This is a genomic window from Aequorivita capsosiphonis DSM 23843, assembly GCF_000429125.1.
Classification (GTDB): Bacteria; Bacteroidota; Bacteroidia; order Flavobacteriales; family Flavobacteriaceae; genus Aequorivita; species Aequorivita capsosiphonis.
This window is the reverse complement of record NZ_AUBG01000016.1, coordinates 1-57,671: the sequence shown is the minus strand read 5'-3', so window position 1 is coordinate 57,671 and position 57,671 is coordinate 1. Positions and strand designations below refer to the sequence as shown.

The window sequence follows — 57,671 nt, the reverse complement described above, 5'->3', positions numbered from 1 at the left end:
AGGGCTTATAGTTATTTTAACAGAAGCTTTAATGTCTAATATCCAAGATCTGCAATAGGATGATTTATATGCGAAACCCATTTCAGCCGCCGTTTGGCATTCATAAAACACCTTATAATCTTAGGCCTCAACAACCTCGGATTTTCCGTTATAGAATGGGAAATGATTAACCGTGTTTTTAAGATCTAAAATAATTTTTGTGCCTAAGGGCTTCCCGTCATTATCCTTTTTATCAATTATTTTATAGCTGATTTTCCCCTCATAGGTTTTATTATACAATTCAATTCGTTCTTTAATGATTTGCATCCCCATGCTTTTATGTGTTTTTATGGTATTTTGAGTCTCCTTGGCTTTTCTGCCAGCACCATTATCGTCGATAATAATTTGAATTCTTTCTTCGTCATGAACAATTTGGATCCGCAAGATTTTTTCCTCACGTGGACTTACCAACAATCCATGCCAAATTGCATTTTCCAAAAATGGTTGAAGCAATAGGGGAGGAATACAGACATTTTCAATTTCAGAGTTTTCATTGCCTGAAATGTAAAATTTAAAGTCTTGAGCAAAACGATTTTCTTCCAGAGTGAGATAATGTTCGGCCAATTCAATTTCTTCTTGCAAGCTGATAACTTGTTGTTTAGAGGTTTCTAGAACCATTCTGGTATATTGGCTAAAGATTTCAAGATATTGAATGGCTTTGGAGTTCTGCTCGCTTTGAACAAGGTAGGTAATGGCGTTAAGACTGTTAAACAAAAAATGTGGATTAACGCGCAAACGAGTTACAAGAATCTCGGCTTGTGCTAGATTGCGCTCATAAATAGTATTCATTTTGTCCTTCTCAGCTTTGGTTAAGCGTTCATTAGTTATTTTTTTAGTTCGATAATTTCTGTATTGTAAGAGAAAAATAATCAAGATTGCTCCCAGACCGATGGCTAAAAAAATGGTGATGATCTGTTTTCTTTCCAGTTGTTCTTTTTGGGTATTCAACGTTGCTTCTTGCAGTGCCTTGTCTTTTTCTAGAAGCTGTATATGGTTTTCTTTTTTCTCGAGATTGTATTCTTGGGTCAATGCTTCTATCTTGATGTTTTGCTCGTCAAGATTTACACTGTCCTTGTATGCTTGAGATAGTTTAAAGTAAGATAGCGCTGATTTATAATCGTTTCTTTTTTCTGAAACTTTTGATAATTTGTTCGCGTTTGTACTGATCAACTCTAACTCGTTCATTTTTTTTGAAAGATTTAGTGATTGACTATAATACTCTTCGGCTCTATTAAGTTTTTCTTTTTTAAAGTAAGTATCTCCTAGGTGAATAAGAAGTTCTGCTTGTTTGTGCTCGTCGTTAAGAGTCTTAAATTCTTCGATGGACTTTTGAAAGTATGATATCGCTTTATCAAGGCTCTTACCTTCCTTTAGATACAATACGCCTCTGAATTCATACGTGATCGCTAAGCCGAACAAATCTTCCCTTTCCTGGTTAAGTGCAAGTAATTTATCCAGATATTTGTTTGCAGTTTGATAGTCTCCTTTGTCAATATAATATCCACTGATCGAAAGAAGGTTCATCGCAACTCCCAAACTATTTCCCATTTTTTCCTGGGCCTCCATGGACCGTAAAAAATAGGGTAGAGCTTCATTTTTACGATTTGGTATGTTACCTAAAGTATTACCAATTCCGTTGCTCGAGATAGCTATATTCTTAACGTCATTTACGGATTCGGCTATCTTTAACGCCTGCATATAATAAAAAAAAGCTGTGTCATAGTTATGATTATAACGTCCTGCCACACCTGCATTGTTCGCGATAATCATTTTAAAAATAGGTTTTACATCTTTCTCTTTTATCAGTTCATAGGCGCGAGTATGAAATGTTAAAGCCCGATCGTATTGTTGGTGATATCGGTAAAGTAATCCTAGGTTGTCTAAGGCCCTTGCGTATAATAGTGAATCTTTAAGTCCGAGTGCTCGGTCAATAGCGCCTTGTGCATGTTTGTACTCTATCTCTGCGTTGTGCTGTCTTCGATGCGTTTCTCTTGATAAAGTTATTTCGTAAATGACCTTAAGTGAATCATTGGTCTCATTTTTAAAAGAAGTTCTAAGACTGTCAACCCGTGTGTCTGTCTGGGCGAACAATCCGCAAGAAGACCAAAGGATTAATAGTAGAAGCGTGCTATTAGCAATGCTTTGGGCTTTCTTTTTTGAAAAGAAATTAGTAGGTAGGTGTAGCTTCAAAACAACATAAATTTGAGAATGTGGGGCAATGTTTTAAAATTATGTTAATGAAATGAAACTACCAAGTAAAAGCTTATGTTAATACATTTTATGATTGTATTTGTCTCTTTTACAGTTTAATTGTAGGCTTGTGGTTTTTCGCGAAGAATACGGAATTAAATTATAATCTTTTTAATATTTTGCGAGCGCGTGCTTGATAGCCAGCGCTTTTGTTTGGAGCATCTTTTGTAAGAAGATGTTTTAATTCAGGATAAATCCATTTGCCAAATTTATCTTTTCCCAAATAATACAGCGCACTCATTGCTGGAGCCTGGCAGGCTACTTTCTGATCGGTAATTAGCCACTCAAAACAACAATCGGTCATTATCTTTCGCTGGTTTTCACTCATAATATCTCTGAAATAAGTGTATTTAAGCATATAATGGTGATAGCATAACATTTCGCAAATTTTGGCAGAAGAACGAAGGGCTGAATCATTTTTAATATTTGGAAGCTGTTCAAAGAATAGACGCATATATTTAAAGAAAAGCTTCGGTTTATTTTTAGCAATAATCTCTAGAGCCCAAGCGGCATTAACCAAAAGTTCACTTTCTGGAATGAAGCACCATTGCAGGGTTTCGCGTACGTAATGCGGTTTTTTGACTATCCAATAAGCGACTTCCTGTCTCTTTTTTAGACTGCTGTCAACCTCCATTAGTTTTTCTTTTAAATCTTCGGGAAGCATATCGTTTCTATTTTAAAAGTTCAACAACCTTTGGCACCCCTGTAGAGGCATTTTCAGCAAAAACCGAAATTCTCTTACTTTCTGAGATTGAAGGTTTAGGGTCTACAAAATAAATAGGGGCACCTTCCTGTGCATATTGCATCAAACCAGCCGCAGGATAGACCTGCATGGAGGTGCCAACGATGATAACGGCATCAGCTTTTTCTACAATTTCGGCTGCCACTTCAATCATCGGTACCATTTCGCCAAACCAAACGATATGTGGTCGCAATTGATGATTGTGCTCACAGAAATCTCCGAGATTAAGATCCTTTTTCCAATCAAAAATTAAATCTTCATCAAAAGTACTTCGCACTTTCAATAGTTCCCCGTGGAGGTGGATTACGTTTGTACTTCCTGCACGTTCGTGCAGATCGTCCACGTTTTGGGTTATGATGCTAACATCGTGGGTTTTTTCTAGTTCTGCCAGTGCTTTGTGCGCCTCATTGGGCTGTACCGTTAAGAGTTGTCTTCTGCGTTGATTGTAAAAATCCAGCACAGCAGCAGGATTATGGGCAAAACCTTCGGGGGAGGCCACTTCCATTACATCATGGCCTTCCCAGAGTCCATCACTGTCCCTAAATGTTTTTATTCCGCTTTCTGCGCTTACACCGGCGCCTGTCAATACTGCAATTTTCATTTTAAAATTATTTAGTTACTAAGTTATTCAAAAATCTGTACTTAAGAAAGAACTAGTTAAACCAATAACTTTTATCTTAGCAAAATATAGAAAAAGTAAGTAATAACCAATAACTTATTAACCCAGTAACTTTTTTCAATTCGGTTACTGAGCGAAGACGAAGTATGGATTTAGAACTATTAAAATATTTAGAAAGTTACCTTACCGAACGCAGAAAAAACCGCTTTAAAAAAGTGCTTTCCGAAAGAACGCGACATTTCACCGTAGTTACCGAAGATGTTTATCAACTTCACAATACCAGTGCCGTAATGCGGACTTGTGATGTTTATGGAATTCAGGATCTGCACGTGGTGGAAGAAAAAGTAAGCAAGCGAATTGATAAGGAAATTGCCATGGGCGCTCAAAAGTGGGTGAATTTCAATAGGTATAATTCTATAAAGGAATGTATAAAGACTTTGAAAGATTCAGGATATCAAATTATCGCAACAACGCCTCACAATGACTCAACCATGCTGCACGACTTTGATGTTTCAAAGAAAAGTGCTTTTTTCTTCGGAAAAGAAAGTGAAGGTTTGAGTGATACGGTGATGCATGCGGCTGATGGTTTTCTGAAAATCCCAATGTACGGTTTCACCGAAAGTTTGAATATTTCGGTTTCAGCAGCAATTATTCTGCAAAGCGTGGTTACAAAACTGAAGCAGAGCGACGTTAAATGGCAGCTTTCCGAAGAAGAAATCCCTGAAATTGAAATGGAATGGGTTAAAAGAACCATTAAAGCCTCGGATGAGATTATTGAGCGATATCATTCTGAAAATCCCAAATAAAAATTCAAAATTCAGAAAAGTATCTCACATCTCAACGTACACACGTCTAAAATCTCACATCTCACACCAGCCTGCCGGCAGGCAGGTCTAAAATCTAAAACAATGAAACTCGTCTTCGCCACCCACAACAAAAATAAATTCACCGAAGTAAAAGCAATGCTTCCACACCATATTGAATTATTAAGCCTGGACGATATTGGCTGTAATGAAGATATTGAAGAAACTGCTGATACTATTGAGGGGAATGCAATTTTAAAAGCAAACTATGTACGCGATCATTACAACCTAGATTGCTTTGCTGATGACACCGGATTGGAAGTAAAATCCCTCAATAACGAACCTGGAGTTTACAGTGCAAGATATGCGGGAGATTCGCACAATTCAAAGGCCAATATGGAAAAGCTGCTGAAAAATCTTCAAGGCGAAGAAGTTCGTTCAGCAAGGTTTAAAACGGCAATAGCACTTTCCATGAACCATTCTGAAGTTATGTTTTTAGGTATATGTGAAGGTGAAATAACCCAAGAACCGCGTGGAGATTCTGGGTTTGGGTACGATCCAATTTTCCAACCTAAAGACTTCGATAAAACCTTTGCCGAGATGACACTTCAGCAAAAAAGTAAAATCGGCCACCGTGGGAAAGCCATGCGGCAGTTGATTAGTTATCTTTCTGAATAAGTAGCAGTGGGCAGTTGCAGTTGTAGTATAAGACCCCAAAGGTTTTTAAAACTTTCGGTGTCTTGAATATTTTTTTAAAATTAACGGCCACCGCGGAAAGGCTATGCGATAGTTGATGGGTTAACCCTCTAAATGCTCAACGATTTCAGCTTGACTAAATATGATTTCTTATTGTTCGAATTTAACACTATAAACCACGAAACAATACACATAATTATCAACAGGTTAAATAGTAAACCAATAAAGCGATTGGGATATAAAAACTCCAAATTAAGTGTTCTAACAAAATTTAAATCCAATTGTTGCATTAACTAGTTGAATCTACCCTTAGAAAATATTTGAAGCTACACACTTTTTACAGTATAAAATACTTTACCTTAGTAACGTACACTCTAAAATCTTTTAAATATCGAAGAGGTTGATATTGCCTTTGAGACCACTAAAGTTGAGAGATGTTATGATAACTTTAATCGTACTCCCAGTGGAGGAAGTATTACCAAGTTTAACGATAATATATTTAATTCCAATATTACGGTAACGCCGCAAGATTCTTTAGGGATTAACAACCCTAATTTAATAAATACATTACAACCGGGCTTGTACAAAATTGAAAGAGTTTTTATAGATGGAGCTAACGAAGAAACCGTAATTTATAAAGAGAATAACTAAAAGCTATGGCAATGCGGACTTATTTTTCTATTTTTTTTATTTTTTATGCGTAGTAGCCTCAGCCCAGTTTGGACCCCAGCAACTTATTACTGATGAGGCCATAGGAGTTGAACTGGTCATTGCGGTAGATATTGATGGCGACGGTGATATGGACATTGCCTCGGCCTCTAGGGGAAGCGATACCATAGCTTGGCAGGAAAACTTGGACGGGCTTGGTACTTTTGGCCCTCAGCAAATGATTACAACTTCATTAGATCAAACCGTTTATGTTGCAGCTGCAGATATTGACGGGGATGGAGACATGGATGTTTTGGGAATATCAGGTTTTGGAAATTTGATAGTTTGGTTTGAAAATATGGACGGATTAGGTAATTTTAGTTCACAGCGCATTATTGACGCCTCCACTATTTTGCCAAGTGAAATCATTACAGCAGATTTAGATGATGACGGCGATAAGGATGTCGTTATTTCTTCTCGTGGCGAAAATGCCATTATATGGTTTGAAAATACAAATGGTCTTGGGGATTTTGGTCCTAAACAAACCATTACCAATGGTGCAATGTCGGGTCTTTCTGTTTATGCAGCAGATCTTGATGGAGATATGGATATAGATTTGGTGGCAACCTCTTCCGGTAACAAACGCTTGTATTGGTACGAAAACCTGGATGGTTTGGGAACTTTTGGCCCAGACCAACTCATTGTTGAAACATTGGATTATGGAGGCTTTGTTTCGGTTTTTGCCATAGATATTGATGGCGATGATGATAATGACGTGCTTGCCGCGGAGTTTGGAGGGGATACACTATCTTGGTTTGAGAATACAGATGGCTTAGCTACTTTTGGCCCACAGCAAATTATTACTTCCACCCTTATTACACCTTTTATGGTTTTTTCGATAGATCTGGATAATGATGGCGATGTAGATGTGCTATCTGCCTCTGGCACCGATGACAAGGTAGTTTGGTTTGAAAACATAGATGGAGTCGGAACTTTTAGTACAGAAAAAGTTATTTCAACACTTACGGACAATCCACGGTCTGTATATGCTGCGGATATTGATAATGATGGAGACAATGACGTGCTATCGGCTTCTATTGCAGACAATAAAATTGCTTGGTACGAGAACTTAAACTTGATAAATGTATCAGAAAATCCATCCATAGGCATAGCCGTTTACCCTAATCCGGTAACTGATATTTTAAATATTACTTCACCTCTTGTTATTTATAGCATTGAAATTTACACTATTATAGGTCAACTTATTGAGCGTAATTCTTATCATCAAAAGTCGGTGGCTTTGGATTATAGCAAGTATACTTCTGGCATATATATAATGAAGCTTGTTTCCGAAGAAAATTCACAACTAGTTAAAATCGTGAAAAAATAGTTTCACTAATTCTTTGGTTTTTTTAATTTCCTCCTAAACCCTCCTACGGCGGGCAGGCTCCTAAATCCTCCTACGGCGGCCAAGCTTTTAAACTGCCTACTGCCACTGAATACTGCCACTGAATACTGCCACTTAACCCTACCCCCTTAATTCAGCCTCTTTCTAAAATAATTGCCAACAGTTATTGATAACTGAAAACTTTAAGTTACTTTTGCGCCCTCTAAAAACACAAGGTTAAATATCCTTGCTTTAGAGAAAAGTCCTCAGGGTGAGGGGTGTTATAGTGAAGCTGTCCGTTTTTTATATGTCCAGTCGCTTCCCGTTAGCACACATATATAAAAATTTATTTTAAAAAAATGACAGCATTTAAAGCACTCGGCTTGGAAGAACATCTTCTAAAAGCCATCGCCGACATGGGTTTTGAAACCCCTTCGGAAGTACAAGAAAAAGCAATTCCAATCCTTTTAGATCGCGAAACCGATATGGTTTCCCTCGCACAAACAGGAACCGGTAAAACCGCAGCATTTGGTTTTCCTATGTTGCAAAAAATTGATGTAAACAGTCGTACAACTCAAGGTCTTATCCTTTCGCCAACGCGCGAACTTTGTCTTCAAATTACGAATGAAATGATAGCTTATGGTAAATATATGCCAGGCTTAAACGTTACGGCTATTTATGGAGGCGCAAGTATTACAGATCAAGCGCGCCAGATTAAAAGAGGTTCGCAAATAATAGTTGCCACTCCAGGTCGTATGAAAGATATGATAGGTCGTGGATTGATTGATATATCAAAAATTGAATACTGCGTTCTTGATGAGGCCGATGAAATGCTCAATATGGGCTTTTATGAAGACATTACGGAGATTCTTTCACACTCTCCAAAAGAAAAGAGCACTTGGCTTTTTAGCGCGACCATGCCGAAAGAGGTTTCTACCATCGCCAAAAAATTCATGCATACTCCTGTGGAAATTACCGTGGGTACGAAAAACGTTGGTTCAGACCAAGTTTCGCACGAATATTATTTGGTAAACGCAAGAGATCGCTACAACGCATTAAAGCGTTTGGCGGATGCAAATCCTGAAATCTTTTCTGTAATATTCTGTAGAACAAAACGCGACACTCAAAAAGTTGCCGAACAACTTATTGAAGATGGTTATAACGCGGCTGCCATACACGGCGATTTAAGCCAAAGCCAACGAGATACGGTAATGAAATCTTTCCGGAATCGTCAAATCCAAATGCTTGTTGCAACAGATGTTGCCGCACGTGGAATTGATGTAGATAACATTACACACGTTATAAACTATCAATTACCGGACGAACCTGAAATCTATACACACCGAAGTGGCCGTACCGGTCGTGCCGGAAAAACTGGAATTTCTATTGTTATTGTTTCTAAGAGTGAAGTTAGAAAATTACGAAGCATTGAAAAAATCATTCAAAAGCAGTTTGTAGCCAAGGAAATTCCTTCAGGAATGGAAATCTGTGAAGTCCAGATGTTCCATTTGGCGAACAATATAAAGGACACTGAAATAAATCCTGAGATTAACGCGTATCTTCCGAACATCAATGAAGTTTTGGAAGACTTCACAAAGGAGGAGCTTATCAAAAAGGTGTTTTCAGTAGAATTTACACGCTTCTTGAATTACTATAAAAATAGTAAAGATTTAAATGTTTCTGGAGATCGCAGTCAGTCAGAACATAATGCTGATAGTACGCGCTATTTTCTAAACGTTGGAAGCAAAGACGATTTCGATTGGATGAGCCTAAAAGATTTCCTTCGCGATTTATTGCAACTAGGAAAAGACGACCTTTATAAGGTTGATGTAAAAGATAGCTTCTCGTTTTTCAATACCGATACAAAACATCAGGAATTGGTAATGAGCATCTTCAAGGATTTCAAACTTGAAGGAAGACAGATAAATGTTGAAATTTCCAAAGACACCGGAGGAGGTGGCGGAGGTAGAAGCAGAAGCGGCGGAGGAGGCGGCGGACGTGATCGCGGAAAAAGAAGAAGCGAAAGAAGTGATAGAAGCGACAGAGGAGATCGTGGAGACCGCGGAAGCGATAGAAAAGGAAACTTTAAAAAACGAAGCGCTGGTTCAGGCGATGGCAACAAATCTGGCTTTAAAGGTAGAAGCCGTAGAAGTAGCGATCGTCCAGACACGAAAGGAACCGGCGGAAGACGTAGAAGGAGAGACTAGAGAGTTTTGTGTTGATGCGTTTAGAAGTCGATGAGTTTAGCGATAGAAATGTTCTCCTGAACTTCTCTAAACCTTTGATTTTCGGTTTTTAATTTCGATTTTAAAACATTAAACTTTATCAAAATATTCTATATAAGTATCTTTACGGGTCTCTATTAAAGAGGCCCGTATTTTTTTTAAGACCTATGCAAAGCTTCAATTTTCAAGAGGAATATATATTAGAAAACGACCGTGTTCGTTTACGTCCGCTTGAAATGCAAGATTTTGAAACGCTTCAAGACTTCGCTTTAAATCAACCTGAAATATGGAAATATTCTCAGCAGCCGGCGAGTGGTTTGGAAAACTTAAAGATGTATATAGATTTTGCTTTGGAAGTAAGAAAAGCGGAAACAGCATACCCGTTTATTGTTTTTGATAAACGCAGCCAAAAGGTTGCTGGGAGCACCCGTTTCTACGATTTTCAGAAAAAACATAATACCGTTCAACTCGGTTATACTTGGTATGGGAAGGAATTTCAAGGAACAGGACTCAATAAAATTTGTAAATTATTGATGCTGGAGTTCGCTTTTGAAAAACTTGGCATAGAGCGTGTAGAGTTTAGGGCCGATGCAAACAATGCGCGTAGCATTGCAGCAATGAAAAGTATTGGCTGTACCGAAGAGGGAATTTTACGAAGCAATTGCGTAGCACCTAAAGGTAGAAGAGATAGCATTGTTTTAAGCATTTTAAGAGAGGAATGGTTTAACGGCGTAAAAGAACTAGTGAACTCTAAAATTGAAAAAGAGCGGAAGATTTTGCCCCAGTAAAATTTTTCGATATATTAAATTGAAATTCGAACGAGTCTCTATCTTCTCCCTAAAAGATAGGCTTCTTTTAATATTGAATCGCGACTAAAATAATTGTTTCCTTTAGGGTTGAAGCAACCAAAAATTTGATTAAGATTGCCTTCTGTAATGTCAGTACGCGCAATCTTATACTATTTATGAAAAAATATATCCTACTTATTGCCCTTCTTTTTATCGCAGCTTATTCTTTTGCACAGGATAATGCTACAATCAAAGGAGTCGTTATGAACGATGCCAACGACAATTTAATGGAAAACGTGAATATCGTAAACCTAAATCAGGTAAAAGGAACTATAACCAATGAAAAAGGGGAGTTTTCAATTAAAGCTGCCGTAAATGATACGCTGTTTTTCTCCTATCTTGGCTTTAAGTCTCTTCGTGTTAGAGTGACTAATGACTGGCTTCGATTTGGCGACATTAAAGTAAAGATGACTGAGCTTGGTATTGCTTTGGAAGAAGTGGTCATTAGGCCAATCCAACTTACGGGTTACGTTGAAATAGATGCCAAGTTGATTCCTGTTTATGATAATTATCGTTATCGAATTTCGGGACTTAGCACAGGCTATGAAGCCGGAAACAGTCAGCCTGGCGCAGTAAGTAAGGTTTTGAACTCTATTTTCAATCCTGCGGATTTTCTTTATAACGTTTTTGGGAAACGACCCAAACAGATGAAAAAACTCCGACAAATGAAGGAGAGTGACGAAATCAGAAACCTACTTCAGAGTAAATTTGACCGTGAAACGTTAATGGCAGTACTTCAATTGGAGCGTGTTGATATTGATGAGATATTGAACAAATGTAGCTTTTCCAAAGACTTTATCCGCACTGCCAACGATTTGCAGATTCTTGACGCTATCAGTGGATGTTATGAAGAGTATAAGGTTTTGAATAGGGATAAATAGGGAAACTGAAATCGAAACTGATCCCGATAACTATCGGGAGAAATCGAAAACGTCCTTCGGATCTGCTTAGGGACTTTTATTCGTACTTGAATGAAAAAGATGCTGATAGATATTGGGAGAAGTTAATGATGTAATTACTCCAGAGTCTTTTTTTTTCTATGTGTTACTCTGCGTTTCTTTGTAAAACTCGGTGTTATAACTTTTCCTCAAAACATTAAACTATGAAGCAAATCATCAACGCCCAACGCAACTTCTTCAATACGCACGCAACAAAAAATATCCACTTCAGAAGAAAACAGCTAAAGATTCTTGAAAAGGCATTAAAGCAAAGTGAGGGTTTACTTCACGAAGCAATTTACAAAGACTTCAAAAAGTCGGAGTTTGATAATTACAGCACTGAACTTTCACTGCTTTACAAAGACATCAAAGAAGCCCGAAAAATGATTTTTAAATGGACTCGGAAAGAGAAAGTTTCCACGGGCATTCTAAATTTTCCTGCTTCCAGTTATATTATCCCTGAACCTTTGGGGGTTTGCTTGGTTATTGGTGCGTGGAATTATCCATATCAACTTTCTTTTGCACCTGTTATTGCCGCAATCGCTGCTGGAAATACCGTGGTGCTAAAGCCTAGTGAATTGCCAGCTAATACTGCAGCTGCAATTTCGAAGATTGTAAAAGAGAATTTCGATCCGGCTTTTTTCACCGTTATGGAAGGTGGCGTAGAAGAAACCCAAGAATTGCTAAAGCAGAAATTCGATAAAATATTTTTTACAGGAAGCACAAAAGTTGGGAAGATAGTTTATAAAGCTGCCGCCGAAAACCTCACTCCGGTAACCTTGGAACTCGGTGGAAAAAGTCCAGCCATTGTCACAGAAAATTGCAACCTTAAAATTTCAGTGAAACGAATAGTTTGGGGTAAGTTCTTAAACGCCGGCCAAACCTGCATTGCTCCAGATTATGTGCTGGTTCATAAAAGTATAGAACAGCAATTTCTTGAACAGACGAAGCAAGAAATTATCAGCCAACATTTTGCTTTTGAAAATGATAATTTCTTACAGATCATTAATAATGGCAATTTTGAGCGTCTAACTAAAATGATTCAGCCAGAAAAAATATATTTCGGGGGAGAAACGAATGCGGAAACCCGCTACATTCAGCCCACAATAATGCAAAATGTAAGCTTTGATGATCCTGTTATGCAGGAAGAAATCTTTGGGCCGATTCTTCCGGTTATTACTTACGAAACCATAGAGGAGGCAATTGCTAAAGTAAACAGTCTTCCGAAACCTTTATCCTGCTATTTATTTACGAAAAGCAATTTCGTGAAAAAGAAGGTTTTAAACGAAATATCTTTTGGTGGCGGGGCAATAAATGAAACCGTTATGCATATCACTAACGCAAACCTGCCTTTTGGTGGAGTAGGTTTTAGTGGAACCGGAAATTATCACGGCGAAGCAGGGTTTAAGGCTTTTACCCACTTTAAAAGTGTAATGGATAAACCAACTTGGCTTGATCCCTCCATTCGCTATTATCCACATACGCCATTTCGATTGAAATTGATGCGATGGTTTTTGAAATTTTAATCTTCCAAGGAATATAATTTCAGGCTTCATTTCCTCTAAAAAAAGAGTTTCAGTATCTTGCCGAAAAATAATTTTCAATACAGCTAAATTAATATGAAAAAATACGCAATGGCAATCGGTTTAGGCTTGTTGGCACTTTCCTGTACGCCAAAAAAGGAAACAATAATCGCAATAGATGTGTTGTTGACACCTTCGGAAGAAATGCATGCGCAAGCGCTTCAGCTAAATGAATTAATGAAGCAGAATAATCCTGAAACCCTCACATTAGACGAAAATCACATCCCGCATATCACGCTTTTGCAATGTTTTATTAAGGAAGAAGACTTGCCGAAAGTAAGAAGGTCTTTGCACGGACTTTATGATGAAATTAAAAATGATACGCTCAAGGCTGAAAGTCTTTTCTACTATAAAGAAAAAGAAGAGAGCTTTGCGATGATTGCTGTTGAGAAGAATGATCAATTATTGAAACTTCACGAGAAAGCAATTGAATTGGTAAAGCCGTTTATAGTTTATAACGGTAACCCAGAATCTTTTGTGCAAAACCCAGATAATAGCCCAATTGGTGAATCTACTTTAACCTATGTCCCCGAATTTGTTGAAAAACACAGCTATGAAAACTTTGATCCACATATTAGTTTAGGGGTGGCCCAAAGAACTTTATTGGATAGTTTGGCCGAAAACGTTTTTAAGCCAATTCCTTTTAAAGCGACATCAATTAGTATTTATCAATTGGGCGACCACGGAACGGCGCAGAAATCCCTTTGGAAATCTGAATAGTTAAGCTTCATACTAAATATAAAAAAAGCACGTGAAGTTTTTTCACGTGCTTTTTTTATATTGATGGTGTTGGAGTTTTTAAATCTTTTCCAAGGCAGATTTAATTTGGGTTTCACCCTGCAAAATTTCAAAGGTTTTATTCCTTGCTACGGAACCTTCCAAAGATCCAACTAAAGTTTCGGCAACATCTTGACGCGAGATTTCGCCTCGTTTGTGGAGCTTATTCTCCAATTGGATCTTGCCGTTACCCGTTTCATTATTTAAAGTTCCCGGACGAACGATGGAATATTCCATGCCTAAACTTTTAAGATGTTCATCGGCATTGTGTTTGGCTTTTAGATAGTCTTTTAATTCTGTAGCTTCTTCCGGATTGTCAGCGCCCATAGAGCTTAGCATTACAAACTTTTTAATACCATCTTTTTTGGAAGCATCCATAAGTTTTTTGGCTCCTTCTTGATCTACTCCCATTACATTCTTTCCGCCAGAACCCGCTGCAAAAATCACGCGATCCATGCCTTTGGTAGTTCCGCTAACATCTTGTTCCAGATCTGCGAGAATTGTTTTTACACTCTCTTTTTCAAATCCTTCAGCTTGTTCTTTCTTCCGAACCATTGCAAAAGGCTCATATTTATTTGATTCTTTTAAAATTGAAATTATCTTTTTTCCTGTGGTGCCATGTGCACCGGCTACTAATACTTTTTCCATAGATTTAAGATACAATTATACGAGAGCCTAAGACTATCATTTGGCAATCTTTAACCCTCTATAAAACAATTTTGAAAAAATTTTAACTTCAATAAAGCTATTGTCAATCAACAGCAACTTCTTCTACCACGAAAAAGCCATCGTTTCCTTGACTTTGATACAGTGGCATAAAAATATAAGCATCCCATTCACTATAAACAGGCTTTCCATTTTGATGGGCCAATAACTCTCCTTTTTTAATTGGCTGAAAATTACTGTAATCGGGTTCCATTTTAAAGTCATCTTCATCTTTGATGCCGTGACGGTATTTTATTTCAAAAGTCTTTCTTGAGTCTCTTTTAGCTTCGAGCATTTTGGCCGCTTCAGGATAATTTTTTAATAGATTAAAATCCAATTTACAAGCGTGATTAAGTGCTAACCAAATCATTCCTTCGTGGTTCTTTTCTGAAATTTTGCTCTCGTGCTGCCCACCTTCAAAAACAAAGCCCGTAATCCCTATTCTACTTTCATAATGATCAATACAACCCAAAACAATATCAGAGAATCCGCGAATTATGTACGTGGGAAACTTATGGGCCCAAGAATCATTATCGTTCACTTCCTGAACCGAAATATAAGGGGCACTTGCCGCCGAAGTAGTGTGACAATCTAAAAAATAACGTTTTGTAAAATTGCTTTCCGGATATTTTTTTAGAACGTCTATTATTTCAAACATCTCTTTCTTTTCATGTGAATCCTTTTCTCCCGAAGGTATGTTCTCTTTGGTCCAAGTTCGGTTTAAATCTTCATCAATATAGCGGACATCCTTTTTTAATGCTTCTTGGTTTCCGGAAACGCCAATAACCATCCCTTTAATATTGGGTTTTTCATTTTCCAGGATGGTAAAAACCTCTTTTAAAGCGACCACGCCGCTGGGTTCGTTTCCATGAACACCGGCTGTTATAAAAAGCAACGGTCCATTTTGTCCACTATCATACTTTCCTATAATTCTTGGTATATCTTTCATTTATTATTGTGCTTTTATTTATAAAAAATTATTCATTCAGTCTTAATCCATGGTGGCCAAGGATCTATTGCTCAAACTGTTTTTGTAATATTTAATGTATTGCATTTTACGTTCTAAAGCGTCAATAATAGTATCAGTAAATGCAGGAAGCCCTATATCCTCACAATAGTCTAAACCGCCTGGGCTCAAGACGTTTATTTCTATCAATTTGTCATCCACGATGTCCAAGCCCACAAAAAAGAGCCCATCGCGGATAAGTTTGGGGGCGGTCAGGGAAACAATATGCTCCATTTCAGGTGTGAGCTTTGCTTTTTTTGCTTTAGCTCCCAATGACAAGTTGCTTCGGAATTCGCTTTTATCTGAACTTACTCTTCGTATAACTGCTTTTTGGCCGTTCTCTTCCAAAATTTTACCATTCATTAAAATAACTCGAACGTCACCCTTACTTACTTCGGGTAAAAATTCTTGCGCTATAATATATCCTTTTGCGCTAAGTGTTTCTATAATTTGGTTAAGGTTTTTCTTGTCCTTGTCTATTAAGTAAACGTCTTGACCGCCACTTCCCTCCAATGGTTTTAGCACCATTTTCTTGCCATTCTTTTCCCAGAATTTCATCAAATCGTCTGTGTTTCGAGTAATCAAACTATTGGGTTTAATTTCTGCAGGCAATTCCTCGAAATACAATTTATCAATAAAAGCATGGCTCATTGCGAAAGCATCGTTCAGTACCAAAACACCCAACTGTTGAATCATTCGGGCAAAAGCAATTCCACTGTGTTCTGCCCAATGTCTATCGGAAGTCTCTTCGGTAGGGTTATTCCGAAGAAAAAGGATATCCATATTTGTACTAGGCACAGACTTTGTTTTTAATTTGTCATCCTGTACTTGTTCCCAAAAATCTTCTACTTTCTCTTCTTTTACCGAAGCTGGAATTTTTTTACAACGCAGACTTATATCCTCGTCCCGATGGAAGATGAAATCGCCAACGCTCATCACATAGACTTCGTGGCCACGCTCGTGTGCTTTTTTTAAAATAACTACCGAAGTCCCGCAGGCTTCGGTTTTAACGTCGCTTAATACAAAACATATTTTCATTTTTTTGGCTTGTTTTAAAGGAAAGCGAAATGCCCTTTGTTTCGCTTTATCTTGTTTATGATTTTCTTTTTCGTGGGCAATTTATTTTTTTTATACCATTTCAGAAAGGGAAATTCCCTGTCGTAATTTGGACATTCGTCCATTAAACATTTCGTCTTTTAGATATCTCGGTTTTATTTTTGGTGGATGTAGCAATCCGCGATCGGTTAGGTCTTTGATCATCGGCACGTGTTTTAAGGCGAATTTTCCAGCAAGCAAAAACTCTAAATCTCCACCTCTTACTAAATAATCTCGAAGCTCGACAAGACCCTTCAGATAAATAATATCTTTTAGAAATCCGCCGCCTTGAAATATTCGGGAAGTAATATTGAAAGCTGGTTCTTTTGAAAAGTTATACGTAACGTAAAGCAAATTGAAAACTTCCTTAAAATCCGCTCCGTCTAAAAGTGCCTGTCCTGCAATTACTCGGCCAGCCAGTGTTCGCAATCTATTTCCTGTGAGTCCTCCAATTAAATATTCTGAAAGCACTGCTATTCCTTCCTGCAGCGAATCATAATCTGCCAAGCCTTGCGAAAGCTGACTTAGCGGCTGTTGACTTCCATTGTAATAGGTGAGCGCATGCGTACCAACCTCGTGCTGGATTAGTGCGGAGGCTTCGGGTTTTGTAAGTGTATAATCCTCCGGAAGATAAAGTTCGCCTCTGGAAACCATCATCACATTTACATCTTCACGAATATGAACATTACAAGTATAATCCGCGGCTTGTGTTCTAAAAAAATCAAATTCCGCTTCCGCCATTTTCCCGAAGGCTTTGGCATCTAAGGTCTTTACTTTTTCTTGGTAGGTGTCTTCCGAAATATTCTGAAGTATCAATTTTGCTTCAGATACAATGTTTTGATCAAGTCCTTGATAAAGACGAACGCTCCGGTAAAAGAAATTCTTTGATCCGCGTTCCTTTAACATGGTTAATTGCTGATCGATTTCCTCTCGTTTTTCATCAAAGAGAAAAGAAAGGGCCGGATCGTCAATTTCATCAATGCGTAAATCGTAAAGCCTGCGTTTTAAAATATCTGGATCTATCGGGAGAAGCCGGTAGTGGTACGCGTTTAATTCCTTGAAATTGGTTTTAAAGAAGCATTCGCGCATGGATTGAATATTCACGGGTGAAACCAATAATAAAAACTGATAGTTGCTTTCAATTTTCGTGAGTTCTTTATCAATCTTATAGACTTCTTTGTGAATTTCACGTTTTCCCAAAGCTGCAAAACTTTCCAAATTTGAAGAAGTCTGAACTCGAATAAATTCAAAAACTGCTTTATGTATGGCAGCGGCAAACCCTTCTCTAAATTTTCGAAAATACAGGGGATAAACAATTCCTTCCTCATTTCTATATACGGGAGGCACTTCAAGACCAATCAATGTTCCACCGCATTCCTTAATTTCTTCAATACTACAAAAAGCTTGCTTAGTTTGGGGCTGTCGCTGTTTGCTTTGTTCAATTCTTGCACTGAGGTCCTGACCTCCGTACCTTCTACTTTCTACTTTATCCAATTCCTGTTTTAAAACATCTAGAGAAACTGGAAGTTTATGAGAAGGGCCACGAATTACAAATTCCGTACTTCCGGGCGATCCACTATATATTTCCATTAAAATAAACGAACCAAAACGAGCGCTCATTTTTTCGGTAAGCTCTTTTACAAATTCCTTGAAATATTCAAAATGATCTTTCCCAACAATTAAGTAAGAGGCTCCTGTTCTGGCCAGTCGCATCGTTGCCTGGTCATTTGGAATGTTACGGTAGATAATCAAGAAGGGCACGTCGTGTTCCAAAAAGAGATAACCGTCGTGAGGAAGCTCTTTAATGGTTCTTTCACCTGGTTTCAATTCATCTAAAATTTCTACTTCTTTGGAGGTAGCACTTGCCTTCATGTTTTCTTTTTTGAATAGTTTTAACGTGTTTATGTGGGAAGATAAAAAAAAGGAGGCGCTGAGATTGGGGGTTTAGAGATTATTTAACAGGGAATTATAGCTTCCTTAGAATTTGCATTCGTGTTATTGACGAACTGAAAAGCCTTATAAAATGGGGTTGTTGTACAATTATATGTATTTTTGCGCTTCAATTATATATCTATGGACTACACTAAAAAAATGCTGCGCGATGATGCGCTTAAAGGAAAAACAATAGTTGTAACTGGCGGTGGAAGCGGTCTTGGAAAGGCGATGACCACTTATTTTTTAGAGCTGGGTGCCAATGTGGTGATTACATCCCGAAATATAGAAAAGTTACAAACCGTAAAAAAAGAACTCGAAGAAGCCACTGGGGGAAAAGTATTGCCTGTGCAATGTGATGTTCGAAATTATGACGAAGTAGAAGCAATGCTTGCAGCCTCGGTAAAGGAATTTGGAACTGTTGATGTACTGCTGAACAATGCCGCGGGTAACTTTATTTCACCTACGGAAAGGCTTTCAGCAAATGCTTTTGATACTATAATTGATATCGTTTTAAAGGGAACAAAAAACTGTACCCTTGCTTTCGGAAAATATTGGATTGATAAGAAGGAAACTGATAAAACTGTTTTAAACATAGTTACCACGTATGCTTTTACAGGTTCAGCTTATGTGGTTCCAAGCGCTACTGCAAAAGCAGGAGTTCTGGCCATGACGCGTTCTTTAGCTGTTGAATGGGCCAAATACGGAATTCGATTTAATGCTATTGCTCCTGGACCATTCCCAACAAAAGGAGCTTGGGATAGATTGTTGCCAGGCGATTTAAAAGAAAAATTTGATCCGGCTAAAAAAGTACCCGTTAAAAGAGTTGGTGAACACCAAGAACTCGCGAATCTTGCTGCTTATCTTGTTTCAGATTTTTCGGCATATATCAACGGCGAAGTAGTAGTTATAGACGGCGGCGAATGGTTAAAAGGCGCAGGACAAATGAATCAGCTTGAAGAAGTACCACAACAAATGTGGGATATGTTGGAATCTATGATACGTCAGCAGAAAACCAAATAACATATTTCAAGTACCAAATTCCAAAAGATAAGAAATATAGCCTTTAAAAATTTCCAAAGAATACATGGAGATGATTACTTTGATTTTTTGTTTTTTTAAAGGTTGATTTTTATTTGGAATTTGGATATTGGAATTTGAAATTTTCGTCAACGGGGTTCTGTTAACAAAAATGATTTTCTATCCACATAATTAATCGTACTTTTATCTGCTAAAATTCCAAGCAAATTAATGGGTAAAATAATTGCAATTGCAAATCAAAAAGGAGGCGTTGGCAAGACCACGACCTCAGTAAATTTAGCTGCATCATTGGGCGTTCTTGAGAAAAAAGTACTACTTATAGATGCGGACCCACAAGCCAATGCAACTTCGGGATTAGGTGTTGATGTGGAGGGAGTTGAGTTGGGGACTTACCAATTGCTTGAGCACAGTGCCACTGCAAAAGAGGCTGTCATTGCGACAAATTCACCCAATTTAGATTTAATTCCATCGCACATAGATTTGGTTGCGATAGAAATTGAATTGGTGGATGTGGAGAATCGTGAGTATATGCTGAAAAAAGCTATTGAAGGTCTAAAAGCAGATTACGATTATATACTTATAGATTGTGCGCCGTCATTAGGTTTGCTAACGCTGAATGCCCTAACAGCGGCAGATTCCGTTATTATTCCTATTCAATGTGAATATTTCGCTTTGGAAGGTCTTGGAAAACTTTTGAACACCATTAAAAGTGTTCAAAAAATTCACAATCAAAACCTTGATATTGAAGGCTTGTTGCTTACCATGTTCGATCAGCGTCTGCGACTTTCAAACCAAGTGGTAGATGAGGTGAAGAAGCATTTTGATGAAATGGTTTTTGAAACAATCATTATGCGCAATGTGCGTTTAAGTGAAGCACCCAGTTATGGTGAAAGTATTATTAGTTATGATGCTTCCAGCAAAGGAGCCGACAATTATTTGAGTTTGGCTCACGAATTAATCAAGAAAAACGAAAAAGAGTAAATGGCGAAAGCGACCAAAAAACAAGCATTAGGCCGCGGACTTTCAGCATTGTTGAAAGATCCTTCCAATGATATAAAATCAGTTTCCGATAAAAATGCCGATCAAGTTGTTGGCAGCATTGTGGAACTGGATTTGGGCAGTATTGAAGTAAACCCTTTTCAGCCGCGAACCAGTTTTAACGAAGATTCCCTTCGGGAACTGGCTTCCTCGATTAAGGAACTCGGCGTAATTCAGCCAATCACCGTTCGTAAACTCGACTTTAATAAATATCAATTGGTAAGCGGGGAACGTCGTTTTCGAGCTTCAAAATTGATCGGGTTAAAAACCATTCCGGCATATATTCGAATTGCAAACGATCAGGAATCCCTGGAGATGGCTTTGGTTGAAAATATCCAAAGGCAAGATCTGGATCCCATTGAAATTGCAATTTCATATCAACGATTAATTGAAGAAATTAACGTCACCCAAGAAGAGTTGAGCGATAGAGTGGGGAAGAACCGTTCTACCATTGCCAACTATTTACGATTGCTGAAATTAGATCCAATTATCCAAACCGGAATGCGTGATGGTTTCATTAGTATGGGCCACGGTCGTGCGTTGATCAATGTGGATGATTTAAGTGATCAATTGGATATTTATGAAAAGGTTTTAAGCCAAAATCTGTCCGTTCGCGAGACAGAAGCTTTGGTTCGGAATTTTAAAAATCCTAGTGAAAAAGCGGCCCCACAGAAAGTGAGCGCACCAGCCTTCGCCAAAAAAGCAAAAAAAGAATTGACAGATATTTTTGAAACTTCTGTAGATGTTAAGGTTTCTAAGTCGGGAAAAGGGCAACTGGTAGTTCCTTTTAAAAATCAAGATGACTTCGAACGTATTTTGAAGCTGATAAAAAGTGAAAAGTAACTTCCTATATATTTTTTTTTTAATCTTCGCCACATCTTTGTTTGCGCAGACTCCTGATTCCTTAACGGTAAAAAAGGAGAAAAAGGTAATTGTTGTAAACGATTCTATCTTGCCAAAAGAGGAGTACAATCCACTGGCACCAGCAAAAGCGGCATTCTATTCGGCCGTATTACCGGGATTGGGACAGGTTTACAATAAAAGGTATTGGAAAATTCCGATTATTTATGCCGGAATGGCGGCGGGGGTTTATTTTTACAAGCAACAGGATGATGATTATGATCGTTTCCGAAATGCTTATAAAAGAAGACTTGCAGGCTACACGGATGATGAGTTTCAAGGAATTTCTAATGACCGACTGATAAACGCCCAAAAGACTGCCCAAAAAAACAAAAGCATTAGTATTATTGTTACGGCCGCGTTTTATTTTCTAAATATTGTAGATGCCAATGTAGATGCGCATTTACGTCAATATGAAGTAAGTGAAGACCTATCGCTACAACCCAGTTTTGATTATAATCAATTTAGCGCAAAGCCACAGTATGGAATGTCGTTGACGTATCGGTTTAAATAGTTGGTAGACTTTAGACGGTAGTTGTTAGAGGGTAGAGAAGAAAGAATAAAGAAGAAAGACAAAAGAGTAAAGATGAAAGGAGCGGGGCACAAGAATCAAAAGACAGAACAGAAAGAACCTTCACATCATTTTGATGAAATTCAACTTAGCGCCTTTGCGCCTTTGCGAGAGATAATATGAAGATAGCACTCCTAGGATACGGTAAAATGGGTAAGATCATTGAAAAATTGGCTCTGGAAAAAGGTCATTCCGTGGTTTTTAAAAGCACCAGCGAATCTTCCGAAGGAAATTTTAGGGATGCTGAGGTGGCTATAGATTTTTCCTCACCGGATGCTGCGGTTAGCAATATTTCGAAGGCTTTAGAAGCTGGAATTCCAATAATTTCTGGAACTACAGGTTGGTTGGAGAACTATGATGAAATGGTAAACTTATGTGAAAACCGTAACGGAAGCTTCATTTATGCGTCCAACTTCAGCGTAGGTGTTAATCTTTTTTTTAGCATAAATGAATATGCCGCTAAGTTGATGGCTCCTTGGAAGGAATATGATGTTTCAGTTGAAGAGATTCATCACCTTGAAAAAAAAGATGCGCCAAGTGGAACAGCAATTACCATTGCCGAAGGAATCTTAAAGCATAGCGAAAAAAATAATTGGAAGTTGAATTCTTCTTCGGAAAATAGTTTGAATATCACAGCAAAAAGAGAAAAGGATGTAAAAGGAACGCATACAGTTTTATACGATTCTCCCATAGACACAATTTCATTTAAACATGAAGCTCACAATCGTGAAGGTTTCGCAAAAGGGGCAATCCTAGCGGCTGAATGGCTGAAAGATAAAAAAGGTGTTTTTACAATGAAGGACGTATTAGCCCCCGAGGGGGAATGGAATTGAATATTGATTATTGACGCATTAAAAATTCAAGGTCAATAATATAAATAATAATAAAAAATAGTAATAAGGAATAAAGAATAAGCGATGAGTTGGACAGGTTGGTTTATAGTTTTTTTAGTAGTACAATTAATCCATTTTGCCGGAACTTGGAAGCTTTACGAAGCTGCAGGAAGGAAAGGATGGGAAGCGGCTGTACCGGTTTACAACGCAGTGGTTTTAATGAAAATCATCAATCGTCCGTGGTGGTGGACCATCTTACTTTTTATACCTATTGTGAATTTAATTATGTTCCCCGTAGTTTGGGTGGAAACATTGCGCAGTTTTGGCCGTAATTCAACAACCGATACCATTTTGGGAATTGTGACTTTGGGGCTGTATATTTATTACATTAATTACACCCAAAAACTCGATTATATAAAAGACAGAAGCTTAAAGCCACGTACTTCAACGGGAGAGTGGGTAAGTTCGATTCTGTTCGCAGTAGTTGCGGCGACTATTGTTCACACCTATGTAATGCAACCTTTTACTATTCCAACTTCTTCGTTGGAAAAAACCTTGTTGGTGGGCGATTTCCTTTTTGTGAGCAAGTTCCATTATGGGGCACGTGCACCTATGACGCCTATTGCTTTCCCGATGGTGCATGATACTATTCCTTTGATTCATACAAAATCATATCTTACGTATCCTCAAATTCCATATTTCAGACTACCAGGTTTTCAAAAAATCAAGCGGAACGATATCGTAGTTTTCAACTGGCCGGTTGATACGGTAAATGCGTTTCAGCAGTATGGTGATGGGAAATACTATTACAAACCAATCGATAAAAAATCGAACTATGTAAAGCGTTGTGTAGGGATGCCAGGCGATTCATTGGAGGTTCGAGATGGCTATGTTTTTATCAACGGAAAAAAGAATGATTTGCCAGATCGCGCAAAAATCCAATTTTCGTATGAAGTGAAAGTAAACGGACAATTAAATCCTGAAATGCTTCACAACCGATACAATATTACCGATCGTTATGGCTTTGGAAACAATACATATCGATTTGCGGCTATTTCGGAAGAGTCTATGAATATGCTTAGCAACAACCCGAATGTTGTTGATATTACGCGTCTTAGCAGTGGAAAAGGAGAATGGGACCGAAGTATTTTTCCGAATAATCAAAGATATGCTTGGAACAATGATTTCTTCGGACCCTTATATATTCCTAAGAAAGGCGTAACTGTTGCTATAACTCCAGAATCATTACCATTCTATAAACGATTAATTGAAGTTTATGAAGGCAGTGAGTTGGGGGTAGATAATAAAATAACACAGTCCGGCACCGAAGTTCTATTGAATGGAAAAGCAATTACGGACTATACCTTTAAAATGGATTACTATTGGATGATGGGTGACAACCGAAACAATAGCGAGGATGCTCGTACGTGGGGTTTTGTGCCTTTCAATCACGTGGTTGGAAAGCCTGTATTTGTGTGGATGAGCTGGGATGGAATCAATAAAAAAGTACGTTGGGATAGACTATTTACTACCGTTGGTGGAAGTGGAAAACCAGTTTCTTATTTGATGTACTTTGTTATTGTGGTAATAGGTTGGTTCGCTTTTGATTTCTGGAGAAAAAGAAAGAAAGGGGCTAAAAAGTAAAATATTTGCCACGAATGCACGAATGATTATTTAAGTCTTTTGCTAAGTCCCATCCCCAGCCCTTCCCTGAGGGAAGGGAGCTGATTTGGGAATCAATTTGAAATGGCTTTGACATCAAAAATGGGGTGTAATTAATCAGCGGTTTAAAAAAACAGTGCTTTATTAAACTAGAGCCTTATTCAAAAATATTCGTGTATTCGTGGTGACCTTTATTCAGAAACTATTTAACCTTCATAGCTATGAAATTCAGTTATGCTTATGTAGTACCCATCTGGATCTCTTAATGAAAACTCCTTTTTGAGGGAATTTGGGTTTAAGTGAATTTCTTCTTCAATAGGATAGCTTAGTTTTTCGACGTTTTTTCTAATTGTATTCATTTTTTTAGTCCTGAAATATAGAATAAGTCCGTTACCAGGGGTTATGGAAGGACTTTGCATTGTAGGATGTTCGTGCTCTCCCCATTTATGAAGGCATATTAAAACGTCATCATTATCGGAGACCAATATATCAAAAGTTTTTCCGCCGTGCTTGCTTCTACATTCAAAGACTGATTGATACCATTTAGAACTGGCTTCAACATCTTTTACTGCGATTATCGGGTCAATTTTCATCTTCATATTTCTTAGGTTTAAAATTGATAAGCTTTTGATTTTTTGTAAAAAAAGGAGCTAAAAGATAAAATAAAAAAGCTACGACACTCCTTTGCACGCAGCAGACAGTTGAAATAATTTTTTAACCTACACCCCCACAGGAGATTCGTGCCTTCGTGGCTATCTTTATTCAGGAATCAATCTAAAAATTCCCTGCCCTTCAACTGCAATATAAATCAAACCGTTAGGCCCCATTTTTACATTGCGAACACGACCAATATCTTGCGCAATTTTCTCTCTATTGATTACCTTTTCTCCTTCCAATGTTAGCAATTCTACATATGCGAATTTTAAGGAACCTACTAACAACTTCCCTTTCCAATTCGGGTATTTATCGCTTGTAACAAATGCCATGCCGGAGGGAGCGATTGAAGGAACCCAATAGTAAACAGGAGACTCAATCTCTGGGCTGGAGGTTTCGTCAGTGATTTTTGTTCCGCTGTAATTGATTCCATAAGTTACAGTTGGCCAGCCATAATTCGCACCATTTTTAACTATGTTTATTTCATCGCCGCCTTTTGGGCCGTGCTCGTGAATCCAGATCTTTCCTGTTTCAGGGTTCTTCGCCATTCCTTGTGGGTTCCGATTTCCATAGGTGTAAATCGCCTTTTTCGCATTGGGTTCGTTGTAAAAAGGATTGTCTTCAGGGATGCTTCCATCATCATTCAATCGGTAAATTTTTCCACCGTCGCGTGTAATGTCTTGCGGATTTACATCTCGTTCTCCACGCTCTCCAATGGAGAAATACAGGAAATCATCATCGTCAAACTCAATCCGTGAACCAAAATGTTGGCCAGCAGTAGTGTTGGGTTCAGCTTTATAAAGTTTTTCTAGATTGGTAAGGGAGTTACCATCCAGTTTGCATCGCATTAAAGCGGTATGGCCGCCTTTTTCAGCACCTTCTTCGGAAGCATAAGTAATATAGATCCAGCCGTTGTCCTTATAATCTGGATGTAATTCGATGTCCAACAATCCCCCTTGGCCACTGTTGTAAACTTTAGGAACATTTGCTATTGATACCTTTTTACCATCTTTAAAATGAATCAATCGCCCATCTTTTTCGGTGATAAGCATACTGCCATCGGGAAGCCAAACCATTCCCCAAGGAATAGAAAGGTTTTTTACAACTTCTTCAATTTTGTAGGTTTGCGCTTCCATTTTTAACGCGATATCGTTTTCCTTTTTCTGTTGGGCACAGGAGGCAAAAACAACAAATGCCATTGCAATAGAAATATATTTTTTCATAAGTATCGTTTTAACGTAAATTGAAATTCAAGCAAGGTCTTTTTTGAGTCTTCCTGCAAGGTTTCTTTTGTATAATCTTCAAACTTCTAAACTCTTCAACAAGCCTTAAGAGGATTCCTTCTTACCGCCCGATGACATCTAGCAAGATAGAAACTACCAGCGTCGTTTCTGAATCAATTTATTTTTAAAAAGATACTAAAATTCTGGTTGCGAAAGCAGAGGCGCATGAATAATTTAGAGCGTATAAAAAATTACTTGGACATTCCTGCAAGGTCTCCTTTGGATCTTGTAGATATAACCTTCAACCTTTAGCACAAGCTACACGCTTAAATCAGTATTATATGGAGTTCTGCGTTATTTTTTAACATAAAAAAACCTCCAGTGGATGCTGGAGGTTTATAAAAAACGTGTTGACTTTTATTTTATTTCTGCCTCGGCTGACAGTTCCGAAAGAATGTGATTAAAAGTTTTACTAGGACGCATGGCCTCGGAAACCAGCTTTTCTGTTGGCTCGTAATAACCGCCAATCTCCATTTTAGGGCCTTGAGCGTCGATAAATTCCTTATTAATCTTAGCTTCGTTTTCCCTCAATTCCTTGGCAATTGGAGTGAAAATCTTTTTTAGGTCTTGATCTTTGTCTTGTTTAGAAAGCGCTTCAGCCCAATACATCGCCAAATAGAAATGACCTCCACGATTGTCAAGTTCTTTTGTATTTCGTGATGGTGATTTGCTGTTGTCAAGATACTTTTCAGTTGCTTCATCCAGAGCATCGGCTAAAACGATTGCTTTAGGGTTGTCATACTTTGTACCTAAATGTTCTAGAGAGACTGCTATCGCTAAAAATTCACCTAATGAGTCCCAACGTAAATGATTTTCTTCTATAAACTGCTCAACGTGTTTTGGGGCTGAACCTCCGGCGCCTGTTTCAAACAATCCACCACCATTCATTAAAGGTACTATGGAAAGCATTTTTGCACTTGTACCCAATTCCAGAATAGGGAAGAGGTCAGTTAAATAATCTCGCAATACATTTCCTGTTACCGAAATGGTGTCTTTCCCAGCTTTTACGCGTTCCAAAGTAAATTCAGTTGCTTTTTCTGGAGAAAGAATTTGGATATCAAGACCCTTAGTGTCGTGTTCTGGTAAATATTTATTTACTTTTTTGATTAGCTCAGCGTCGTGGGCGCGATGTTCATCCAACCAAAATATGGTTGGGTTTCCTGTTGCGCGGGCTCTTTCAACGGCAAGTTTTACCCAGTCTTGAATTGGTAAATCTTTTGCTTGGCACATTCTCCAAATATCGCCTGTTTCAACATCGTGCTCTAAAATCACTTTTCCTGAAGCATCAAGCACTTCAACTTTTCCATCTGCTGAAATTTCAAAAGTTTTATCGTGGCTGCCATATTCTTCAGCCTTTTGAGCCATTAAACCTACGTTGGGAACAGTTCCCATTGTTGTTGGATCAAAAGCGCCGTGTTTTTTACAGAATTCAATAGTAGTTTCATAAACTCCGGCATAACTACTGTCTGGAATTACAGCTTTGGTATCGTGGCTTTTTCCGTCTGGTCCCCACATCTGGCCAGAGTTTCGAATCATCGCCGGCATTGAAGCATCAATAATAACATCACTGGGAACGTGAAGGTTGGTGATTCCTTTGTCGCTATTTACCATAGCGAGGTCTGGGTTTTTGTCTATTATGTCTTGAATGTCTGAAATGATTTCATTTCTTTTCTCTTCAGATAATTCAGAAAGTTTATTTTCCAGGTCACCCAAGCCATTGTTGGCATTTACACCTAGATTTTCGAATGTGTCTGCATATTTCTTAAACAAATCTTCAAAATATACTTTTACAGCATATCCAAAAATAATTGGATCGCTCACCTTCATCATTGTTGCCTTCATATGGACTGAGAAGAGCACTTTTTTATCTTTGGCATCTTTTAGTTGTTCTTCAAGGAAAGACACCAATGCTTTTTTGCTCATTACGGTGGCATCGATAATTTCGCCTTTTAAAACCTTAAGGTTCTCTTTTAAGACTGTTTTAGCTCCATCCTTTTCAACCAGAACGATACTCAAAGTATCATCTGCGGCAAGTGTCAGAGATTTTTCATTGTGGAAGAAATCACCGTGATCCATGGTGGCCACATGGCTCTTGCTATCGCTACTCCAAGCGCCCATACTGTGTGGGTGCTTTTTTGCGTAGTTTTTAACAGCCTTAGGTGCGCGGCGGTCGCTATTTCCTTCGCGAAGCACTGGATTTACTGCACTTCCTTTTATTTTATCATATTTAGCTTTAGCTTCTTTTTCTTTGTTGTTTTTTGGTTCAACTGGATAGTCTGGAATTGGAAAACCTTTCTTTTGAAGTTCATCGATGGCTTCGTTTAATTGCGGTACAGATGCACTAATATTAGGTAATTTGATAATATTGGCTTCTGGAGATTTGGCCAATTCGCCCAATTCTTTTAAGTCGTCATTTACGCGTTGGCCTTCAGAAAGATATTCCGGAAAAACCGCTAAAATACGTGCAGCCAATGAAATATCGCGACTCTCAAGCTTAATATTTGCTGGTGCGGTGAATGCTTTTACAATTGGCAAAAGAGAGTGAGTTGCTAAAGCAGGTGACTCATCGGTTTTAGTATATATAATTTTTGAAGACTTTGTCATGGATAATATGTTTTTGGAAATAATAAATTTGAAATTTTAACAGGTGCAAATATAGCGATTTGGCGGCGCTTTTAAAAGGGAGTTTAACAGTTTAAAAGCTTGGCCGCCGAAGGAGGGTTTGGGAGCTTACATGGAATCAAGTCAAAAAAACTTAGGAGTAAAGTTGGAACTATTGGCTATAATCAAGAAAAGCCATATCAAAGTATAAATACTTTTGATATGGCTCCTTGTAAAGTAAATCGTTACCACTTGTCTGCCGAAGGCTGACTTACTGCAGGATGATTATAATCTTGCAAATGTGATTTACTCACAGAGTTCAAATTTTTCTAGTTTCGGGTATGCTGTAAAGCGTCTCCGTCTTATAAAAAATTGACTCATAAACTTTTTTTGATCTCGATACTAATAAACTAAAGATCTTGAGTATCTCAGGCAACCAAAAAAAGCAATTAAAGTGGTTCTTTTAATTTTTTCTAAATCTGGATACTAGCAGTTTTTCAAGCGTTAGTTTCGTAAGCAATTCGGAAAAAAGATGTAAAAGAACTTAACTTTAATTTATCAATCTGGCTGTAACACCATTTTGATATAGCTAATATAAGACGAAGAATTGGATTTTCAAGCTTGTTTAACCCACTAAGAATCCACAGTTTACGAACATTGCTTGTTAACAATTGTTCATAAAAAAAGCCCTGTAATCACAGGGCTTTTGAGAGTTTTCAACAAAGAGAAAGTTATGAACGTTTTTCTTTGATACGGGCTTTTTTACCGGTAAGACCTCTAAAGTAATAAATACGTGCTCTACGTACACTACCTTTTTTATTGATCTCAATTTTTTGAAGTGCTGGCATATTTAGTGGGAAAATACGTTCCACACCAATAGTTCCACTCATTTTACGGATTGTAAAAGTTTTAGTAGTTCCAGTACCTTTTACTTGAATTACAACACCTCTAAAAAACTGTGTTCTTGTTTTTTCGCCTTCACGGATTTCGTAATACACAGTAATGGTATCACCAGCCCCGAATTCAGGAAATTCATTTTTAGTAACAAATTCGTCTTCTACAAATTTAATTAACTCTTCCATTTTGTTAATTTGATAAGGTTTGAGTTAAAACAACATTCGCGGTTTTCGCCAGAGGTTGGATTAAGTGGCTGCAAAAGTAAGGAATTTATATAATGTGGCAAGTGCTTTTCAATTTAAATGCAATAAGTAATTGAATCGAGGCCTTTGGGGTTAATTTTCATATTAGGAAATAGACTCCTTGGGCAGGTTTTTAAATTGAATGTACGAATGCGCAATAGGAATTAATGTAATTATTCCCGTAATTATTAAAAACAGTGTCAATGCAGTTTGTTCATTGAAAATGAAACAGAAAATGATTATCAATAGTCCACCGGCAACCCATAATTTCCCTGCAAGCTTATGGGTTTTTTTCCAGATATCCTCGTTTTCTAAAGTCCATGGAGTACGTATACCTACAAAGTAATTTGGTTTTATCGTTTTAAAATAATTTCCCAGCAGTACAAAAAAGCCACCGATAATCATAAATAAATAGTTCGGATTGCTAAGTGATTGTTCTTTTACCGAATAGATCACATACATGAAAAGCACCGCTATAAATACTGCGATAAGAAGGCGGATGGTATAATATTTATTGCCCATCGTATTCAAGCGCCTCTTAGGATCAATTAAGGGAATAAACAAAAACAGCGCATATAGAAATACTGGAAGTAGGCCTACAATTAGCAATTCCATTTTGTTTCCATATCGATTAACTTCACCATTTAATCCCCATTGCAAAGGGACTTTGACTGGTAAGCTGTTCCAAACATACGCCAGAAAGAAAGCTGGCAAAACCGAAAGTAGGAGCAAGGGAAGCTCTTTTTTTAAATTGAATTTCATAAAATTTATTTTTTGAGGGTTAGTAGCCAAGTAAAAACATCGTCGAGAATAGTTGTGTTGATCGAATAGTGGATAAACTGCCCTTTTTTTTCTCCAGCAATCAAATCTGCTCGCTGTAAAATGTCAAGATGGTGCGAAATGCTGGGTTTTGAAATACTGAAATTGTCTGCGATTTCTCCCGCGGTCAAATCCTCTTTTTTCAAAAGTTCTAGGATTTCCCTTCTTGTTTCATCGTTTAATGCTTTGAAAATGTCTTTCACTATATATTTAGTTATTTAGACAAATATCTAAATACTGTTTTTAAGAAACAAATTATTTTATTAAAAAAAGTTGATTGACAGTAAATTAGCGGGTCACTCCAACAAATCTGGCCTACGCTCCTTTGTGCGTTTGTAAGCCTGATCCTCCCGCCATTCCTCGATTTTGCCGGTATGGCCGCTCGTTAATATATCAGGTACGGTCCAACCTTTATATTCGGCAGGACGTGTATATATTGGTGGAGCTAATAAATCATCTTGAAAAGAATCTGTTAATGCGCTAGTTTCATTTCCTAAAACGCCAGGAATTAAACGGATCACTGCATCACAAACAAGCGCCGCAGCAAGCTCGCCGCCACTGAGAACAAAGTCGCCTACAGAGATTTCCATCGTTATAAAATGATCTCGAACACGTTGATCCACGCCTTTATAATGTCCGCAAAGTATGATGATGTTTTCTTTAAGTGAAAGTGTGTTTGCAGTTTGTTGATTGAAGGTTTTGCCGTCGGGCGTCATATAGATGATCTCGTCATAATCGCGTTGCGCTTTCAATTCTGAAATGCATTTATCAATAGGTTCAATCATCATTACCATTCCCGCGCCACCGCCAAATTGATAATCGTCTATTTGTTTATAGGCGTTAGTGGACCAATCGCGAAGATTATGGGTATGAACTTCCACGATGCCTTTTTCGATGGCACGCTTTAAAATTGATACTTCAAACGGACTTTGAAGTAATTCAGGAACAACGGTAATTATGTCTATTCGCATTATAGAAAATCTTTTTTCAAGTTACATTGATTAATGGAGACTTTTTTGCCTCTCGAAAAACCATGGTCAAAAGGGTTCAAAACATATTTTTCAACTACTTCAAGAAGAGTGATAGAGTCCATAGAAATAGTGATAAAAATACAAAAATACGCTAATTGAAACGGACTACACTTCCCAAGTATAATGATTTACGTTAACATCATTTTTCCAGCCCAATCTTTTATAAAGGGATTGGGCGGGATTTTCAGTATCAGTTTCTAAGGTGATTCCTCTGCAGCCTTCTTTTATAGCTAACTTTTTTGCACGTTCCATCAGCGCTTCGCCTACGCCTTGTTTTCTGGCTTCTGAAGTTACGAATAGATCGTTTAAAATATAAATACGTTGCATTGAAACTGAAGAAAAACTTGGGTATAGTTGTGTGAAACCTAAGCCCTTTCCAGAAGCATCCAGACATAGGAATATGACTGAATCTTGTTTTGTAAACCTTTCTTTTAAAAATTTCCTGGCTGCTTCTAGGTTGGATGCTTGTTTGTAAAAAACTCGGTAGGCATTAAATAATGGCACTATCTGTTCTATATTTTCAATGGATGCTGTTATTACTTTCATAATATGATTAGATTAAGAAATATTAGAATTTTGACTTAAGTCTCTCGCCGGGGATCGCCCGAGATCACGAACCTTATCTAACTCGGCTTCAAAGTATTGCCACGTCCCGATAGCTCCTATGTTTGCTTTGGAAATAAATTTTTAGTTTTACAAATATAAGTGAAAGAGGGTAAGAGTCAACCGATGGCTAGGTAATCTTAAGATATACCGACCGATAGATATGACCTTATCCTTTTATATCTCGTAGAGTTTGAACAGAATGTAAGGAACCTCAACGGTATCCAGAATATCCAACCAGGAGAAAAAACGGACAGAGATTTTTCATTTGTAATTTTAAAAATCGAACACATGAAAAAAGTTTTAAAGGAAGTTGCGGGTATTGATGTAGCCCAAAAGGAATTAGTTGTATCTCTGGGAAGGCTCTATGAGGATTTGGACATTGAAATCATATCGTACAAAGTGTTTAAAAACACTGACAACGGTATAAAATCTTTGATCGATTGGGTTGCTGGCCACAGTAACAATGCAGATAGCGTTAGATATGTCATGGAAGCGACCGGAGTCTATCATGAAAAACTTGCCTATGGCCTTGCTGAAAGTGGTTTTGATCTGAGCATTGTATTGCCCAATAAGATCAGTAATTTTTTTAGGACATTGGACATAAACACGATTACTGATAAGACAGCATCACAAGCTATTATGAGATTCGGTCTTGAACGTAGACTAGATAACTGGAATCGCCCAAAAGGAGTTTATAGACGGCTCAAGCAATTAACCCGGGAGCGTGACCAAATAGTTGATCAGAGATCTATGGTCAAAAATCAGCTACACGCGGAAAAAGCGGAGGCTATGCCTAACCAAAGAAGCCTTGAACGTATTGCTGAGAGAATCAAATTTCTCAACGGTCAGGAGAAAGAAATCAAGATGGATATAGCCACATTGCTAAAGGATTATCCGGATATTAGGGAAAGAATAAAAAATATTTGTTCCATACCAGGCGTGGGAGAGCTGACCGCGGTCATCGTATTAGCTGAGACCAATGGGTTCGAGCTGATAAGAAACAAAAAACAATTGACCGGTTATGCGGGCCTGGATGTTAGGGAAAAACAATCGAGCACATCTGTAAAGGGTAAACCGCGGATATCAAAAAAAGGGAATAGGCATCTTAGAAAATCAATGCACCTACCTTCTCTGTCATCCGTAAAGTATAATAAATTCCATAGAGACCTATATACCCGAATAGTTGCCAAAAGTGGGGTTAAAATGAAAGCACTGATAGCTGTGCAGAGAAAAATGCTGGAACTTATATTTGTTATAGATAAGGATAAAACTAAGTTTGAGAATGATTATCAACAAAAAAGGACACTAAATGCAAATGCAGAAAGTATCCTTTTACAGACTAGCTTATAGCCGTCTTGAATAACAAAAATAATAAAAAAAAGAGAAAATCTCTTGTTAGTTAACACAGAATCTATCGGGATCACTAATATACACTAATTCAATCTTTCCTCGAAAAATGATGACGCAATCAGGGCGCTTTGAATTTCACTAATGCAACAGACTTTCAGTCTGCTTAGAATGCGCTGTAATATTAGTGCAGAAACAAAATCGTTTAGTCATCTCTTTATCCTTATATATGTAGATTATTAAATATCAGTCTGTTATAAATGTAGTTAGATGATAGACAGTAAGACATATAATGTATGACTAAAAAGTATTATAACAGTTTAAATTTTCCCGCAACGTAAAGGTCTTATGTCTTAAGTCCTTTAGTCCTAAGTCCTATTTAAAAATCAACCTTTATTAATCTCGCGCTCTTTTTTCCGTTTTGCTCTTTCTTCTTGGCGTTCCTTTTTGCGCAATTCACGTTTTTCTTTTCTAGTGATATCTCCAGCTTTAAAGGCATCCTTGTAATTTATATCATCATCAACTTGATCTGTAAATGCTTTTATCCATCCATTTTTAAAAATGCCCAATACGGTAGGCCAAACCCCAGCATCAACATTGTTTAAATCGCCTTCAATAGGAACTTTTGTGGCCACGGTATCAGTTCCCTGATTTTTCAATATAAATTTAAAGAGCCCAGCAAAGCCTTCCCATAAAACATCGAGAAAACTGTCGCCTTCACCTATTAATTTGGTGTCTGTAAGCAATGGTTTTATATAACCAATTAAATGCCCATCAGCGATTGCTACTTCACTATAAAGGCCGAATGTTCCTTTGTCGAAATCCAGACCAGCGTAATAATTTGTGAAATCATTTAACGCAGTTACATCTGCATTTTCTAGAGAAAAGGAAAGATCCATGTCTGGAATTTCCTTAACCAGGTTCATATTTCCTTCCAAGGAGACTTTTCCATTTCCGATGGAAACTCCTGTAGCGCGGATAGGTGAGGGGAGAATGCGCTCTTTTTCCACCACGTTGCGTAAGTTATCTGCGGTAAGTTCTAATTTGGCTATCTGCAAATCGATATTAGGATCTGCCGAAAGCTGAACAAAAGCAATTTTACCATCGTGTACTTCAAAGTGGTTTATGTCTATGGGAACGAGTTCTGTTAGTGCTTTTGTCCAATCATCAACATCTGCGTCTCCGCTTTCTTCTTTTTGATCTTCAAAAACGTACACTACTTCAGGACTGGTCATTATGATCTCACTTACTATTTTTCCTTTAAAAAGTGATTTCCATTCCATGGAAATTTCACTTTTCGGGAAACTGAGAAAGGGAACTTGGGAGTCTGCGGTCCCTTTGTTTAAATACATTCCCTTAATCACATAAGCCCCTCGTATCAGTGAAATATCAATATCATCCACTTGGCCGTAATAGCCGGGAATGTCTGCCAAGACTTTGTTGACATTCTTTTTTACTAACGTGGGAAGATATATTCTAAAAGCTATAAGAAGGATTAAAATGATAATCGGAATTGTATATCGCTTCTTTTTAAACCTGCTTCTCTTATTTGTTTCTGACATTTTTTAAAATAAATGATTTAAACAAATTTGATTGAAAGCTTGGGAATACTCAGTTAATGAAGTCATAAAAAAGATAAACCTCCTTTATGGCAGCGCGGTTAAATTTAACACAGAGGCACAGAGAGTAAGGGAAAATTATGGTGGGAGACATTTACAAACTGCAATTGCCGTTTATGATATCTTGTTTCGTTGGGTTATAGGCATTATTGTTTACAGTAAAATTACCACCCAAACCATCACTAACAAGAAGAAGTTGCAGAGCACATAAATCTGCTAGAGATGTATTTCCAGTAACTCTTAGGTTTCTCTTTAAATAGTAGAGATTTTGTAATCCATTTAAGTTCAGAATTGAATTATTATCCTTTATATCAAGATCTTGGGTTATGGACTTTAAATTGGAAAGACCGTTGATATTCTGCAAACCACTATTATTATTCAATCTAAGCTTGTCTGCGGATTCAAGATTGCTCAATTCGTCAATGTTTTGAATACTCGAATTACCAATTATCTCTAAACTTAAAGAAGCTGTTTTAAGATTATTCAGACCTACGAGATTAAGTAAAGATGGATTATCGCTTATCGCCAAAGCTCCCGAAACTTCAATGCCGAGTAATCCAGCGATGCTATTAAGTGATGCATTATCTCTAATATAGATGAGTTTAGGTCTCAAAACCAGATTTCTAATACCATCAATATTCAATAAAGACTGATTCTCAATTATTGTTAGATTATCTTCTAAATATTTGAGGTTTTCTAAAGAATCAAGGTTGGTTAGACTTTTATTATTGCGAATCATAATCCCACCATTGGCACTTGTGAGATTTTGAAGTCCGTCAATGTTTGTCAATTCTGGGTTTTCATTAATTTTTAAGCTGTAGGTTTGTGTTACATTGGCGAGTCCATCTATGTTTTGTAATGAGGAGTTTTCAGAAATCTCCAGACCAATTAATATCTTGATCTTTTCCAGGCCATCTAGGTTTTGAAGATTATTATTTTCTAAAATGTTAATAGAAATGTAATCGGAATTTACTTCGCTTAGACTTTGAATTGTAGTAAGTGACTCATTTTGGGCAATGAGAATTGTATTCGTAACGTTTGTTAAATTTTCCAGACCATTCAAATTTTGAAGATTTGGATTGAGGCCAACTAATAAATTTACACCAATACTGGTTAAGGACGAAAGCGGTGAGAGATCATTAATATCCGAAACTTCATAATCAAGATATTTTCCAATATTTAAGGTGCTAGAAATATGAGTATAATTATTAGCTCCAAAGGCCTCAACTTCTGCTTGGCTTCTAAGGTTTATTGAGCCAATATATATATTATCTTCTGTTATGTCGTTAAGGGAGATATTGATGTTTGTACTTTTAGAGACCGCACCATTGGTAACGGTTACCAATCCTGTAATTGTGGGGTTAGTTTCAAAAATAAAAACACTAGGGTTTGCAACTGTCAGTATTCCAGTTTCTAAACCAATGTTCATTGCACCTGCTGGGGTTTGTTCGGTCAAAGAAAAAGTTAGATCTCCTTGGTTTGTACTTGCCAAGACATTGCCTATCTCGAATCCTTGTGCAGGATTTTCATCTATTGTTTTTGAGAAGTCATAAGTGGTGATAACTGTTTGAATGGGAGTGGTGGAATCCTCATCAGTTGAACAAGAAATGATAAAAAAACTTGCTAAAAACAAAACGAGTTGATATTTATTGATCTTATTTAATACTTTCATAAAATTAGAGCTTCGGAAATATTGTTTAATTTTAAATACTGCAGTTCCCATCTATAATATCTTGTTTAGTTGGATTAAATAAATTGTCTGAAATCTCGTAAGATCCCAAAGTGCCACTTGTCATAAAATTTTGTAGTCCACAAAAATCTCTCAACAATAAGTTTTGCGAAATCTCCATAAGTCCATCAACCCTTGTTAACCCAGTAAGAGCGTTTAAATTAGACAAACTTTTATTTCTTGTAATCTTAATGTCATTACTTATAGTATTAAGGTTGGACAGCCCATCTATATTTTTCAATGAGTTGTTTTTTAACAAAGTAACACTTGATAGACTGCTGATTCTTGAAAGACCGTCGATGTTTTTCAAAAGAGAATTGTCACTGATACTAATATTTTCCGAAACATCAATATTTTGCAGTCCGGATATATTTTGAAGTATATGATTACCACTAACCTTCAATTCTAAAACAGTGTCGGTTAAATTTGCAAATCCGTTTAGATTGATCAAGATATCGTTCGAAATGATACTTAATGTGGGGCCTATATTTTCTAAGTTGGACAATCCATCGATATTTTTTAGATTAGCACAATACGAAATATTTAAATTTCCTCCTATAGCTTTTAGATTCTCAAAATCATCCAAGTTGGCAAGACCTATTTGATCAATTAACATCTCATTTCCAATACTTTCCAAAGAATTGAACCCACTAATATCTGTTAATTGCAAACTTAAAGATATATCCAGCGTTCCTTCTATTGAAGTGAGACTTTGCAAATCGTGTATTTTTTTAAGCGAAGGATTTGCAATTATTAGAAAATTTGATCCAATATGTGAAAGGTTTCTCAACCCATTGATTGTAGCAAGTTGAGAACAGTTGTATATAGATAAATAATCATCTATCTTTTCTAAATTTAATAAAGGGGTTAAGTCCACAATGTCATCATAATCATAATTCCCAATATTTAAATTTCCTATTATACGTGTATAACCTAAATTTCCGAAATCATTTATTTCACTTTGGCTTCTCAAAAACACATCCCCTTGGAAAGGTCTATCTTCCTCTAAATCGTTTAGATTAATGGTTACTGTAGCTATTTCAAATAAAGTTTCATTTGCCACTTTTATTGTACCGGTTATTGTGGGGTTTATCTCAAAATTAAAAATGCTTGCTTCTGCAACCTTTAATTCCCCAGTGGAAGAATCAATGGAAAAGGCATCTTCTGGAGATTGTTCAATAACTGAAAATGTAACAGTGCCTTGGTTAGTGGTCCCGGATATAGTACCTATTAACTGGCCATTTGTTGGGTTTTCATCCATTGTTGTTGAAAAATCCTGAGTAAGTACATTCTTTTCGATTTGTTCCGGTTCATCACTATCTTTTGAGCAGGAAATAAAAGTGAAGAGAGCAATGAACGCTATTATTTTAAAAGGTAGAATTCTATTCATAATTTTATTTTTTAAAGACTGCAATTGCCATCTATTAAATCCTGTTGAGTTGGGTCAAAACCATTACCCGCTACAGAATAGTATATATTGAGGTTTGTGATTAATGAATTTTGGAGGGCGCAAAAATCAGAAAGAGAAGGGTTAGAATAAAATATTAATTGTTCAGCATATTGTAAACCATTTAATCCATTTAAGTTTATCAAGCTCTGATTTTGTTTCACGGTTAAACCGCTAGATATAAGATTATCTAGTCCTGTTAAATCGATTAATGAATTATTTTTAACAATATAGGCGCCAAAAGTAAGATACGTTATTTTTGATAAACCAATTAAATTTTGTAGTTTTTTATTATTTGAAATGATTATTTCAAAAGTTACTGTGATATTATTAAGATCCGCGATATTTAATAATGAGGCATTGTTATTTATTTTTAATACTTCAATCGTAGCGATTAAATTTTCCAAACCATTTAAGTTCTCGAGTAATTCATTATTCTCAATTGTAATATATGGACCAACATTTCTTAAACTATTAAGCCCATTTAAAGTTCTGATCAGCTTACATCCCCCGATATAAAGGTCTTTTCCAATTGAGGATAAATTCCTCATCCAATTCAAATTGGGAGTTAAGGGGTTATTGTAGAAAAATAAATTTCCACTAACATTGGTTATGTTGCTCAATCCCTCCATATCTTCTAGTAACGGATTTTCATTTATAGATAAATCATTTTGAACAGAAGTAATATTATTTAAATCGCTAACACTTATCAAAATGGGGTTTTCCCCTATTATAAGATTACTGCCAATGTCTTCAATATTCCCAAGTCCTAGCGTATTTGATAATTCGCCATTACGATAAATAGTAAAGTCGCCATCAATTCTATTCAGACTTTCTAAAGGCGTTAAATCTGAAATATTACTTAATTCAGTTTCAGAATCTTTTCCTATAAAGAGAAATCCGGTAATGCGAACGTAATTGCTGGCCCCAAAGGTGTTTACTTCATCTTGGGAGCTTAAATATACATCACCATCATATATATTTTCAGTGCTTATATCATTTAATGAAATAGTAACTACTGCAATTTTAGAAACCGTCCCATTTGCCACCTTCACTGTTCCCGTAATTGTTGGATTGATTTCAAAATCAAAAAGCATTCCATCCGTAACCTTCAATTCACCAGAAGCAGCATCAATAGAAAAAGCTTCCGAAGGATTTTGTTCCGTGATTGAAAAAGTAATAGATCCTTGGTTTGTATTTCCTTGAACGGTTCCGATTACTTGTCCATTTGTTGGATTTTCATCCATGGTGGTTGAAAAATCCTGAGTGGTAACTGTTATTTGAGTTTCGATTTGTTCTGGTTCATCACTGTCTTTTGAGCAGGAAATGAAGGTGAACACTGAAAAAAAAAGTAATATCGAAAAGCTGTTATTTAGTGAGAATCGCATTATTAATGAAATGTTAAAATGGTGAGTATCCAAATATAAATAAAAAATCCCGTTACTCACGTAACAGGATTTTTTCAATCAAATTTTTAATACCTATTAGTAGTAAGTATATCTTCTAACTTGAGCAATATATTTCGCCAAACGAATTACTTGATGGCTATAACCGTATTCGTTATCATACCAAATATATAGTACCACATTTTTACCGTCTTCAGTAACAATGGTCGCCTTGCTGTCGTAAATAGCCGGCGCCGAAGTGCCAACAATATCGCTTGAAACAAGTTCATTGCTCATGGAATATTTTATCTGCTCTACCAAGTCGCCTTCCAAAGCATATTTCTTCATAGTTGCATTCATTTCGGCTACTGAGGTAGGCTTCGCTACTTCAAGATTTAAAACTACCAAAGAACCATTAGGAACAGGAACACGAATTGCATTGGAAGTCAGTTTGCCATCCAAAATAGGTAAGGCTTTTGCAACTGCTTTTCCAGCGCCGGTTTCTGTAATTACCATGTTTAATGCTGCAGCGCGACCACGACGGTATTTGCTATGCATGTTATCTACCAAATTCTGGTCGTTGGTATAGGCGTGAATTGTTTCTAAATGTCCACGAACTACGCCGAATGAATCTTCTACCGCTTTTAAGACAGGAGTAATAGCATTTGTTGTACAGGAAGCAGCTGAGAAAATATCAACTGTATTTGGGTCGTATTCGTTTTGGTTTACACCGTGAACGATATTTGGAACTCCTTTCCCTGGAGCGGTAAGCAATACTTTTGCAGCACCTTTCGCTTTTAAATGACGGCCCAAAGCTTCCTCATCACGGAAAGCACCGGTATTATCAATGATTAATGCGTCATCAATTCCGTATTTTGTGTAATCTATATCCTCAGGATTGTTTGCCGAAATAACGTGAACCGTAGTTCCGTTGATAATCAGCGCGCTGTTTTCAAGATCTGTACTAACAGTTCCTAAAAAATCTCCGTGAACAGAATCATATTGAAGCAAGGAAGCTCTTTTGTCTAAAACAGATTGGTCCATATTGCCGCGTACCACGATGGCACGAAGACGGAGTTGGTTTCCTTGTCCTGTACGCGTCATAAGCTCACGTGCCAACAAGCGGCCAATACGGCCAAAACCGTAAAGCACTACGTCTTTTGGGACTACTGTTTTTGCTTCTTTGGCATCTTTTAATTTAGCTGAAACGAATGCCAAAGCGTTGGAGTATTTATCGTCTTCCAAATGGAATTCGTAGGTAAGTTTACCAATATCCAATTTTGCTGGTGGAAGATCCAAAGTTTTAATGGCCTGTGCAATTTCAACAGAGTCGAAAATTGAGATAGGCTTTTGGACGAATTCGCCTGCATATTCGTGAAGGTTTAAAATTTCACTCACATTGCGGTCGATAAGTTGGTTACGGAAAAGTACCAATTCAATGGACTTGTCATACCAAAGGTCGCTAATGATTTTAATAAATTCTACTGAGGCTTTCCTGCGGTCAGTTTGAAAAGACAGTTCTTTTTCATAAACGTCATCAAAACTCATAAGGATGGATTTTTAAAGGGTTTAAATTTTGTGCAAAATTACTTATTTTCATCGGCTTGGGGAAATTATTAAGGAAAATAAAAACACCGCTGAAAGTTTTGATTTTCAGCGGTGTTGTAAACATGGTTTTTTCGGTTTTACCTAAATATAAAGGAATTTATATTTCCTGCGCCATCCATAAATGTCATTTTGATTGGCGTACGTGGGTCTCGCTCTGTCATAATCCTCCTAACGTCGTTTATGTCTTTTATCGGCTCGTCATTTAATTGGGTGATTATTATTCCTTCTAGTTTGTATCGGGCAACTTCTGGAGTAAGGGCTCGGGTAACCACCACGCCATTAGTTAAACCGCGTTCTTTTAGCTCTGCCGAAGTTGTGTTCTTGACTTCCAATCCTAAATTATCGATTGAAAAGGTTTCAAGTTTTACAAGGGTTACGGGAATCACCTTTTCTTTTCCGTTGCGAAGTACAGTTACCTGAACCACATCATTTGGTCTTTTTGAGCCTAGATATCCTGAGAGATCTGAGAACTTTGTAACGCGAACTCTATCTAGCATTTTAATAATGTCTCCTTCTTTTATTCCTGCTTTATCGGCGCCACTTCCTTTTTCAAGACCGCCAACAAATACGCCCTCGGTTTCGTTGATTCCGTATTTCCCAGCTATTTCTTGGCTAATATTTCCAACTTGAATTCCAAGAATGCCACGTTGTACGTTTCCGTATTCCAAAATATCTTCAATTACTTTTCGGGCATTGTTGGAGGGAACCGCAAATGAATACCCAATAAAACTTCCTGTTTCCGAAGTAATTGCGGTGTTTATACCAATCAATTCGCCTCTTGTGTTTACCAACGCACCACCGCTATTTCCGCGATTTACCGCAGCATCTGTCTGTATAAAGGATTGTGGGTTTCCATCAAATTGATTGAGATCTCGCGCTTTCGCACTTATAATACCTGCGGTAACTGTTGAGGTTAGGTTAAATGGATTTCCAACTGCAAGCACCCATTCTCCAATCTTTACATTGTTAGAGTCGCCAAAAGGGATAAACGGAAAATCTTCGTCGCCGTCAATTTTAATCAATGCGATGTCGGTTGCTGGGTCGGTGCCTATCAATTTGCCCGTATAGGTTTTATTATTGTTCAGCGTTACCTCAAGATCTGTGGCATTTGCAATTACGTGGTTATTGGTAACAATATAACCGTCTGGTGAAATTATTACGCCACTTCCGCTGCCAATCATAGCTTTGGGCTGCCCTCCTCCCTGGAAATATTCAAATATGTTGGTAGGCTGCCGGCTTACGGTAATATTTTTAACGTGAACAACAGCGTGAACTGTTTTCTCTGCAGCATCGGTAAAATCGGTGTTCATTTCAGCTCCATTTGATGAGAAGCTAGTATTCATAAATGGAGAACTTTGCTCTGGTTCAAAGCTAATATGCTCTTTTTTTTCGAAGTATTTATAGCCTCCGAGTGTGATTGCACCTGCAAACAGTGCTACCAGGAATAAACGAAATGTCTGTTTCATTTTAAATTTATTTTTATTAATAATATTTAGAGTTGCGTAAATAATTAGCTATAAAAAAGATTTTTTCATTGAAAATTGAGTTTTTTACTTGAATCTTCATATTTCGAATAGCTATACAAATTTAACAAGCATCAACCTAAAAAAGTATGCCATAAAGCCGTATTTAACTTGCATTTAACGTGAATACTATTCCAATACTTGTTGTCCTTTCTTTCTTGGAATTATATTTTCTTTGAGGTTTAATCTTTGGTATTTGGAATTTGTTTTTTGAAATTTTACTATCTCGCGGGTTATTGCCGCTAGATAGTTTGTTATATCTTTGCGCGAATATGGAATTCGTTTTTTACAAATATCAAGGCACTGGCAACGATTTCGTCATTATTGACAATCGAGAAGGGGTTTTTCCGAAAGAAAATACCGAGTTGGTGGCCAAAATGTGCGACCGCCGTTTTGGCATAGGTGCCGATGGTTTAATCTTATTGGAAAACCATTCCTGCCTTCACAGCACGACTTTGGCAGATTTTACTATGGTGTATTATAATTCCGATGGCAACCTTAGTTCTATGTGTGGAAACGGCGGAAGATGTATTGCCCATTTCGCAAAATTTCTTGGGATTATTTCTGAAGAAGCTACTTTTGAAGCGGTTGACGGAATGCATCAAGCTACTGTAAAAAACGATTGGGTTTCCTTAAAAATGAATGATGTTGAAGCAATCACTAAATCTAAAAATTACACTTTTTTAAACACAGGATCGCCTCATCATGTTGAGGTAGTTTCCGGACTGAAAGATTTTGATGTTTTTAATACTGGAAGAAATATTCGCAATGCAGTTTACGGAAAGAAAGGTAGCAACGTAAATTTTGTGGAACAGGTTGATGATGCCGTTTTTTCGGTCCGAACATACGAAAGGGGAGTGGAAGACGAAACACTTTCGTGTGGTACTGGCGTTACAGCTGTTGCTCTTGCCATGTTTGAAACAGGGAAAACTTCAGAAAACACAATTACCTTGAATACTCTAGGTGGACAGTTGGAAGTGCATTTTAATAAGGAGGGCGTCAATTATAATAATGTATATTTGAAGGGTCCAGCCATTCAGGTTTTTAAAGGAAAATGGAAGTTATGACACTAAAAGGAAACAATATATTTCTTCGAGCATTGGAATCAGAGGATCTCGACTTTCTTTACGAACTTGAGAATGATGAAACGCTTTGGGAAGTAAGCAATACAACCCATCCGTATTCCAGATATATTTTGAAGCAATATTTAGAAAACAGCTATCGCGATATATATGAAGTAAAACAATTGCGCCTTGTTATCTGCAAAAGTGAAAATGAAGCACCTGTAGGTTTTATTGATTTATTCGATTTTGAACCGAAACATCATAGGGTTGGAGTTGGTATCGTGATTTTTTCAGAAGAAGATAAAAGAAAGGGAATTGCAACTGAAGCCATAGAACTTGTTTGTAAATACGCGTTCAAGAATTTGAACGTACATCAAATATTCGCTGCAATTACCGAAGGAAACCAAGGAAGCATAAAACTATTCGAAAATATAGGCTTCGAAAGAAGTGGTGTCAAAAAAGATTGGATTTTCGTAAATGGGAACTATAAAAGTGAATATTTCTACCAATTAATTCGATAAGTTTTATTTTTCAATAAAATCATTCTTTTGTACTTTGTATTAATAATTATTCATCAGATTTCTTATCAATTTGTATTTACGAATTCAAAATTTACATTACACAATTCTAAAAAATGTATATAAAAAAAATATTGCTAATCATTGTTTTGCTTGGAGCTGTCGCTATGGGTGCATTTGCATGGTATGTTTCCCATACTGCTTTTTCAAATAATACGGCTTTTAATAATAAGGAAGCGCATGTTTATATTCCTTCTAATGCTTCAATAAATGATGTAATGGAAGAGCTAGAGCCACTTTTAAAGGATACGGAGACTTTCTATACGGTGGCTAATCAAAAGAAATATACTGGGAATATTAAGCCAGGTCATTTTATAATAACCAAAGGAATGACCAATAATGATATTATAAATGCCTTGAGAAGTAGAAACATTCCTATTAATATAAAGTTCAACAATCAGGAACGCTTAGAAGATTTAGCAGGTCATATTTCAACGCAGATAGAAGCAGACAGCCTATCTTTAATAGAGGCAATGCGAGATCCCGAATTCTTGAAAGACGCTGTTTTAACTAAGGAAACTGCTCTCTCTATGTACATTCCGAACACTTATGAATTTTATTGGAACAGTTCTGCAGAAACTTTCCGCGGCAGAATGAAAACCGAATACGAACGTTTTTGGAATGAATCCAGAACCCAAAAGGCAAAAGATTTAAACTTAACCAAAAACCAAGTAATGTCACTTGCGGCAATTGTTCAAAAGGAAACAGCAAAGGTAGAAGAGAGGCCGAGAGTTGCCGGAGTATATTACAACAGATTGAAAGTTGGAATGCTCTTGCAAGCCGACCCAACGGTTATTTATGCACTAAAACACGAAAGCGGTGATTATAATCAGATTATAAAAAGAGTACTCTATAAAGATTTAGAACTGGATTCACCCTACAACACTTATAAATATGCGGGTGTTCCTCCTGGACCAATCGCCATGCCTGATATTTCTTCCATTGACGCTGTTTTGAATCCCGAAAAGCACGATTATTATTACTTTGTAGCAGATGTTACCAATTTTGGATATCACAAATTCGCCAAAAGTCTTTCTCAACACAATGCCAATAAGGCTGAATATGTGCGCTGGGTAAATGCACAAGGTTTGAAGCGATAGTGTTTACTCCACTGCATTTTCTGTTAAAACCTATGATTAAAATAGGTTAAATTATGTTAAGTCTCCTCTTAATTAATGAATTCCTTGTAACTTAATAATACATAAATAATTGATAATCAGTAAATAAATTGATTTTCAATCGTTCTTTGGTATACTAATTTCATTCGGCGGAGTGGGCATGCTTTTTATAAAAAACGTGTGTTTGCTAATTAAAAATTTATTTCGTCACGTACAAAGCGATGGCGCGATAATTATAATTTAAAACTAAGTAAAACATGACAAAACGTTTTATGAAATTGTCTGCGCTGCTTGTTCTAACGGTTTTTACCGTTATGGCATTCTCTTCAAAAAAAGAAGAATACAGCAGTTCTATTTTCGCTACAGACACTATAGGAAACATTGCTTATGTTCCTTATGACTATGAAGTGAATTTGAGTTCTCAAGATGAAATTCCATTTCTTGGGAAGTCGTTCTTAGGTTTCTGTTATGACCTCGGCTTTAGTGAAAGCAGTGGTAATTACAGGGCCGTGAATAGATTGGGTTATTTAGGCAAATACCAGTTTGGTCGTTCCACACTTCGTTGGGTGGGGGTTTATAATACGTCTCGCTTTTTAAATTCTCCTTTATTACAGGAAGCAGCTTTTAAAGCTTTAATTTCTAAAAATAAATGGGTATTACGAGATTATATTGATGAATTTAGTGGCCAAACCATTGATGGTGTTAAAATAACAGAATCAGGTCTTTTGGCCGCGGCACACTTGGGAGGAGCCGGAAATGTGAAAAAATTTCTGGATAGTAAGGGAGCAAATGTCTTTAAAGATGCTAATCATATTCCTATTACAAAGTATATGAAACGCTTTGTTGACTATGATGTTTCTAGAATACTCCCAGACAACAACGCCAGAGCGACATTATAATTATTGAAAAAACCAGGTTGACAAGCCTGGTTTTTTATTTAATGATTTTTTAACAGCCTATAAATCAGATTTTTAAAAAAATATGTATCTTTGCGCGCTTAAACGAAGGAATAATACTATTCCCGAATTTTAAATGTAATGAAGAAAAGAATATATCTAATTGCAGTTTTACTTGTTGTTACCGTAATAGTAGGGACAGGATTTAATTCAAAAGATAACACCGATTTTTCTGCTTTCAGTACAGAAGGATTGGAGTTAAACTTTGATGTTCCCACAGAGGCTGAACTTGCTCCTTTAATAGCTCCTGTGACTCCGAAATTTTATTTGTTTTTGGGGAAATCCTATGTAGGGTTTAAAGAAGCTCTTGGTTTTAAGGAATCGAGAGGAGATTACCATATTGTAAATGATTATGGATATATGGGGAAATATCAATTTTCTAGAGCAACCCTCAGAATGATGGGCTTTAAGAATACTGACAATTTTCTATTTGATACTAAGCAACAAGAGGCCGCTTTTTTAGCTTACACTTCACGAAATAAGTGGATTCTTAGAAGGGACATAAAACGTTATACGGGCAAAACTGTTGGTGGTGTTAAAGTTACCGAATCTGGAATTTTGGCAGCTGCGCATTTGGCTGGAGCAGGAAATGTGAAAAAGTTTCTACGAAGTGCTGGAGAACTAGGATTTGCAGATGCTAATGGCGCTTCAATTCGTTATTACTTGCGGAAATTTTCGGGTTATGATACCTCACATATTGTTGCAAATAAGAAACCGCGAGTAATGTAAAAGTTATCCGTGAATGATAAATAAGGTGGGTCTTTTATGAAGGTCCACCTTTATTTTTTTCCATAATGCTACTGAAGCCGTTTTAATATATTCCGATGGCAAGGTTATGTCACAGGCTACACAGATTCGAGTATGCGCACTGAGGTCTTCCGTTAAACTTTGCAGCATTTGATTGTTGCGGTAGGGCGTTTCAATAAATAGTTGGGATTGGTCAAAGTCTTTCGAAATTTTCTCCAAACGTTTCAGTTCCGCTTTTCGCTCGCCTTTATCAATTGGCAAATAGCCATTGAAGGCGAAATTCTGGCCATTAAAGCCACTCGCCATCATGGCGAGTAGGATGGAAGATGGGCCAACCAAAGGCACCACTTTTATACCTTTTTCATGTGCATAATGAACTGCACGAGCGCCAGGATCAGCGATTCCTGGACATCCTGCATCGCTAATAATGCCCACGTCTAGGCCTTCTAAACAAGGCGTTAACATAGGTGGAATTTCTTCAGGTTGCGTGTATTTATTTATCTCTTGAATTTTTAAAGAAGGCTGCCCCTTCTCGGGAACGATACTTTTTATAAAACGACGCGCATCTTTTTCGTGTTCCACAACATAATGGTCAATGTTTTCAATTGCTTTTTTTACTGAATTTGGGAGAACATCTAATGCGGATACGTCTCCCAGTGGACAAGGGATTAGATATAAATTGCCTTTTCTTGTAGTCATTTAAAAAAAATTATTGAATTATTAGCTTTTTAACTGCAGAGAACCCTTTTTCTGAAATTACTTTTGCAAAGTAAATCCCTGGATTTATTGATTCAGTTGAAATTTTATGATTATTACTAAAAATATTTTCTTTGGAAGAAACTAAGCTACCTCTAATGTCTAAAAGTAGAATTGTTTGTAGCCTATCATCTTTCAGACTGAAAAGGACATTTCCGCTCGTAGGATTCGGAGTCATACTAAGGCTGTTTTCAATTGAAAATTCTTCCGTTCCAAGTTCTGCGGGTTTTATTTTAAAAATTCCTCCGTTCAAATCGATTATATACAACTCTTTATTTACATCTTCGCCAAAAGAAACCCAGCTACCAGGTAAGTTACTACTCCACATTATATTGCCATCGCTTAGTATGCTTCCAATTTCACCAGTACAAAAATCAGCAAAAATGTAGTCACCGTTTAACGATTGATATAAACTTCCTCTGTAAACATACCCGCCGGTTATAGAGCATTTTCCGTTTGTGTGAGGATATTCGGCAATTGGAAAAGTCAGTTCTGAAGCTTGAGGGCAATTTTGGTTTTGGAAAGGTTGTGAGCCTTCGTAACAACGCCAACCGTAATTTAAGCCACCTTCTATGGTGGAGACACGATTTATTTCTTCTAATTCAGATTGTCCAACATCTGCTATCCAAATAGTATTATCGGTAAAATCAAATGAAAAACGCCAAGGATTTCTCAAACCATAGGCCCATATTTCTTCGCGTGCATTGGGATTGTCAACAAAGGGATTATCTGCAGGGATTCCGTAATTATTTCCACCGGAAGGATTATCAATATCTATTCGTAATAACTTCCCCAATAATAAATTAATATTTTGAGCGCGATTTCCAGGATCTCCGCCACCGCCACCATCACCAGAAGAAATGTAAAGAAATCCGTCGGGTCCAAAAGCCAAATTTCCACCATTGTGGTTGGCAAATGGTTGTTCATAATCAAGTATAGGTAATTCGGAATTCATATCGGCTAAATCAGGATTTCCAGAATTAACAGAAAATCTTGAGATTTGAGTGTCTCCATTTGGTTTGGTATAATTTACATAAAAATACCCGTTGTTGGTATAATCAGGATGAAAGGCAAGACCGAGAAGTCCGCGTTCTCCACCATTGGAGATTTGTCCTGAGAGATCGAGAAAAGGAATTGAGTTTACGGTTCCGTTAATTTGAATTATTTTTATTTTTCCACCTTGTTCAACAATAAAAAGGCGTTCATCATTAGCGTGTTGTAAACTAAGCGGTTGGGTAAAACCATCTTTAAACAATTCGATTGTGACTTCTTGAGCGAAAACAATACATGAAGTAAAAAGAAGTAGCAGTGCAGGAATTAACTTTCTCATGGCCATTTTTTTTAGGAATTACTAAATATAGTAAAATGCGCCGAGTATAAGCGTTAAAATCTATTGGCAATTTGGTCGCAAGCCTCATCAAGCATTTTGAAAACATTTTCAAAACCTAAATCTCCGCCAAAATAAGGATCAGGAACATCCACGTTTTCCCCAGGAAAAATTTCATTTAGAATAAGTTTCACTTTTTTCTTTTGGGAATCGTTTTCCGCCAGTGCTAACACGTTTTCCATATTGGAGTTATCCATAACGTAAATTATATCAAAATCTTCGAAATCCTTGGCGGTAAACTGTCTTCCGCGTTGGGGTGTTATATCAATGTCGTACTTTTTACCCACAGCGATACTTCGACTATCTGGTTCTTGACCCACATGCCAATCTCCAGTTCCTGCGGAATCAACCAATATTTTGGAACGATCTACTTTAGACTTTAAGATACCTTCTGCCAATGGTGAACGGCAAATATTGCCTAGACAGACCATAAGAATTTTGTGTTTTTTCAAAGCTCTCGGATTTTTGTTATTAAGATACAAAGTTATTAGGTTGTCAATAACCTGCAACCTTGAATTTTAAACCTTGAATTTTTAAAGTGTCAGTTTTTTATTGAGTTCTTCCACATATTTTCGGAATTGCTTGTCGGTGGTTGAAAGGTTGTCAACGGTTTTACAGGCGTGAAGTACCGTTGCGTGATCGCGCTGTCCAATTTGTGAGCCTATAGAAGCCAAGGAGGCTTTCGTCAATTTCTTTGCAAAAAACATGGCTAATTGGCGTGCTTGCACAATATGTCTTTTACGGGTTTTTGATTGCAAAGTATCCACATCCATTTGAAAATAGTCACTCACCACTTTTTGGATATAATCTATGGAAACTTCACGTTTGGTATGTTTCACATAGTTATCAACAATCTTGCGCGCAAGCTCAATGGTGATTTCCTTTTTGTTGAAAGAGGAATGGGCAATTAATGAGATAATAGCACCTTCCAATTCCCGAATATTCGTTTTGATGTTATTGGCCAAAAATTCAACAATATCGTCAGGCATTTCTACACCATCGCGATAAAGTTTATTTTTAATGATAGCAACACGCGTATCGTAATCTGGGTGATTTAATTCCGCAGAAAGTCCCCATTTAAAACGAGAGAGTAGGCGCTGCTCAATATCCACCATATCTACCGGTGCCTTGTCACTAGTTAAAATAACCTGCTTTCCATTTTGGTGCAAATGGTTGAATATATGAAAGAAAACATCCTGTGTTCCAGCTTTTCCAGAAAGCAATTGAATATCATCAACGATCAATACATCTATAATTTGATAGAAGTGGATAAAGTCGTTTCGGTTATTCTTTTTTACGGATTCTATATACTGTTGTGTAAATTTTTCCGCAGAAATATACAACACGGTTTTTTCCGGATATTTATCCTTTATATCAACGCCAATTGCGTGGCCCAAATGTGTTTTTCCTAAACCAACTCCACCAAAAATAAGTAGTGGATTAAATGAAGTTCCTCCAGGCTTATTTGCGACTGCTAAACCTGCCGAACGGGCCAATCTATTTGATTCCCCTTCAAGGAAATTCTCGAAGTTGTAATTAGGGTTTAGTTGCGATTCAATCTTTACATTTCTAATCCCTGGAATTACAAATGGATTCCTCAATTCCGGACTCTTGTTTTTTAAAGGAACGTCAACATCTTGTGATCGTAAATTACTTCGGTTGGCGCTTGGTATTTTTTCGGTGAACGGTTGTTTATTGCCGTAGGTATTTTCCATCTTGATGATGTAAACCAATTTGGCAGAAGAGCCCAACTCTTTGGTAAGTGCCACTTTTAAAATCTTAACATAGTGTTCCTCAAGCCATTCGTAAAAAAATTTACTAGGAACTTGAATACTGAGAGCGTTGTCGGTCAACTTAACTGCCTTAATAGGCTCGAACCAAGTTTTGTACGCTTGCGAAGTAATGTTATCTTCGATAAAGGCCAAACAATTGTTCCAAACTGTTTCTGCAGTTTTGCTCATAGTTAAAAATTCTGATCTGTTTAATTAAAAAGTTTTAGCCAAAAAATAGGGGTTGGAGTCTTTCCTCGTTATTTCTTAACAGTGCAAATATGTGAACAAAAAAGTTATAAAAAAAACCACTTTGGGGTTGAATTATTAGTTTTTTTTCGTCATACTTGACTTTCGATAAAACTACAAAAAAACTTTCTTTAAACCCCATAAAATTTTGAAGAATACACTTACAGACATTAGAGTTCGCTATGGCGAAACTGATCAAATGGGCGTTGTCTATTACGGCAACTATGCACAATACCTGGAGCAGGGCCGAACCGAATGGCTTCGAGAACTAGGCTTTAGTTACAAGTGGATGGAAGCCAACAACGTACAGCTTCCGGTGGTGCACTTTAGTATAGATTATAAGCTTCCAGCGGCTTATGATGACCTGTTGACAGTGAAAACCACATTAAAGAAAATGCCCACGGTAAAAATTGAATTTCAATATGAAATTTATAATGAATCCAAACAACTTTTGGCCACTGCAACCACTATTTTAGTTTTTATCAATAGCACAACAAAAAAATTGATGAAGGCACCAGATTATTTAATTGAGAAATTAATAGAAGAATAATTAGTCTTCAATTCGTTTTATTAAAACTTTGTAGGTGTTTTCAAACACTTCAAAAATTCGTTCGGCATCTTTTTGTCGGACAGAAATTTCGAACTCGCATTGCAGTTCCATTTTACGATTGACTACGGAAATATTTTCGTCGTTTATAATCCGCATGACGATATTCATTTCTGGATATTCAAATTTTAGGCTAAAAGTTTCATTAATTGTTCTTTGAACGATTTTTGAAGCTTCCAATGCCATTTGTGCGGAGGTTTTATAAGCTTGAATCAAGCCGCCCACGCCCAGCTTGGTTCCCCCGAAATAACGCACTACAATTACAAGTACATTTGTAACGTCGAATGATTGCAATTGGCCGTAAATAGGCATGCCAGCGCTGTTGGAAGGCTCGCCATCGTCATTGGCGCGATAATGTTCATAACTCTTGCCAATTTGCCAAGCATAACACCAATGGCGCGCACTGTGGTGTTTCTTTTTGAGATCTTCAATATGTTCTTTTACTTGATCTTCTGTGGTTACCGGAAAAGCATAACCAAAGAATTTACTTCCCTTTTCCTTGTAAAGCGCCTCTTCGCCGGGCTTTTTAATTGTTTTGTATGTGTCTTTTTCTATCTCCAAATTTATTTTTTCTAATTTCTAATTTCTAATTTCTCAAGTCTCACACCTGCCTGCCGGAGGAAGGTCTCACATCTCAAATCTCTCTAAAGCTATCAAAATAATACTTAAAACAGCCAGACCAATTCCGAACCAGTTTTTTGGCAATAATTTTTCTTTGAAAAGCATGATGCCCAGAATGGTAGAAGCCATAACGATGGCGACATTGTTTATTGCGAAAATACCCGAGCTGTCTAAAATACCACTTCGGAAGGCTTGTACCAAGAAGTAAATGGAAAAATAGTTTGGAATGCCAAGTGCGATTCCACCAATTACATTTTTTAATTGAAACTTAAACGTTCCTTTTAAAGCTTGAAAGGCCAATAATCCGAAACCAATTATGGCAGATACCGCATAAATAACTGCCGAGAAAATAGGAATGTCGTTTTTGGCTATAAATTCGCCCTCCAAATATTTTACTGTTGTGTCAATAATCCCACTTCCTAAAAAAACAAGAATGGGAAAAATAATATTTGAAGTCTTTACCTTGATTCCATCTTTTGTTTTTATGGAAGTCAAATAAAGAGCTGCCAAGGCTAAGACAATCCCAATAATTTTAAAATAACCAAGACTTTCGCTATAATAAACCAAGCCGAAAATGATGGGGAGAACAACACTCATCTTCGTTGCTACGGAAACTACAGAAAGGCCGCTGCGTTGTGTTGTCAGGCCCATTAAATTAAATACCAGAATAAACAAACCACCTAAAACTAGAGCATATGGAAACCAGGAATATTGGGGAATATCAACGATATGTATGGTGGTTTTCTGAAAAACGATACCGCAAATAGTTGCGGTAACATAGTTCATCACAATGGCATGAAGTGTATTTACCTTAAATTTTGAAAACAGTTTAAAAATGAGGAAAATCGCCGTAGAAGAAAGAATACTCAGGGCAAGGAATATCAAGAGTTAAGGTTTTTAAAGATTTGTAAAGTATCTTCTTTTATCTTGTCTTCGGAAATTAAATATCCTTGGAAATTGGGCGCTTTAATGCCGTCTCCAAAAGATGTATTTCCTGAAAACACAAAAGATTCGTCCCATAGATTTGCATCAATAAAAGTTTGCAACGTTTTGGCGCCGCCTTCAATGATGACAGATTGCAGCTCTTTTTTGTATAAAGTAGCGAGGATTTGCGGAATTATTTCTTCGGAAAAATTAATCTTTAGAAACGTAGTATTTCCTTTTTCTGAAGACTCTTTTCCGTTAAAGATTATTGTTTTTGTTTGCCCATCCAAAAGCGAGTAATTTGCTGGAATTTTTAATTCTTTATCAAGAACCAGGCGAACAGGATGGTTGCCAGACCAATCGCGAACCGTGAGCGATGGATTGTCTTGAAGTGCCGTTGTATTTCCAACGAGAATCGCCGCTTCGGTTGCACGCATTTTATGAACTATTTGACGGGAATATTCATTCGTAATCCATACTGGTTTTTTCTCGCTTCGAGTTTCGTTTTTTGGCGAAATAAATCCGTCGGCCGTCTGCGCCCATTTTAGAAAAATATAAGGTCTTTTTTTTTGGTGAAAAGTAAAAAATCGTTTATTTAGTGCGTCACATTCTTTTTCCAAAACGCCGACGACCACATCACAACCTGCTTCCATCAATTTTTTCACTCCTCTTCCTGCAACTTTTGGATTGGGGTCTAAGCTTCCGACAAAAACTTTTTTGATGCCAGTATCTATAATTAAATCGGCACAGGGTGGGGTTTTACCATAGTGGCTACAAGGTTCTAGACTTACGTAAATTGTTGCATTTTTCAAAAAGTTTGCTTCCCTCAGGCTTCCAATGGCGTTTACTTCGGCATGAGGTTCACCGGCTTTATAATGCCAGCCTTCACCAATTATTCGATCATTCTCAACAATAACGCTACCCACCAACGGATTTGGATAGGTGGTTCCAAGACCATTTTTGGCTAGTTGGATACATCGGGACATATATTTTTCATGTAACTTCACCGCGTAAAAATACAAGGATTTAATTAGATGAACACGCCCATAATTCGACTTATTGAAAAGAAAGACAATCCGCAAATCGCTAAAGTGATTCGCAGTGTATTGGAAGATCTTGGCGCTCCAAAAGTTGGAACAGCCTATGCAGATGAAGCTTTAAATTGTATGTTTGAAACTTATCAAAAACCAAATTCGGCATATTTTGTTGTTGAGAAAAATAATATAATAATTGGCGGTGCTGGCGTAGCAAAGCTGGAGAACTTTGATGGTAATGTCTGCGAACTCCAGAAAATGTATTTTCTTTCTGAAGCTCGCGGAAAAGGAATTGGCTCTCAAATGATGGAGTTTTGCGTGGCGAAAGCTCGCGAATTTGATTTCGAAAAAATATATCTCGAAACCATGGAATATATGACCCATGCCCAAAAACTTTATAAACTATCAGGTTTTGAAAACCTTGAGGGGCCGTTGGGAAATACAGGTCATTATTCCTGCCCTGTGCAAATGTTGAAAAGGTTATAAATATCTAAATTCCAAAATCCAAAAATCAAAATACCAAGGCATAATAAAAATCAAATTTAAAAAGATTATTAACCGCCTCTTTTTAAGTTAGGTGTGCTTTTCTTGTAGTTGCAGGCCGTTTTCCTGTTAGGAAATGCCAAAGGAAAACCTGTAAGTCTAAATTCTCGTTATGAAATTAAACCAACTAAAAAAAAGCTTTCAAAGTTCCATATCTGAACTATATCCTTTGGAAGAAATACAATCGTTTTTTAATATTCTTTCTGAAAAGTACTTAAATCTTTCTAGACTGGAAATTGCTTTAAATCCAGAAAAGGAAGTTTCAGATAAAGATGCCGAAAAATTTCAAGCAGCGTTGATTCGTCTAAAAAATTTCGAGCCAATTCAATATTTAATTGGAGAAACTGAATTTTATGGACTTCCTTTTATAATCAATCACCACACGCTAATTCCCCGTCCTGAAACGGAAGAGCTGGTAGAATGGATCTTGTCTGAAGTACCGACTTCGCTGGTTAGTGGTATCTTGGACATCGGCACAGGTTCAGGTTGTATAGCAATATCACTGGCGAAAAATCTTCCACAAGCAAGTATTTCTGCGTTAGATATTTCTGAGGAAGCACTGAATATCGCCAAAAAGAATGCAGCTATAAATAAAGTCGAGGTGAATTTCTTTCAAGCTGATGTTTTAAATTCCAAAACGCTTCCGCAGTTGTATGATGTAATAGTTTCAAACCCACCCTATGTTCGGCAGTTGGAAAAAAAACTGATGCAACAGAACGTTTTAAGGTACGAGCCAGATACTGCTTTATACGTTCACGATGAAGACCCTTTACTTTTTTATCGCGCGATTTCTCAATTAGCAAGGACGCATTTAAAGCTTAGCGGGAAACTATTTTTCGAGATTAATGAGTACCTTGCAGAGGAGATGGTTGCACTTTTAAAAGGCGAAGGTTTCCATGATGTGGAAATAAAAAAAGACATATTCGAGAAGGACCGAATGATTAAATGTACTATCTAAAACCTTTGTGAACCTCTGTGTTTCTTTGTGCAACTCAGTGGTAAAGTTTTTACACAAAGTTTCACTAAGAAAATTTACTATGAACGAACTTAAAAAAATATGCGTTTTCTGCGGTAGCAGCGAAGGCAACGATCTTGCAATTACTGATGCAGCCAAAAAACTGGGAGAAATTTTTGCCAGTCGAAATATAACTTTAGTTTACGGGGCAGCCAAAATAGGCGTCATGGGAAACATCGCCAAAAGTGTGTTGGACAAGAAAGGAAAAGTTATAGGCATTATCCCAAATTTCCTGAAAAAGAAAGAAGTGGTCCATCTTGGTCTTACCAAATTGATTACAACCGAAAATATGCACCAGCGCAAGCTAAAAATGCAAGAGGAAAGTGATGGATTTATTGCTTTGCCTGGTGGAATGGGCACCTTGGAAGAACTTTTTGAAATTATTACTTGGCTCCAGCTTGGGCTTCATCAAAAACCAATCGGTCTTTTGAATATAAATGGTTTCTATAACGATCTTATAAAAATGCTCGAGACCATGGTTAGAAAAGGCTTTGTCTCCATGGATAACTATAATTTGCTTTTAGTGGATAACAATCCAGAACGACTTCTTGAGAAGATGGAGGAATTTAAACCAAGCATGCTTCCAAAGTGGTTGAATGAGGATCGGGCATAAAAAAATCTTAGATTTTATTTAATCCATTGATTTTTAAACTTTATATAAGTATAACGAAATTGACTCTAGCAATTTATATTCCAACGTTATGTCTAATACTTACCATCAAATATATATACAGACTGTGTTTGCAGTGAAGTATAGGAAAGCCTTGATTCAGAAAGACTGGAAGCCAAATTTGTGTGGTGTGATAGGAAATTTAATCAACGAGACAGGTTGTAAAACCTTGATTGTAAATGGTGTTGAAGACCATATCCATTGCTTTTTTTCGCTTAATCCTTCTTTGAGCGTTTCAGATGTTATGAAAAGCGCGAAGGCTAAATCCTCCAAATGGATAAATGACAGCAGATTTCTGTCCCATAGATTCGAGTGGCAGCGCGGTTTTGGTGCCTTTTCCTATAGTAAAACGGCTATTCACAATGTATATCGATATATTCAAAACCAAGAAGCTCATCACAAAAAGCAAAGTTTTTTGGACGAGTATAGGCAGCTCCTAAAACATTTTGAGGTGGAGTATGAGGAGGCTTATATTTTTCATGAGCCTATTTGATTAGAGTGCTC

Annotated in this window: 53 protein-coding genes; 25 read left to right on the top strand and 28 right to left on the bottom strand. The window is 37.1% G+C overall.

Features of this window, described 5'->3' with window-relative positions:
- Nucleotides 1-120 precede the first annotated feature (120 nt).
- The 3 genes from G440_RS0114210 to G440_RS0114200 form a co-directional block, all read right to left on the bottom strand.
- Nucleotides 121-2,229 (bottom strand): tetratricopeptide repeat protein, encoded by a 2,109-nt coding sequence (locus tag G440_RS0114210; protein WP_026451919.1) that lies wholly within the window; start codon nt 2,227-2,229, stop codon nt 121-123.
- Nucleotides 2,230-2,389: 160 nt separating this feature from the next.
- A complete protein-coding gene (locus tag G440_RS0114205; RefSeq protein ID WP_026451918.1) occupies nt 2,390-2,953 on the bottom strand; it encodes a hypothetical protein in 564 nt (187 codons plus the stop codon).
- Between the two features lie 7 nt (nt 2,954-2,960).
- On the bottom strand, nt 2,961-3,632 hold the full coding sequence (locus G440_RS0114200) for an SIR2 family NAD-dependent protein deacylase (RefSeq protein ID WP_026451917.1): 672 nt from the start codon (nt 3,630-3,632) through the stop codon (nt 2,961-2,963).
- 164 nt (nt 3,633-3,796) lie between these two features.
- Here G440_RS0114200 and G440_RS0114195 point away from each other — a divergent pair, with 164 nt between their 5' ends.
- The 8 genes from G440_RS0114195 to G440_RS0114160 all read left to right on the top strand — a co-directional run bounded on the left by G440_RS0114195 (nt 3,797) and on the right by G440_RS0114160 (nt 13,498).
- Entirely contained in the window at nt 3,797-4,456 is a 660-nt protein-coding gene (locus G440_RS0114195) for a TrmH family RNA methyltransferase (protein WP_026451916.1), read from the top strand.
- 102 nt (nt 4,457-4,558) lie between these two features.
- Nucleotides 4,559-5,131 (top strand): non-canonical purine NTP diphosphatase, encoded by a 573-nt coding sequence (locus tag G440_RS0114190; protein WP_026451915.1) that lies wholly within the window; start codon nt 4,559-4,561, stop codon nt 5,129-5,131.
- Nucleotides 5,132-5,783: 652 nt separating this feature from the next.
- Complete coding sequence (locus G440_RS0114185) at nt 5,784-7,187, top strand: T9SS type A sorting domain-containing protein (protein ID WP_342663972.1); 1,404 nt, start codon at nt 5,784-5,786, stop codon at nt 7,185-7,187.
- A 356-nt stretch (nt 7,188-7,543) separates the two neighbouring features.
- Nucleotides 7,544-9,391 (top strand): DEAD/DEAH box helicase, encoded by a 1,848-nt coding sequence (locus G440_RS0114180; RefSeq protein WP_026451913.1) that lies wholly within the window; start codon nt 7,544-7,546, stop codon nt 9,389-9,391.
- A 185-nt stretch (nt 9,392-9,576) separates the two neighbouring features.
- Nucleotides 9,577-10,197 (top strand): GNAT family N-acetyltransferase, encoded by a 621-nt coding sequence (locus G440_RS0114175; protein ID WP_026451912.1) that lies wholly within the window; start codon nt 9,577-9,579, stop codon nt 10,195-10,197.
- Between the two features lie 176 nt (nt 10,198-10,373).
- Nucleotides 10,374-11,138 carry a carboxypeptidase-like regulatory domain-containing protein gene (locus tag G440_RS0114170; RefSeq protein ID WP_026451911.1) on the top strand — a complete coding sequence of 255 codons (765 nt, stop codon included), beginning with the start codon at nt 10,374-10,376 and terminating at the stop codon, nt 11,136-11,138.
- Nucleotides 11,139-11,359: 221 nt separating this feature from the next.
- On the top strand, nt 11,360-12,721 hold the full coding sequence (locus tag G440_RS0114165) for an aldehyde dehydrogenase (RefSeq protein ID WP_026451910.1): 1,362 nt from the start codon (nt 11,360-11,362) through the stop codon (nt 12,719-12,721).
- A 93-nt stretch (nt 12,722-12,814) separates the two neighbouring features.
- Nucleotides 12,815-13,498 carry a 2'-5' RNA ligase family protein gene (locus G440_RS0114160; protein WP_026451909.1) on the top strand — a complete coding sequence of 228 codons (684 nt, stop codon included), beginning with the start codon at nt 12,815-12,817 and terminating at the stop codon, nt 13,496-13,498.
- 78 nt (nt 13,499-13,576) lie between these two features.
- Here the strand turns inward: G440_RS0114160 and G440_RS0114155 are convergent, their stop codons facing one another.
- From G440_RS0114155 to G440_RS0114140, 4 genes are all read right to left on the bottom strand, one after another.
- Nucleotides 13,577-14,203, bottom strand: coding sequence for an SDR family oxidoreductase (locus G440_RS0114155; RefSeq protein ID WP_026451908.1), 627 nt, complete (start codon nt 14,201-14,203; stop codon nt 13,577-13,579).
- Nucleotides 14,204-14,306: 103 nt separating this feature from the next.
- The gene (locus G440_RS0114150; protein WP_026451907.1) at nt 14,307-15,209 is read right to left on the bottom strand and encodes a M14 family metallopeptidase; all 903 of its coding nucleotides are present in this window, start codon (nt 15,207-15,209) and stop codon (nt 14,307-14,309) included.
- Nucleotides 15,210-15,251: 42 nt separating this feature from the next.
- On the bottom strand, nt 15,252-16,304 hold the full coding sequence (locus G440_RS0114145; protein ID WP_026451906.1) for an ATP-grasp domain-containing protein: 1,053 nt from the start codon (nt 16,302-16,304) through the stop codon (nt 15,252-15,254).
- A gap of 90 nt (nt 16,305-16,394) precedes the next feature.
- A complete protein-coding gene (locus G440_RS0114140) occupies nt 16,395-18,233 on the bottom strand; it encodes a peptidase MATCAP family protein (protein WP_026451905.1) in 1,839 nt (612 codons plus the stop codon).
- Nucleotides 18,234-18,434: 201 nt separating this feature from the next.
- Between G440_RS0114140 and G440_RS0114135 the strand changes: the two genes are divergently transcribed.
- From G440_RS0114135 to lepB, 6 genes are all read left to right on the top strand, one after another.
- Entirely contained in the window at nt 18,435-19,316 is an 882-nt protein-coding gene (locus G440_RS0114135) for an SDR family oxidoreductase (protein WP_026451904.1), read from the top strand.
- 228 nt (nt 19,317-19,544) lie between these two features.
- Entirely contained in the window at nt 19,545-20,315 is a 771-nt protein-coding gene (locus G440_RS0114125) for a ParA family protein (RefSeq protein WP_026451903.1), read from the top strand.
- Complete coding sequence (locus G440_RS0114120) at nt 20,316-21,215, top strand: ParB/RepB/Spo0J family partition protein (RefSeq protein ID WP_026451902.1); 900 nt, start codon at nt 20,316-20,318, stop codon at nt 21,213-21,215.
- The gene (locus tag G440_RS0114115; RefSeq protein WP_026451901.1) at nt 21,205-21,786 is read left to right on the top strand and encodes a DUF5683 domain-containing protein; all 582 of its coding nucleotides are present in this window, start codon (nt 21,205-21,207) and stop codon (nt 21,784-21,786) included. Before G440_RS0114120 ends, G440_RS0114115 begins: the two co-directional genes overlap by 11 nt.
- A 176-nt stretch (nt 21,787-21,962) precedes the next feature.
- A complete protein-coding gene (gene dapB / locus G440_RS0114105; RefSeq protein ID WP_026451900.1) occupies nt 21,963-22,676 on the top strand; it encodes a 4-hydroxy-tetrahydrodipicolinate reductase in 714 nt (237 codons plus the stop codon).
- Nucleotides 22,677-22,760: 84 nt separating this feature from the next.
- On the top strand, nt 22,761-24,320 hold the full coding sequence (lepB, locus tag G440_RS0114100; RefSeq protein WP_026451899.1) for a signal peptidase I: 1,560 nt from the start codon (nt 22,761-22,763) through the stop codon (nt 24,318-24,320).
- 224 nt (nt 24,321-24,544) lie between these two features.
- On the opposite strand, the gene G440_RS0114090 is transcribed toward lepB, so the two are convergent.
- From G440_RS0114090 to G440_RS0114045, 8 genes are all read right to left on the bottom strand, one after another.
- Nucleotides 24,545-24,937 carry a VOC family protein gene (locus tag G440_RS0114090; RefSeq protein WP_245574864.1) on the bottom strand — a complete coding sequence of 131 codons (393 nt, stop codon included), beginning with the start codon at nt 24,935-24,937 and terminating at the stop codon, nt 24,545-24,547.
- 159 nt (nt 24,938-25,096) lie between these two features.
- On the bottom strand, nt 25,097-26,215 hold the full coding sequence (locus G440_RS0114085; protein WP_026451897.1) for a PQQ-dependent sugar dehydrogenase: 1,119 nt from the start codon (nt 26,213-26,215) through the stop codon (nt 25,097-25,099).
- A gap of 417 nt (nt 26,216-26,632) precedes the next feature.
- Entirely contained in the window at nt 26,633-28,879 is a 2,247-nt protein-coding gene (locus G440_RS0114080; protein ID WP_026451896.1) for an NADP-dependent isocitrate dehydrogenase, read from the bottom strand.
- Nucleotides 28,880-29,607: 728 nt separating this feature from the next.
- Nucleotides 29,608-29,958: a 50S ribosomal protein L19 gene (rplS, locus tag G440_RS0114070; protein ID WP_026451895.1), complete on the bottom strand. Its 351-nt coding sequence runs from the start codon at nt 29,956-29,958 to the stop codon at nt 29,608-29,610.
- A gap of 162 nt (nt 29,959-30,120) precedes the next feature.
- The gene (locus tag G440_RS0114065) at nt 30,121-30,777 is read right to left on the bottom strand and encodes an SdpI family protein (RefSeq protein WP_026451894.1); all 657 of its coding nucleotides are present in this window, start codon (nt 30,775-30,777) and stop codon (nt 30,121-30,123) included.
- A 5-nt stretch (nt 30,778-30,782) separates the two neighbouring features.
- Nucleotides 30,783-31,037 carry an autorepressor SdpR family transcription factor gene (locus tag G440_RS0114060; RefSeq protein WP_026451893.1) on the bottom strand — a complete coding sequence of 85 codons (255 nt, stop codon included), beginning with the start codon at nt 31,035-31,037 and terminating at the stop codon, nt 30,783-30,785.
- 93 nt (nt 31,038-31,130) lie between these two features.
- Nucleotides 31,131-31,805 carry a tRNA (guanosine(37)-N1)-methyltransferase TrmD gene (trmD, locus tag G440_RS0114055; RefSeq protein WP_026451892.1) on the bottom strand — a complete coding sequence of 225 codons (675 nt, stop codon included), beginning with the start codon at nt 31,803-31,805 and terminating at the stop codon, nt 31,131-31,133.
- 165 nt (nt 31,806-31,970) lie between these two features.
- The gene (locus G440_RS0114045; protein ID WP_026451891.1) at nt 31,971-32,411 is read right to left on the bottom strand and encodes a GNAT family N-acetyltransferase; all 441 of its coding nucleotides are present in this window, start codon (nt 32,409-32,411) and stop codon (nt 31,971-31,973) included.
- Between the two features lie 348 nt (nt 32,412-32,759).
- Here G440_RS0114045 and G440_RS0114040 point away from each other — a divergent pair, with 348 nt between their 5' ends.
- The gene (locus tag G440_RS0114040) at nt 32,760-33,821 is read left to right on the top strand and encodes an IS110 family RNA-guided transposase (protein WP_026451890.1); all 1,062 of its coding nucleotides are present in this window, start codon (nt 32,760-32,762) and stop codon (nt 33,819-33,821) included.
- Nucleotides 33,822-34,204: 383 nt separating this feature from the next.
- On the opposite strand, the gene G440_RS0114035 is transcribed toward G440_RS0114040, so the two are convergent.
- The 6 genes from G440_RS0114035 to G440_RS0114005 all read right to left on the bottom strand — a co-directional run bounded on the left by G440_RS0114035 (nt 34,205) and on the right by G440_RS0114005 (nt 43,072).
- Nucleotides 34,205-35,380: a DUF748 domain-containing protein gene (locus tag G440_RS0114035; RefSeq protein WP_026451889.1), complete on the bottom strand. Its 1,176-nt coding sequence runs from the start codon at nt 35,378-35,380 to the stop codon at nt 34,205-34,207.
- Nucleotides 35,381-35,531: 151 nt separating this feature from the next.
- Nucleotides 35,532-37,109, bottom strand: a complete 1,578-nt coding sequence (locus G440_RS0114030) for a cadherin repeat domain-containing protein (protein WP_157417998.1) — start codon at nt 37,107-37,109, stop codon at nt 35,532-35,534.
- Nucleotides 37,110-37,140: 31 nt separating this feature from the next.
- Nucleotides 37,141-38,556 carry a cadherin repeat domain-containing protein gene (locus G440_RS0114025; protein ID WP_026451887.1) on the bottom strand — a complete coding sequence of 472 codons (1,416 nt, stop codon included), beginning with the start codon at nt 38,554-38,556 and terminating at the stop codon, nt 37,141-37,143.
- Nucleotides 38,557-38,567: 11 nt separating this feature from the next.
- Nucleotides 38,568-40,079 carry a cadherin repeat domain-containing protein gene (locus tag G440_RS0114020; protein WP_169718963.1) on the bottom strand — a complete coding sequence of 504 codons (1,512 nt, stop codon included), beginning with the start codon at nt 40,077-40,079 and terminating at the stop codon, nt 38,568-38,570.
- An 18-nt stretch (nt 40,080-40,097) separates the two neighbouring features.
- On the bottom strand, nt 40,098-41,546 hold the full coding sequence (locus G440_RS0114015) for a glyceraldehyde-3-phosphate dehydrogenase (protein WP_026451885.1): 1,449 nt from the start codon (nt 41,544-41,546) through the stop codon (nt 40,098-40,100).
- Between the two features lie 137 nt (nt 41,547-41,683).
- Entirely contained in the window at nt 41,684-43,072 is a 1,389-nt protein-coding gene (locus tag G440_RS0114005) for a trypsin-like peptidase domain-containing protein (protein WP_026451884.1), read from the bottom strand.
- 329 nt (nt 43,073-43,401) lie between these two features.
- Here G440_RS0114005 and dapF point away from each other — a divergent pair, with 329 nt between their 5' ends.
- From dapF to G440_RS0113980, 5 genes are all read left to right on the top strand, one after another.
- Complete coding sequence (gene dapF, locus G440_RS0114000; protein ID WP_026451883.1) at nt 43,402-44,196, top strand: diaminopimelate epimerase; 795 nt, start codon at nt 43,402-43,404, stop codon at nt 44,194-44,196.
- Nucleotides 44,193-44,714, top strand: a complete 522-nt coding sequence (locus G440_RS0113995; RefSeq protein WP_425393624.1) for a GNAT family N-acetyltransferase — start codon at nt 44,193-44,195, stop codon at nt 44,712-44,714. The genes dapF and G440_RS0113995 overlap by 4 nt, the downstream gene beginning before the upstream one ends.
- Nucleotides 44,715-44,827: 113 nt before the next feature.
- Entirely contained in the window at nt 44,828-45,871 is a 1,044-nt protein-coding gene (mltG, locus tag G440_RS0113990) for an endolytic transglycosylase MltG (protein WP_026451881.1), read from the top strand.
- A gap of 275 nt (nt 45,872-46,146) precedes the next feature.
- Nucleotides 46,147-46,788, top strand: a complete 642-nt coding sequence (locus G440_RS0113985) for a hypothetical protein (protein ID WP_026451880.1) — start codon at nt 46,147-46,149, stop codon at nt 46,786-46,788.
- 138 nt (nt 46,789-46,926) lie between these two features.
- Nucleotides 46,927-47,574, top strand: a complete 648-nt coding sequence (locus tag G440_RS0113980; protein ID WP_026451879.1) for a hypothetical protein — start codon at nt 46,927-46,929, stop codon at nt 47,572-47,574.
- A gap of 3 nt (nt 47,575-47,577) precedes the next feature.
- Here G440_RS0113980 and G440_RS0113975 read toward each other — a convergent pair whose 3' ends face one another.
- The 4 genes from G440_RS0113975 to dnaA all read right to left on the bottom strand — a co-directional run bounded on the left by G440_RS0113975 (nt 47,578) and on the right by dnaA (nt 51,696).
- Entirely contained in the window at nt 47,578-48,291 is a 714-nt protein-coding gene (locus G440_RS0113975; protein ID WP_026451878.1) for an SAM-dependent methyltransferase, read from the bottom strand.
- 10 nt (nt 48,292-48,301) lie between these two features.
- Complete coding sequence (locus G440_RS0113970) at nt 48,302-49,678, bottom strand: PQQ-dependent sugar dehydrogenase (protein ID WP_026451877.1); 1,377 nt, start codon at nt 49,676-49,678, stop codon at nt 48,302-48,304.
- A 53-nt stretch (nt 49,679-49,731) separates the two neighbouring features.
- A complete protein-coding gene (locus tag G440_RS0113965) occupies nt 49,732-50,166 on the bottom strand; it encodes a low molecular weight protein-tyrosine-phosphatase (RefSeq protein ID WP_026451876.1) in 435 nt (144 codons plus the stop codon).
- 102 nt (nt 50,167-50,268) lie between these two features.
- The gene (gene dnaA / locus G440_RS0113960) at nt 50,269-51,696 is read right to left on the bottom strand and encodes a chromosomal replication initiator protein DnaA (RefSeq protein WP_026451875.1); all 1,428 of its coding nucleotides are present in this window, start codon (nt 51,694-51,696) and stop codon (nt 50,269-50,271) included.
- Between the two features lie 205 nt (nt 51,697-51,901).
- On the opposite strand from dnaA, the gene G440_RS0113950 reads away from it, so the two are divergent.
- Nucleotides 51,902-52,303, top strand: coding sequence for an acyl-CoA thioesterase (locus G440_RS0113950; RefSeq protein ID WP_026451874.1), 402 nt, complete (start codon nt 51,902-51,904; stop codon nt 52,301-52,303).
- On the opposite strand, the gene G440_RS0113945 is transcribed toward G440_RS0113950, so the two are convergent.
- The 3 genes from G440_RS0113945 to ribD all read right to left on the bottom strand — a co-directional run bounded on the left by G440_RS0113945 (nt 52,304) and on the right by ribD (nt 54,912).
- Nucleotides 52,304-52,921 (bottom strand): IMPACT family protein, encoded by a 618-nt coding sequence (locus G440_RS0113945; RefSeq protein WP_026451873.1) that lies wholly within the window; start codon nt 52,919-52,921, stop codon nt 52,304-52,306. It abuts the gene before it with no gap.
- A 66-nt stretch (nt 52,922-52,987) separates the two neighbouring features.
- The gene (locus tag G440_RS0113940) at nt 52,988-53,866 is read right to left on the bottom strand and encodes an EamA family transporter (RefSeq protein WP_026451872.1); all 879 of its coding nucleotides are present in this window, start codon (nt 53,864-53,866) and stop codon (nt 52,988-52,990) included.
- Nucleotides 53,863-54,912, bottom strand: a complete 1,050-nt coding sequence (gene ribD / locus G440_RS0113935; protein WP_026451871.1) for a bifunctional diaminohydroxyphosphoribosylaminopyrimidine deaminase/5-amino-6-(5-phosphoribosylamino)uracil reductase RibD — start codon at nt 54,910-54,912, stop codon at nt 53,863-53,865. The genes G440_RS0113940 and ribD overlap by 4 nt, the downstream gene beginning before the upstream one ends.
- 27 nt (nt 54,913-54,939) lie before the next feature.
- On the opposite strand from ribD, the gene G440_RS0113930 reads away from it, so the two are divergent.
- From G440_RS0113930 to tnpA, 4 genes are all read left to right on the top strand, one after another.
- Nucleotides 54,940-55,425 carry a GNAT family N-acetyltransferase gene (locus G440_RS0113930; RefSeq protein WP_026451870.1) on the top strand — a complete coding sequence of 162 codons (486 nt, stop codon included), beginning with the start codon at nt 54,940-54,942 and terminating at the stop codon, nt 55,423-55,425.
- A gap of 169 nt (nt 55,426-55,594) precedes the next feature.
- A complete protein-coding gene (prmC, locus tag G440_RS0113925) occupies nt 55,595-56,440 on the top strand; it encodes a peptide chain release factor N(5)-glutamine methyltransferase (protein ID WP_026451869.1) in 846 nt (281 codons plus the stop codon).
- A 79-nt stretch (nt 56,441-56,519) separates the two neighbouring features.
- Nucleotides 56,520-57,110 (top strand): LOG family protein, encoded by a 591-nt coding sequence (locus G440_RS0113920; protein WP_026451868.1) that lies wholly within the window; start codon nt 56,520-56,522, stop codon nt 57,108-57,110.
- Between the two features lie 88 nt (nt 57,111-57,198).
- On the top strand, nt 57,199-57,660 hold the full coding sequence (tnpA, locus tag G440_RS0113915; protein WP_026451867.1) for an IS200/IS605 family transposase: 462 nt from the start codon (nt 57,199-57,201) through the stop codon (nt 57,658-57,660).
- Nucleotides 57,661-57,671: the final 11 nt, after the last annotated feature.

What these genes read in the sequence shown, in the direction of transcription:
- G440_RS0113980 (WP_026451879.1), top strand. Translation starts at nt 46,927, where the DNA reads ATGAAGAAAAGAATATATCTAATTGCAGTTTTACTTGTTGTTACCGTA.
- trmD (WP_026451892.1), bottom strand. Translation starts at nt 31,805, where the DNA reads ATGCGAATAGACATAATTACCGTTGTTCCTGAATTACTTCAAAGTCCG.
- G440_RS0114170 (WP_026451911.1), top strand. Translation starts at nt 10,374, where the DNA reads ATGAAAAAATATATCCTACTTATTGCCCTTCTTTTTATCGCAGCTTAT.
- G440_RS0114065 (WP_026451894.1), bottom strand. Translation starts at nt 30,777, where the DNA reads ATGAAATTCAATTTAAAAAAAGAGCTTCCCTTGCTCCTACTTTCGGTT.
- G440_RS0113965 (WP_026451876.1), bottom strand. Translation starts at nt 50,166, where the DNA reads ATGGTCTGTCTAGGCAATATTTGCCGTTCACCATTGGCAGAAGGTATC.
- lepB (WP_026451899.1), top strand. Translation starts at nt 22,761, where the DNA reads ATGAGTTGGACAGGTTGGTTTATAGTTTTTTTAGTAGTACAATTAATC.
- G440_RS0114125 (WP_026451903.1), top strand. Translation starts at nt 19,545, where the DNA reads ATGGGTAAAATAATTGCAATTGCAAATCAAAAAGGAGGCGTTGGCAAG.
- G440_RS0114155 (WP_026451908.1), bottom strand. Translation starts at nt 14,203, where the DNA reads ATGGAAAAAGTATTAGTAGCCGGTGCACATGGCACCACAGGAAAAAAG.
- rplS (WP_026451895.1), bottom strand. Translation starts at nt 29,958, where the DNA reads ATGGAAGAGTTAATTAAATTTGTAGAAGACGAATTTGTTACTAAAAAT.
- G440_RS0114040 (WP_026451890.1), top strand. Translation starts at nt 32,760, where the DNA reads ATGAAAAAAGTTTTAAAGGAAGTTGCGGGTATTGATGTAGCCCAAAAG.
- G440_RS0114200 (WP_026451917.1), bottom strand. Translation starts at nt 3,632, where the DNA reads ATGAAAATTGCAGTATTGACAGGCGCCGGTGTAAGCGCAGAAAGCGGA.
- dnaA (WP_026451875.1), bottom strand. Translation starts at nt 51,696, where the DNA reads ATGAGCAAAACTGCAGAAACAGTTTGGAACAATTGTTTGGCCTTTATC.
- G440_RS0114140 (WP_026451905.1), bottom strand. Translation starts at nt 18,233, where the DNA reads ATGAAGGCAAGTGCTACCTCCAAAGAAGTAGAAATTTTAGATGAATTG.
- tnpA (WP_026451867.1), top strand. Translation starts at nt 57,199, where the DNA reads ATGTCTAATACTTACCATCAAATATATATACAGACTGTGTTTGCAGTG.
- G440_RS0114030 (WP_157417998.1), bottom strand. Translation starts at nt 37,109, where the DNA reads ATGAAAGTATTAAATAAGATCAATAAATATCAACTCGTTTTGTTTTTA.
- G440_RS0114085 (WP_026451897.1), bottom strand. Translation starts at nt 26,215, where the DNA reads ATGAAAAAATATATTTCTATTGCAATGGCATTTGTTGTTTTTGCCTCC.
- G440_RS0114150 (WP_026451907.1), bottom strand. Translation starts at nt 15,209, where the DNA reads ATGAAAGATATACCAAGAATTATAGGAAAGTATGATAGTGGACAAAAT.
- G440_RS0113930 (WP_026451870.1), top strand. Translation starts at nt 54,940, where the DNA reads ATGAACACGCCCATAATTCGACTTATTGAAAAGAAAGACAATCCGCAA.
- G440_RS0114205 (WP_026451918.1), bottom strand. Translation starts at nt 2,953, where the DNA reads ATGCTTCCCGAAGATTTAAAAGAAAAACTAATGGAGGTTGACAGCAGT.
- G440_RS0114015 (WP_026451885.1), bottom strand. Translation starts at nt 41,546, where the DNA reads ATGAGTTTTGATGACGTTTATGAAAAAGAACTGTCTTTTCAAACTGAC.
- G440_RS0114180 (WP_026451913.1), top strand. Translation starts at nt 7,544, where the DNA reads ATGACAGCATTTAAAGCACTCGGCTTGGAAGAACATCTTCTAAAAGCC.
- G440_RS0114045 (WP_026451891.1), bottom strand. Translation starts at nt 32,411, where the DNA reads ATGAAAGTAATAACAGCATCCATTGAAAATATAGAACAGATAGTGCCA.
- G440_RS0114195 (WP_026451916.1), top strand. Translation starts at nt 3,797, where the DNA reads ATGGATTTAGAACTATTAAAATATTTAGAAAGTTACCTTACCGAACGC.
- G440_RS0113985 (WP_026451880.1), top strand. Translation starts at nt 46,147, where the DNA reads ATGACAAAACGTTTTATGAAATTGTCTGCGCTGCTTGTTCTAACGGTT.
- G440_RS0113920 (WP_026451868.1), top strand. Translation starts at nt 56,520, where the DNA reads ATGAACGAACTTAAAAAAATATGCGTTTTCTGCGGTAGCAGCGAAGGC.
- G440_RS0114025 (WP_026451887.1), bottom strand. Translation starts at nt 38,556, where the DNA reads ATGAATAGAATTCTACCTTTTAAAATAATAGCGTTCATTGCTCTCTTC.
- G440_RS0114175 (WP_026451912.1), top strand. Translation starts at nt 9,577, where the DNA reads ATGCAAAGCTTCAATTTTCAAGAGGAATATATATTAGAAAACGACCGT.
- prmC (WP_026451869.1), top strand. Translation starts at nt 55,595, where the DNA reads ATGAAATTAAACCAACTAAAAAAAAGCTTTCAAAGTTCCATATCTGAA.
- G440_RS0114120 (WP_026451902.1), top strand. Translation starts at nt 20,316, where the DNA reads ATGGCGAAAGCGACCAAAAAACAAGCATTAGGCCGCGGACTTTCAGCA.
- G440_RS0113995 (WP_425393624.1), top strand. Translation starts at nt 44,193, where the DNA reads ATGACACTAAAAGGAAACAATATATTTCTTCGAGCATTGGAATCAGAG.
- G440_RS0113970 (WP_026451877.1), bottom strand. Translation starts at nt 49,678, where the DNA reads ATGAGAAAGTTAATTCCTGCACTGCTACTTCTTTTTACTTCATGTATT.
- mltG (WP_026451881.1), top strand. Translation starts at nt 44,828, where the DNA reads ATGTATATAAAAAAAATATTGCTAATCATTGTTTTGCTTGGAGCTGTC.
- G440_RS0114005 (WP_026451884.1), bottom strand. Translation starts at nt 43,072, where the DNA reads ATGAAACAGACATTTCGTTTATTCCTGGTAGCACTGTTTGCAGGTGCA.
- dapB (WP_026451900.1), top strand. Translation starts at nt 21,963, where the DNA reads ATGAAGATAGCACTCCTAGGATACGGTAAAATGGGTAAGATCATTGAA.
- dapF (WP_026451883.1), top strand. Translation starts at nt 43,402, where the DNA reads ATGGAATTCGTTTTTTACAAATATCAAGGCACTGGCAACGATTTCGTC.
- G440_RS0114145 (WP_026451906.1), bottom strand. Translation starts at nt 16,304, where the DNA reads ATGAAAATATGTTTTGTATTAAGCGACGTTAAAACCGAAGCCTGCGGG.
- G440_RS0114135 (WP_026451904.1), top strand. Translation starts at nt 18,435, where the DNA reads ATGGACTACACTAAAAAAATGCTGCGCGATGATGCGCTTAAAGGAAAA.
- G440_RS0114190 (WP_026451915.1), top strand. Translation starts at nt 4,559, where the DNA reads ATGAAACTCGTCTTCGCCACCCACAACAAAAATAAATTCACCGAAGTA.
- G440_RS0114035 (WP_026451889.1), bottom strand. Translation starts at nt 35,380, where the DNA reads ATGTCAGAAACAAATAAGAGAAGCAGGTTTAAAAAGAAGCGATATACA.
- G440_RS0114160 (WP_026451909.1), top strand. Translation starts at nt 12,815, where the DNA reads ATGAAAAAATACGCAATGGCAATCGGTTTAGGCTTGTTGGCACTTTCC.
- G440_RS0114165 (WP_026451910.1), top strand. Translation starts at nt 11,360, where the DNA reads ATGAAGCAAATCATCAACGCCCAACGCAACTTCTTCAATACGCACGCA.
- G440_RS0113975 (WP_026451878.1), bottom strand. Translation starts at nt 48,291, where the DNA reads ATGACTACAAGAAAAGGCAATTTATATCTAATCCCTTGTCCACTGGGA.
- G440_RS0114090 (WP_245574864.1), bottom strand. Translation starts at nt 24,937, where the DNA reads ATGAAGATGAAAATTGACCCGATAATCGCAGTAAAAGATGTTGAAGCC.
- G440_RS0114080 (WP_026451896.1), bottom strand. Translation starts at nt 28,879, where the DNA reads ATGACAAAGTCTTCAAAAATTATATATACTAAAACCGATGAGTCACCT.